This window comes from Amycolatopsis sp. CA-128772 (assembly GCF_002904295.1).
Lineage (GTDB): Bacteria > Actinomycetota > Actinomycetes > Mycobacteriales > Pseudonocardiaceae > Amycolatopsis.
The window spans coordinates 174,622-217,658 of sequence record NZ_PPHG01000066.1 but is presented as its reverse complement, the minus strand read 5'-3'; the positions used below and the strand labels follow the sequence as shown (position 1 = coordinate 217,658).

At 70.6% G+C, this 43,037-nt stretch carries 34 protein-coding genes and 1 pseudogene; 14 read left to right on the top strand and 21 right to left on the bottom strand.

Annotated elements, in window-relative coordinates; all coding sequences use genetic code 11:
• On the top strand, positions 1 to 513 hold a 513-nt coding region (shbA, locus tag C2L59_RS23055), incomplete at its 5' end, for an RNA polymerase sigma factor ShbA (RefSeq protein WP_103350210.1).
• A gap of 433 nt (positions 514 to 946) precedes the next feature.
• On the opposite strand, the gene C2L59_RS23050 is transcribed toward shbA, so the two are convergent.
• Complete coding sequence (locus C2L59_RS23050; protein WP_103351585.1) at positions 947 to 2,005, bottom strand: DUF4192 domain-containing protein; 1,059 nt, start codon at positions 2,003 to 2,005, stop codon at positions 947 to 949.
• Positions 2,006 to 2,291: 286 nt separating this feature from the next.
• The gene (locus tag C2L59_RS23045) at positions 2,292 to 3,146 is read right to left on the bottom strand and encodes a M23 family metallopeptidase (RefSeq protein ID WP_103351584.1); all 855 of its coding nucleotides are present in this window, start codon (positions 3,144 to 3,146) and stop codon (positions 2,292 to 2,294) included.
• A gap of 94 nt (positions 3,147 to 3,240) precedes the next feature.
• Here C2L59_RS23045 and C2L59_RS23040 point away from each other — a divergent pair, with 94 nt between their 5' ends.
• Both C2L59_RS23040 and C2L59_RS23035 read left to right on the top strand, forming a co-directional pair.
• Positions 3,241 to 4,344, top strand: a complete 1,104-nt coding sequence (locus C2L59_RS23040; RefSeq protein ID WP_103351583.1) for a sensor histidine kinase — start codon at positions 3,241 to 3,243, stop codon at positions 4,342 to 4,344.
• A complete protein-coding gene (locus C2L59_RS23035; protein WP_103351582.1) occupies positions 4,341 to 4,982 on the top strand; it encodes a response regulator transcription factor in 642 nt (213 codons plus the stop codon). Before C2L59_RS23040 ends, C2L59_RS23035 begins: the two co-directional genes overlap by 4 nt.
• Positions 4,983 to 4,987: 5 nt before the next feature.
• Here the strand turns inward: C2L59_RS23035 and C2L59_RS23030 are convergent, their stop codons facing one another.
• From C2L59_RS23030 to C2L59_RS23020, 3 genes and pseudogenes are all read right to left on the bottom strand, one after another.
• On the bottom strand, positions 4,988 to 6,385 hold the full coding sequence (locus tag C2L59_RS23030) for an FAD-binding oxidoreductase (RefSeq protein ID WP_103351581.1): 1,398 nt from the start codon (positions 6,383 to 6,385) through the stop codon (positions 4,988 to 4,990).
• Between the two features lie 57 nt (positions 6,386 to 6,442).
• Positions 6,443 to 7,102: a YdcF family protein gene (locus tag C2L59_RS23025; protein WP_103351580.1), complete on the bottom strand. Its 660-nt coding sequence runs from the start codon at positions 7,100 to 7,102 to the stop codon at positions 6,443 to 6,445.
• Positions 7,102 to 8,897, bottom strand: a pseudogene (locus C2L59_RS23020) (Xaa-Pro dipeptidyl-peptidase). Before C2L59_RS23020 ends, C2L59_RS23025 begins: the two are co-directional and overlap by 1 nt.
• A gap of 84 nt (positions 8,898 to 8,981) precedes the next feature.
• Here C2L59_RS23020 and C2L59_RS23015 point away from each other — a divergent pair.
• Entirely contained in the window at positions 8,982 to 10,535 is a 1,554-nt protein-coding gene (locus tag C2L59_RS23015; RefSeq protein WP_103351579.1) for a DUF4139 domain-containing protein, read from the top strand.
• 64 nt (positions 10,536 to 10,599) lie between these two features.
• Here C2L59_RS23015 and C2L59_RS23010 read toward each other — a convergent pair whose 3' ends face one another.
• The 4 genes from C2L59_RS23010 to C2L59_RS22995 all read right to left on the bottom strand — a co-directional run bounded on the left by C2L59_RS23010 (position 10,600) and on the right by C2L59_RS22995 (position 15,938).
• Positions 10,600 to 13,101, bottom strand: a complete 2,502-nt coding sequence (locus C2L59_RS23010) for an SIR2 family protein (protein ID WP_103351578.1) — start codon at positions 13,099 to 13,101, stop codon at positions 10,600 to 10,602.
• A gap of 447 nt (positions 13,102 to 13,548) precedes the next feature.
• The gene (locus tag C2L59_RS23005) at positions 13,549 to 13,980 is read right to left on the bottom strand and encodes a CBS domain-containing protein (RefSeq protein ID WP_103351577.1); all 432 of its coding nucleotides are present in this window, start codon (positions 13,978 to 13,980) and stop codon (positions 13,549 to 13,551) included.
• A 102-nt stretch (positions 13,981 to 14,082) separates the two neighbouring features.
• The gene (locus C2L59_RS23000; RefSeq protein ID WP_103351576.1) at positions 14,083 to 14,529 is read right to left on the bottom strand and encodes a hypothetical protein; all 447 of its coding nucleotides are present in this window, start codon (positions 14,527 to 14,529) and stop codon (positions 14,083 to 14,085) included.
• Positions 14,526 to 15,938 (bottom strand): PLP-dependent aminotransferase family protein, encoded by a 1,413-nt coding sequence (locus C2L59_RS22995; RefSeq protein WP_103351575.1) that lies wholly within the window; start codon positions 15,936 to 15,938, stop codon positions 14,526 to 14,528. The genes C2L59_RS23000 and C2L59_RS22995 overlap by 4 nt, the downstream gene beginning before the upstream one ends.
• Before the next feature lie 84 nt (positions 15,939 to 16,022).
• Between C2L59_RS22995 and C2L59_RS22990 the strand changes: the two genes are divergently transcribed.
• Positions 16,023 to 16,592, top strand: a complete 570-nt coding sequence (locus C2L59_RS22990; RefSeq protein WP_199199206.1) for a TIGR03086 family metal-binding protein — start codon at positions 16,023 to 16,025, stop codon at positions 16,590 to 16,592.
• Here the strand turns inward: C2L59_RS22990 and C2L59_RS22985 are convergent.
• The gene (locus tag C2L59_RS22985) at positions 16,585 to 17,559 is read right to left on the bottom strand and encodes a neutral zinc metallopeptidase (protein WP_103351573.1); all 975 of its coding nucleotides are present in this window, start codon (positions 17,557 to 17,559) and stop codon (positions 16,585 to 16,587) included. The genes C2L59_RS22990 and C2L59_RS22985 overlap by 8 nt on opposite strands.
• 104 nt (positions 17,560 to 17,663) lie before the next feature.
• Here C2L59_RS22985 and C2L59_RS22980 point away from each other — a divergent pair, with 104 nt between their 5' ends.
• Entirely contained in the window at positions 17,664 to 19,685 is a 2,022-nt protein-coding gene (locus C2L59_RS22980; RefSeq protein ID WP_370444766.1) for a prolyl oligopeptidase family protein, read from the top strand.
• On the opposite strand, the gene C2L59_RS22975 is transcribed toward C2L59_RS22980, so the two are convergent.
• Both C2L59_RS22975 and C2L59_RS22970 read right to left on the bottom strand, forming a co-directional pair.
• Entirely contained in the window at positions 19,675 to 19,989 is a 315-nt protein-coding gene (locus C2L59_RS22975) for a multidrug efflux SMR transporter (protein WP_103351571.1), read from the bottom strand. The two genes, C2L59_RS22980 and C2L59_RS22975, sit on opposite strands and share 11 nt — an antisense overlap.
• A complete protein-coding gene (locus C2L59_RS22970; RefSeq protein WP_199199205.1) occupies positions 19,989 to 20,600 on the bottom strand; it encodes an FMN-dependent NADH-azoreductase in 612 nt (203 codons plus the stop codon). Before C2L59_RS22970 ends, C2L59_RS22975 begins: the two co-directional genes overlap by 1 nt.
• 77 nt (positions 20,601 to 20,677) lie before the next feature.
• Between C2L59_RS22970 and C2L59_RS22965 the strand changes: the two genes are divergently transcribed.
• Positions 20,678 to 21,226, top strand: a complete 549-nt coding sequence (locus C2L59_RS22965; RefSeq protein ID WP_103351570.1) for a TetR/AcrR family transcriptional regulator — start codon at positions 20,678 to 20,680, stop codon at positions 21,224 to 21,226.
• A gap of 15 nt (positions 21,227 to 21,241) precedes the next feature.
• Here the strand turns inward: C2L59_RS22965 and C2L59_RS22960 are convergent, their stop codons facing one another.
• The 4 genes from C2L59_RS22960 to C2L59_RS22945 all read right to left on the bottom strand — a co-directional run bounded on the left by C2L59_RS22960 (position 21,242) and on the right by C2L59_RS22945 (position 28,334).
• Positions 21,242 to 22,948: a hypothetical protein gene (locus C2L59_RS22960; protein WP_233223640.1), complete on the bottom strand. Its 1,707-nt coding sequence runs from the start codon at positions 22,946 to 22,948 to the stop codon at positions 21,242 to 21,244.
• A gap of 231 nt (positions 22,949 to 23,179) precedes the next feature.
• Complete coding sequence (locus C2L59_RS22955; RefSeq protein WP_103351569.1) at positions 23,180 to 27,067, bottom strand: vitamin B12-dependent ribonucleotide reductase; 3,888 nt, start codon at positions 27,065 to 27,067, stop codon at positions 23,180 to 23,182.
• A gap of 32 nt (positions 27,068 to 27,099) precedes the next feature.
• Positions 27,100 to 27,594, bottom strand: coding sequence for a transcriptional regulator NrdR (gene nrdR / locus C2L59_RS22950; protein WP_103351568.1), 495 nt, complete (start codon positions 27,592 to 27,594; stop codon positions 27,100 to 27,102).
• Between the two features lie 266 nt (positions 27,595 to 27,860).
• The gene (locus C2L59_RS22945; RefSeq protein WP_103351567.1) at positions 27,861 to 28,334 is read right to left on the bottom strand and encodes a LysM peptidoglycan-binding domain-containing protein; all 474 of its coding nucleotides are present in this window, start codon (positions 28,332 to 28,334) and stop codon (positions 27,861 to 27,863) included.
• Positions 28,335 to 28,695: 361 nt separating this feature from the next.
• Here C2L59_RS22945 and lexA point away from each other — a divergent pair, with 361 nt between their 5' ends.
• Positions 28,696 to 29,355: a transcriptional repressor LexA gene (lexA, locus tag C2L59_RS22940; protein ID WP_051736098.1), complete on the top strand. Its 660-nt coding sequence runs from the start codon at positions 28,696 to 28,698 to the stop codon at positions 29,353 to 29,355.
• 79 nt (positions 29,356 to 29,434) lie between these two features.
• Here lexA and C2L59_RS22935 read toward each other — a convergent pair whose 3' ends face one another.
• From C2L59_RS22935 to C2L59_RS22925, 3 genes are read right to left on the bottom strand one after another with little or no spacing between them, the layout of a single operon-like run.
• Positions 29,435 to 30,451 (bottom strand): esterase-like activity of phytase family protein, encoded by a 1,017-nt coding sequence (locus C2L59_RS22935; RefSeq protein ID WP_103351593.1) that lies wholly within the window; start codon positions 30,449 to 30,451, stop codon positions 29,435 to 29,437.
• 53 nt (positions 30,452 to 30,504) lie between these two features.
• Complete coding sequence (gene hflX / locus C2L59_RS22930; RefSeq protein WP_103351566.1) at positions 30,505 to 31,953, bottom strand: GTPase HflX; 1,449 nt, start codon at positions 31,951 to 31,953, stop codon at positions 30,505 to 30,507.
• Positions 31,954 to 31,995: 42 nt separating this feature from the next.
• Complete coding sequence (locus tag C2L59_RS22925) at positions 31,996 to 32,499, bottom strand: transcriptional regulator (protein ID WP_103351565.1); 504 nt, start codon at positions 32,497 to 32,499, stop codon at positions 31,996 to 31,998.
• A 64-nt stretch (positions 32,500 to 32,563) separates the two neighbouring features.
• Between C2L59_RS22925 and C2L59_RS22920 the strand changes: the two genes are divergently transcribed.
• The 5 genes from C2L59_RS22920 (at position 32,564) to C2L59_RS22900 (ending at position 39,549) form a co-directional block, all read left to right on the top strand.
• Complete coding sequence (locus C2L59_RS22920; protein WP_103351564.1) at positions 32,564 to 33,817, top strand: MFS transporter; 1,254 nt, start codon at positions 32,564 to 32,566, stop codon at positions 33,815 to 33,817.
• A 9-nt stretch (positions 33,818 to 33,826) separates the two neighbouring features.
• On the top strand, positions 33,827 to 36,352 hold the full coding sequence (gene valS / locus C2L59_RS22915; protein ID WP_103351563.1) for a valine--tRNA ligase: 2,526 nt from the start codon (positions 33,827 to 33,829) through the stop codon (positions 36,350 to 36,352).
• Between the two features lie 132 nt (positions 36,353 to 36,484).
• Positions 36,485 to 37,852: a hypothetical protein gene (locus C2L59_RS22910; protein WP_146060422.1), complete on the top strand. Its 1,368-nt coding sequence runs from the start codon at positions 36,485 to 36,487 to the stop codon at positions 37,850 to 37,852.
• A gap of 18 nt (positions 37,853 to 37,870) precedes the next feature.
• The gene (locus C2L59_RS22905; RefSeq protein ID WP_103351561.1) at positions 37,871 to 38,626 is read left to right on the top strand and encodes a hypothetical protein; all 756 of its coding nucleotides are present in this window, start codon (positions 37,871 to 37,873) and stop codon (positions 38,624 to 38,626) included.
• Complete coding sequence (locus C2L59_RS22900) at positions 38,623 to 39,549, top strand: RimK family alpha-L-glutamate ligase (RefSeq protein WP_103351560.1); 927 nt, start codon at positions 38,623 to 38,625, stop codon at positions 39,547 to 39,549. Before C2L59_RS22905 ends, C2L59_RS22900 begins: the two co-directional genes overlap by 4 nt.
• Here C2L59_RS22900 and dapF read toward each other — a convergent pair.
• Positions 39,544 to 40,371 carry a diaminopimelate epimerase gene (dapF, locus tag C2L59_RS22895; RefSeq protein ID WP_103351559.1) on the bottom strand — a complete coding sequence of 276 codons (828 nt, stop codon included), beginning with the start codon at positions 40,369 to 40,371 and terminating at the stop codon, positions 39,544 to 39,546. The genes C2L59_RS22900 and dapF overlap by 6 nt on opposite strands.
• Before the next feature lie 10 nt (positions 40,372 to 40,381).
• Positions 40,382 to 41,284, bottom strand: a complete 903-nt coding sequence (gene miaA / locus C2L59_RS22890; protein WP_103351558.1) for a tRNA (adenosine(37)-N6)-dimethylallyltransferase MiaA — start codon at positions 41,282 to 41,284, stop codon at positions 40,382 to 40,384.
• A 217-nt stretch (positions 41,285 to 41,501) separates the two neighbouring features.
• Between miaA and C2L59_RS22885 the strand changes: the two genes are divergently transcribed.
• Positions 41,502 to 42,815 carry a DUF349 domain-containing protein gene (locus C2L59_RS22885; protein WP_103351557.1) on the top strand — a complete coding sequence of 438 codons (1,314 nt, stop codon included), beginning with the start codon at positions 41,502 to 41,504 and terminating at the stop codon, positions 42,813 to 42,815.
• The last annotated feature ends 222 nt before the right edge of the window (positions 42,816 to 43,037 follow it).

Genomic DNA, 43,037 nt, shown 5'->3' with positions numbered 1-43,037 from the left:
GCCGCCATCCACTCGCTGCTCCAGATGATCGAGCCCGTGGTGGTCCGCTACTGCCGCGCGCGGATGGGCGGGCGCGACCTCTCCTACCTCTCGGCCGACGACGTCGCCCAGGAAGTCTGCCTGGCCGTGCTCAAGGCCCTGCCCGACTACCAGGACCGCGGCGGCTCCTTCCTCTACCTCGTCCACGCGATCGCCGCGAACAAGGTCGCCGACGCCTACCGCGCCGTCGCCCGCGACCGCTCTGAGCCCGTCCCCGAGCTCCCCGAGCGCCCGCTGCTCGCCGGCAACGAACCGGAAAGCCACGCGCTGCACCTCGACCTCGGCGCCCGGCTCGGCCGGCTGCTCGCCTCGCTGCCGCGCGTGCAGCAGGAAATCCTGACCCTGCGCATCGCCGTCGGCTTCTCGGCGACCGAAACCGCCGAAGCGCTCGGGATCTCCCCGGGCAACGTCCGCGTGACGCAGCACCGGGCCCTCACCCGGCTGCGCGGCATGATCCGCGACGACGAGTTCTGACCGACCACCCGCGCGGCGCAACCGCACGACACAGGAGTATTCAATGAGCCTTCCCCGTCGCTTACCGATCACACCTCGTCGACAGTGCGGTTCAGCCGCCCTTTTTTCGATGGCGGTTCTCGTGGTCGTCTTGGTTTTCACGACCGTGCTCATCATCGCCGGTCAACCGCTTGCCCTCGCCACAGCCGCCGCAACCACGCTGTTGGGCGCCACAGCACGGTTTTCCCGGCTCAGCCACCGAACACCTTCGACACGGCCATCCTGAACGAACGAGGTGTTCGGGAGCGCCGCCGTTGCACCACCTCCTTGACGACAACCACCTCAAGCAGGTGGTGCAACGAACCGATGAATCAGCTTCAGGATCACACGAATGCCGGCGCGTTCGTGTAGCCCCGTGCCCGACGTCAGCAGGAGGATCAAGCTCAACCAGCCCTCACACCGCTCGCTCCGCGTCGAAATCCGCCGGCTCCAGGCCGAAGGCGGCCACCGGGTCGGCCGCGGCCTCGGCCAGGCCGCGGATCACCTCCGGTGCCGTTCCCCGGTCCAGGACCGTCTTCAGCAGTCTTGCCAGCACGTGGTCCGGGGCCGCCTCCAGGGCGTTCTCCAGGGCCATGCCCGCGAACGCGCCGTCGCCGCGCATGTAGGCCGTGAAGCCCAGCAGGACCGCTGCTTCCGCGCGCTCCGGGGGTGGGATCTCCCGGACCAGCGTCAGCCACATGCGCTCGGCTTCCCGCGCCTCGGACGTCTCCGAAGGAATCGCCATCGCCAGGCACACGTCGCGGATCTCGGGGAGCGTCAACGCGCTCGCCACGCTCACCGCTTCTTCGTCCGTCGGCGGTCCTTCGCCGCGCCGCTGGCGGAAGAACGCCGCACGGATCGCCGATGCCGCTTCGTTCAGGTCCGGGCTCGGTGGGCACGGCAGCTGCGACAAGGCGGCCGAACGGCGGGTCAGCGCTTCCGGTGATCGTGGGGTCAGCAGGGCCTCGAGCTCGTCGCGGCTGTCGAACGCCACCGTGCCGCGCTCGGTGGCCTCGGCCGCCGTCACCGTTGCGCGGGGGTCCGGGAGCTCGCCGCCGCAGTCCGCGTTCAGGTAACAGCCCCAGGGGGCGCCCTCCGTGATGGTGGCCGCCCACAGGGCGTGCAGGACCGGGAGGCCGATATCGGCCAGCTCGTCTCTCAAGGCGTCGACGAAGCCCGCGTGCGGTGGCGGGCTGCCGGGTCTTCGCCGGCCGCCCACGACGGCCAGCGACACGCCGACGTGCGAGCCCGTGGCGAACCGGGACGCCAGCGCGCGGGCCTGGTGGGCCCGGTGTTCGCGGCGCGGGAGGTCGCCGCGCAGGATCAGGCCCGGGTCGTTCGCGGGCGGCAGGTGGCCGAGCAGGACGACCGACTTCGCGGGCCGGAAGCCGATCAGGTACGGGAGGGCGGCCAGCAGCTGCGCGGGCTCTCGGAGGTCGGCCGGCGGGCGGCCGGCCGGGGTGGCAGTGGTCATGCCTCCACGGTGGGGCAGGACGGGGCCGGATGGGGCGGTGGCGGCAAATCTGTGGATCGGCGGGGCCGATGTGGACAGAACCCGCCCGGCGAGGGCCGGGCGGGGCGTTCCTGTCGGTGGGGCGGGCTATGCTGCCCGGCCCCACCGGCCGGAGACTGATCTTGCGGGGCTCCGGATGACACCGGTCGCCTTGCGAGGCTCCGGGTAGCGGCGCCCGGCCCGGAGCGGAGGCCCGAGTGCCACCGACCCCTTTGCGGAGTCCAGGCCAAGCCCCGGGCGTCGCACCTCAGCCGCAGTGCTCGAAGCCGCTCTCGTACGTGTTCGCGCCCACCGAACCGCCCCACTTCACGCACGTGGAGCCGGCCGTCTTCTTCACCGGTCCCGCGTAGTACGTGAAACTGCCGGAGTCGGTCACCCGCGCCGAACCCTGGACCTCCAAGAACGCCGCGACCGGGCTGGCCGTGCCCAGCGACGTCGCCTTCAGGGTCGTCACGCAGTTCGCCTTGGTCGAGGCGTTGTACAGCAGGTACGCCGTGCCCGAGGAGTTCGCCAGGGCCTGCTGGTCCACCACGGAGAAGCCCGACCCGCAGACCTCCTCGGCGGAGTACGGGTTGCCGCCGCAGTGGTTCTTGCTGGTGAAGTTCGTGTGGCCGTAGTACGGCACCGCCACGCCGTTCAGCGCGGCCTTCTGCACCACGCCGTCCAGGCGCTCTTCGAAGTGCAGGTGCGGGCCGGTGACGCCGCCGGTCGCGCCGGCCTTGCCGATCTCCTTGCCGAGACCCACCGACTGCCCGACCGAGACCTCCTGCGCCGACAGGTGCGCGTAGCGGGTGCGCCAGCCGCCGCCGTGGTCCAGCTCGATCCACTTGCCGTAGCTCGTGCTGCCTTCGTCGGCCACCCGGGTCACCGTGCCGGACGCCGCCGCGAGCACCGGCATGCCGGAGATGCCGTCCTTCTGGAAGTCGACCGAGTACGCCGGGCTGTGGCCGCTGAACGTCGCCGCGGTCACCGTGACCCCGCACTTGAACGGCACCTGGAAGTTCGGCGCGGCCGAGGCGGTCGCCTGGCCGGCGAGGGTGAGGCCGAGCGCGGGCAGCGCCGCGGCGGCGGCGAGCAGGGCGAGCCGTCGCAACCTGGACATGGGAGAACCTCCTGACGAACGGGACAGCTTGACGCCACCCAGAGAAGTCCGCGCCGGTACATTTTCCGTACAAGCACCCCGCGGAGGACCCGACATGACGATCCGACGGCCGCAGGCGCAGGACTGGCTGCGCTGGGCGCTCGTCGCCGGGCCGATGTTCGCCGCGATGCCGCGCGCGAACGCCCTCGCCTGGGTCCTGATCGGACTCACCCTGGCCCTGTCGGTGCCGATCCTGTGGCTGCACGACGCCACCGCGCACCGGTGGGCGCCGGCCGTCGCCCTTGCCGTGATCGCCGCCGCGGCCGCGCTGCTGGCGGTGGTGCCGAACAGCTGGGCGTCGGTGACGCTGTTCGGCACCACCTTCTTCGTCGTCCTCAAGCAGCGGACCGGCCCGATCGTGCTGGCCGTGGCGATCGACGTCGCCGCGATCACCTGCTGGGCCGTCCTGCACGGCACCTGGCAGGGCGCCCTGCCCACGTACGCGGCCGTCGTCGTGATCGTGCTGCTCGGGCTGAACCGGCGCGCCCGGCTGGCCCGCATCGAACAGACCGAGCTCGCGCTGGCCCGCGCGCAGACCGCCAACGAGGAGCACGCCCGCGCGGCCGCCCTCGCCGAACGCGCCCGCATCGCCCGCGAGCTGCACGACGTCCTGGCGCACTCGCTCGCCGGGCTTTCGCTGAACCTGCAGGGCGCCCGGCTGATGCTGGTGCGCGACGGCGCGAGCCCGGACGCCGTCGCCCAGATCGAACGCGCGCAGACGCTGGCGGCGGAGGGCCTCGCCGAAGCACGCAAGGCCGTGGCCGCGCTGCGCGAGGACGCCGTCGGCGTCGAACGCGCGATCGCGGACCTCCTCGCCGCGTACCGGCTCGACAGCGGCGCCCGCGCGGACCTGGCGGTCGAAGGCGAGCCGCGCGAACTCGACCCGGCCGTCGGCACCGCCCTCGTCCGCGCGGTGCAGGAGGCGCTGGCCAACACCCGCAAGCACGCGGCGCAGGCCGACGTCGACGTCACCCTGGGCTACACCGACGCGGCGGTGCACCTGACCGTGGCCGACCGGCAGGGCAGGCGCCCGCCGGACGCACCGGCGGCAGGCTACGGTTTGCGCGGGATGGGCGAACGGGTCGCGCTGCTCGACGGGCGGCTGGAGAGCGGACCGGGGGAGGACGGATGGCGGATTCACCTGACGGTGCCGGCGTGACGCTGCGCGTCGTGCTGGCCGACGACCAGGCGGTCGTCCGGGAGGGCCTGGTGACGCTGCTCGGGCTGCTGCCGGGCATCGAGGTGGTCGGCGCCGCGGCCGACGGGCTCGCCGCGCTCGACCTGGTCGCCGCGCACCGGCCCGACGTCGTGCTGGTGGACCTGCGGATGCCGCGCTGCGACGGCGTCGAGACCACCGAACGGATCCGCGCCGAGCACCCCGGCACCGAGGTCGTCGTCCTGACCACCTACGCCGACGACGAAGCGCTGCTGGCCGCGTTGCGCGCCGGCGCCCGCGGGTTCCTCACCAAGGACGCCGACGCCGAAGCCATCGCGCGGGCGCTGCGCTCGGCCGCCGCCGGACAGTCCACTGTGGACGGCGAGCTGCAGCGGCGGCTCGTCGAAGCCGCCGCCCGCAGCACCCCGCGGCCCGTCAAGGAGGTCGAAGGCCTGACCGCGCGCGAGATCGAGGTACTGCGGCTGATCGCGGCCGGCCTGTCGAACACCGAGATCGCCCGAACGCTGGTGGTGAGCGAGGCGACCGTGAAGACCCACGTGAACCACCTGTTCGCCAAGGCCGGGCTGCGCGACCGCGCGCAGGCGGTCGCGTTCGCCTACCGGGCGGGCATCGCCGGCTGAGCTCCCTAGGGTGCCGGCGGGATGTTCGCGTTGTGGTGGAACACGTTCCGCGGGTCGTACGCCGCCTTGATGCGGGCCAGCCGTTCGTACTTGCCCGGGCCGTAAGACGTCCGGACGCGGTCGGCTTCGTACTCGGCCATGAAGTTGACGTACCCGCCCGCGTTGGCCGACAGCGGCGCCAGCGCCGTCCAGAACTCCCGCACCCAGGCCCGGTCGGCCGCGAACGGTTCCGGTTCGGCGGCGAGCGCGGCGATGTTCACGGCCAGGCACGTCCGCCGCGCGCCGCCGAAGGCCGTGCCGTCGTCGGCGGCCTCGGCGAACGCGCCGCGCAGCGCGAAGATCGGCATGATCGACATCGGCGAGCTCTTGCGCGGCAGGAAGTCCGCGATCACCTGGATCACCTCGTCGGTGAACTCCTCGGCGAAGGCGGCTTTCTCGTAGCCGAGGATCCCCCACGGCGCGGCGCCGTCGATCAACCGCTGCAGCTCGACGTACGGGATCGGCGAGACGAACTCGAACAGCGGCGCCGGCCCGGAGCGCGCCGCCTCGATCGCCCCGGCGTGCTGTTCTTCCCCGTCGAAGCCGGCGATCAGCACGGCGTAGCCCGGCCGGAAGTGGAACGCTTCGGGGACGAACGGCGCGGGCGGGGCGTTGAGCCCGGCGACGAGCACGCCCAGTTCGCCCGGCAACGTCCGGAGCAGCTCGCGGGCGTGCCGCAGCACGGCCACGCCGTCGTCGAGGCCGTAGAAGAGCAGCCCGAGGTGGACGACCGGGCCGACCGGGTGCAGCCGGAACTCGAACTCGGTGACGACGCCGAAGTTGCCGCCGCCGCCGCGCAGCGCCCAGAACAGGTCGGGGTGCTCCTCGGCGGACACGCGCAGGATTTCGCCGTCGGCGGTGACGAGCTCGGCCGACAGCAGGTTGTCGCAGGACAGGCCGTGCTTGCCGGTGAGCCAGCCGAAGCCGCCGCCGAGGGTGAGGCCGCCGACGCCGGTGTGGCTGACCGTGCCGCCCGGCACCGCGAGTGCGTACGCCTGCGTGGCGGCATCGAGCTGCGCCCAGGTCGTCCCGCCGCCGCAGCGCGCGGTCCGGCCGTCGGGGTCGACCGTGATCGCGGCCAGGGAGCTCAGGTCCAGGCAGAGACCACCCTCCACGACGGCCGCGCCGCCGAAGTTGTGGCCGCCGCCGCGCACCGAGACGTCGAGGCCGGCTTCGCGCGCGTAGGCGAGCGCGGTCGCCACGTCCGCGGGCCCGGCGGGCCGCACCACCACCGCGGGACGGCGGTCGATCTCGCCGTTCCAGACCGACCGGGCGACGTCGTAACCGGGTTCGCCGTCGGTCAGCACGGCTCCGGACAGCTGGGTGCGCAGGCTCTTCAAGGCGGGGTCGGCGGTCGAGGTCATGGCGGGTCCTCTCGCAGCGGGTAGAACGCCGGTAAGTCGCCTGACCTGCGAAAATCGTTACACTGAGTGATCGTCGGCGCGGATCAGCCGCTGGGTGAACCCCGCGTCGGCCAGCCGGCCGGAGGCCCGCCGGACCTCGGCGGGGACGTGCTGCGGGATGGCGAACCCCTGCTCGGCGTACTCGGTGATCCGCTGCGTCTCGCCGACGAGCATGCCGATCACCCGCTCGGCGTCTTCTTCGCCGCCGACGTGCTCCTCGAACGAGACCGCCTTCGACGCGCACACGACGTCGACCTCCGGCCAGAGCCGCTTGGCCGTCGCGTAGGCTCGGCGTTGCGCGTACGGCCGCGTCACCAGCGTCACGGACCGGATCTCGCGCCCGGGCAGCAGGCGCCGGGTGAACGCGATGTTCTCGCCGGTGTTGCGGGCCTGCGGCTCGACCAGGATGACGTCGCCGGGCACGCCCAGTTCCAGCGCGATCTCGCGGTAGTGGACCGCCTCGCCGCGCGGGAAGCGGTCCACCGTCGTGGGCGCGTTGGCCCCGGTGAAGACGACCAGCGGGAACCGCCCGGCGTGGAACAGCTCCGCCGTGTGGGCGGCCACGCCGGGGTCCCGGCTGCCGAGGCCGATCCCGACGTCCGAGCGCCGCGGCTCGTGCCGCAGGTCGTGGTACTCCCACAGCGTCCGGACGTCGGCGTGCAGGTGCTCCGGCAGCATCAGCCGAACGCGGCTCGCAGCGCGGGCTTGCCGCCGGTGACCGGGAGCGTCACCGCCGTCTTCGTCAGGTCGAGCGCCAGCCCCGCGCCCGGCTTCGGGCGCAGCGTGTAGTCGTGGTCGCTGGAGGCCAGCAGGAACTCCAGCCGGTGGCCGGCCGCCAGGATGTAGTCCTTCGGCATCAGCTCGACGCCGATCCGGTAGGTCTGCCCGGGCGTGATCGGCTCGGTGCGGGCCGGGGACGTGCGGTTCTGCGGGTCGGTCCAGCCGCGGCTGATCACGTGGGACGTGCCGTCGGGAGCCCGGTCGAGCAGGATCGCCGAGACGTTGGCCGCGGGCCGGTCGAACGCCAGCGCCAGGTCGGCGCGGGCGGTGCCGGACAGCCGGACGGCCTGCTTCGCCGCCGGAGTCGCGTACAGCAGGCGGTTGCCGGAGGAGGCGAGGCCGGCCAGCTGCTCGATCGTCTTCGCCGAGTCGTCGGCGAGGGTTTCCACGGCCGCCGTGCCCGGCACCGGGTTGCGGGTGTCGATCGTGCCCTTCGAGCGGCCGCCCGGCCACGGGTACACGCGGACGTCCGTGGTGCCCGGCGCGGGCCAGTCGGCCTCGTCGGTCCAGGACAGGTCCTCGCGCTGGATCGTCGCCTTCGGCTCGCGCTGGATGCCGTTGTCGATGCCGTAAAGGTAGTGCGACATCCACTTGTTCAGCGTCGCGAGCCAGACGTCGCGCCGCAGCGAGTACGGGTCGGCGTGGCCGGACTGGTGCAGCCAGATCTTGTGCTCGACCCCGCGGGCCTTCAGCGCCTCGTACCACTCGGCGACCTGGTCGGTCTTGACGTTCCAGTCGTTGAGGCCGTGCACCGCCAGCACCGACGCGTGCACCTTGGCGACGTCGTTGCGATAGTTCCGGACGTCCCAGAACGGCGTGTAGTCACCGGTGACGCGGTCCTGGTCGCGGGTCAGGCCGTCGATCACCGGGCGGCAGACCTGCCGGTCGGCGCGGGTGTAGACGTACTCGGCGAGCACGTCGGCGTCCTCGCCCTGGAACCCGCCGGCGGCGACGACCGCGCCGTCGTTGCGGTAGTACTGGTACCAGCTGGAGATGGCGGCGATCGGCACGATCGTCTCGAGCCCGGCGACCCCGGTGCTGGCCACGGCGTTGGGCAGCGTCCCGTTGTAGGACACGCCCATCATGCCGGTCTTGCCGGTGCTCCAGTCCGCCTTCGCCGCGGCGCCGTTCGCGTCCCGCGCCGGCGTGCGGCCGTTGAGCCAGTCGACGACCGAGCGCGCGCCGATCGTCTCGTTGACGTCACCGGTGGTCGGGCAGCCGGTCGAGAGGCCGCTGCCGAGCGATTCGCCGTAGACGACGGCGAACCCGCGCGCGGTGAAGTAGTCCTGGTAGCGCCAGTGATCGGGGTGGCCGGGCCGACGCCGTGCGCGGCGACGCGCGGGCCTTCCTTGCCGCGGGCGTACCCCGGCGCGTACAGCTCGACGTCGACGTCGTGGTTGGCGACGTCGTTGCCGCCGGCGTAGTACGGGCTGGCCTGGTAGACGACCGGTACCTTCAGCCCCTGCTGGGTCGCGCGCGGGCGCACGACCTGGGCGTGCACGAGGTCGTCGGTGCCGTCGTGGTCGCTGTCGACCGGCGCGGTGACCCAGACGTCTTCGCGGACGACGTCGGCCGGGTCGAACACCGGTTGCGCCTGGCCGCCGGTGAACACCGGGGCCGGTGGCGCGGCTTCGGCGACGCCCGCGGTCAGCGGCAGCGCGAGGACGGCGGCGAGCAGGACTGCGGCTTTCACTCAAACCCCCAAGCCGGGCGAAGCGGACGTCTGAAGACACTTCCGGTCCGCCCGCGGGGGTGTCAAGAGACTAACGTCGGAGGCATGCCGACCGTGGAAGCGCCGATTGCCGCCGTGACCGTCTACCCGCAGCAGGCGCGGATCACCCGCCGGGGCAAGGCCCCGCTCGACGGCGGGCCACGCCTGACGTTCGCCGGGCTGCCGCCGGCGTTGGACCCGGCTTCGGTGCGCGTCACCGGCACCGGGCCCGCGCTGATCACCGGCGTCGACGTGCGCACCGAGTGGCACGCCGCCCCGGCCGACGCGGCGCTGGAGGCGCTCGTCGAGCAACGGCGGACCGACCAGGCCACGCTCGACGGCGTCCTGGACGACGAAGCGGCCGAGACGATGAAGGTGGATCTGCTGACTTCGCTCGCGAAGCGCAGCGGCGGCAGCTTCGCGAAGGCCCTCGCCGCCGGCACCGCCGAACCCTCGCGCGTCGCCGAAGTCACCGACGCGCTGAGCGGGCGGCTCGCTTCGGCGTTGAAGGCCCGGCGGGCGCTGAGCGAGCGGATCGCGCGGCTGCGCGAGGACCTCGCCGCGCTCGACCGGCGGATCGAGGCGCAGGGCGCGCAGGCCGGGCGGGACAGCACTTCGGTGGTCGTGGAGCTGGAAATCTCCGAGCCGTCGGGGGAAGCCGAGCTGGAACTGTCCTATGTGGTCCCCGGCGCGAGCTGGGAGCCGGGTTACGACGTCCGGGTGCGCGGCACCGACGTCACCGTGGTGTCGTACGGGCTGGTCAGCCAGTACACGGGCGAAGACTGGCCGGAGTGCGACCTGGCGCTGTCGACGGCCCGGCCGGCGGTGTCGGTGGTGGTCCCGGAACTCTCGCCCTGGTACCTGGACCGGGTCCACCCGATCCCCGCGACTCCTGCGGCGGCCTACGGCGGGGCGGGTGGCGGAATCCCGGAAGGCGCGCGGATGGCCCGGCTGTCCGCGGCGCCGGCGATGGCGCCGAAGCTGGCGTCGGTCGAGCAGGGCACGACGGCGGTGACGTACCGGCCTTCGCGGCCGGTGGCGGTGCCGTCGGGAGCGTCCGGCCACCGGACCACGTTGGCGCAGCTGGATCTCACCGCATCGCTGGGGTACGTCACGGCGCCGGTTGTGGCGGAGGAGGCGTACTTGCGGGCGACCGTCGTCAACACTTCGGAGCAGGCCTTGCGGCCGGGCCGCGCTTCGGTGTTCCACGACACGGAGTTCGTCGGGACGACGGTGCTCGAGCCGTGGGCCCCCGGGGAAGAACTCGAGCTGGCGCTGGGGGTCGACGACCGGATCCGCGTGGAGCGCGAACTGGTCCGCCGCACGGCTTCGAAGGCGACGCTGTCGGGCCAGAAACGGCGTGAGGCGGAGTACGAGATTTCGGTCGGCAACCACGGGCCGCGACCGGCGGAGGTGACGGTGCTGGACCAGGCGCCGGTCTCGCGGGACGACACGATCACGGTGCGGGACGTGAAGACGTCGCCGGACCCGGTGGAGACGTCGGCGCTGGGCGAGTTCACCTGGCGGCTGACGCTGGCGCCCGGGGAAACCCGGAAGGTGACGCTGTCCTACCGGGTGGATGTCGCGAAGGGCGTGGAACTGTCGGGCTGGCGGGAGTAGCGGTGACACGTCAGCCAAGGCTCACAACAACGCCTCAACAACACCAACCAACGCTGCAAATCTCTCACATGAGAGACTTATATCGTCTTTGCAAACCCAGAAGTTCACGCTTCACGGAATCATTATTCCCAGCCACAACAGCAATCGAAGCATGAATACGGTGCCAGTCGTCGCGGAGACGCTCGACCACGTCAGCATCGAAGACTGCCTCATGATTTACTACTCTCTCGAGCACACGAAGCGAATACCTCAAAAATGCTAGCCACGTGACCAGATTCGCCGGGTCTTCCTCGCTGGCTGCATCGAAAGCGTCGAAAGCACGATCATAATACGGGACGATTTCTTCTTCTGAGCCGAGTTCAGCCTTTGTCAAAAGTACGGTCCCAAGGGTAGTCAAACTATATGCGTCACGTACAATATTCACACCACGCAGCGCAAACGACTCAGCTCGGGCGAGGATTTCAGGTCTTTGGCGACCCAGCGTTCTGCACATGATCGCTCGCTGTTCCCAGTATCGAGAACTCCACGACCCAAACGTTGAAGCCAGGGACTCGTACCACGGCTCCAGGTCAAGCCCCGGGAATACTTCGGCCAAGTTATGGTATACCATAACCGAACCGACCAGCATTGATGTTGCATTGCGCTCACGCTGACTTGCACGACTGAGCCTCGGGCCCATTCGACTAAGCGCAGCAGCCAAAAAATCCAATGCATTTTTAGCGCCAATTTTCTCGATCGATGGGTCCAGCGCCATCCACCGGTTCTTCGCCACCAGCCATCGACCATCAATTCTCACGGTGGCTGCAAGATTACCGTTCCCCTGAACAATACCTTCGATTCGATCACTATCGACATCAAGAGCGCGCGCCACATCGATGATGAGCAGGCGTCGCGATAGCCGAGCAGCGAACGACGCCAGCAGCAAAATCCTCAAGTCCTGCTCTGATCTCAACGACTTCACAAGACTGGTTATCCGCCGCCCAAATCCTGGCGCATTCTCCAACTGCGCCATCCCGTCGAATATCTCCCGATTTCGGAAATGCGCAATTCTGACACTGTCCTTTTTTCCCTCAAGGACTCCTAGTCTCGTCATATCGTTCAGCTTGTCAACCAAGCGAGTGGCGTCGATCCTGCTCAGCTTTGAGCTGATCGTTGCAACACGATGATGAACTAGATATACATCACTCAATCGGCTCAGAATATTGGCAACCTTCTCGATGCCATCGACAGCCACGCAACATACGCTCAGATTCATGCCGCGAGCTCTGACCAAAATTTCCGCTACATCATCGGCAACGTCGGCGATGGTGTCAAAAAGAAGAGCGACCGCCCTCCCGCTCGCAGCAAAGCTAAGAATCGCTTCGACATCGATTCTTTCGTCGTCGTCAAATAGGAATACCCGCCAAGACAATCTCCTTAACTCTTTTCCCGCTGCAAGGAGGCCAACGCTTCGACCAGTAAGTCGATCACCGACGTATATGATTGCGCTAGAAGCTGCAACACCATGCTTCCCAAGAGCGCGACAGTCGTTACGAATACTTTGAATCCACTGAAGGTCGGCATGCCTGTCATTTACAACGTCACCCCACCTAGGCGCATCGCCTCCGATGAAGTCATGCGAAGCAGGTGCTCCAGCTTGATTTTCGTTAAGTTCGCGGAACTGCCTACCGACGCGAAGGGCCAGCTCATCTTGTCGGCTTGGCGGCCTGCTGAGATCGATCTTGATAAGCTCGGACCAAGCTTCAGCGAATTGCTCCGCCGTCATCCTGATCGGAATCAGGCCCCAACTGACCATATCACGCTCAGCAGCCGAAGATATCCAAGGGTTCACATATAAACTTGGAGCATCTTGCCTTGGCGTACGATTCGCCACCACCGCCTCAATGTCCGGCTCATCTCGCAATCGGGCACCTATTATGACAAATGGCGAGACGCCGTACATATCACGAAAATTGAGCGGCCAAGCCGCTCTCGAAGTGCCAGCTTGCGTATATTCACTGAGGGAAAAGATCAATTTTCTCGGCGTGTTCCGGTCTACGCAGCCATGTAGATGAACAACCTGCAAGTCATGACTTTGCTTGAAGTCGTCATCCCAGTTGATCACCCTGATAATGCGAGATAGATCGGTTGCCACGCGGCTGTACGCTTGCTCGAACGAGTCGTCGATGTTCAACGTCCACACCGTTGACCACGGAGCACGAGCGAGCAAATCCATCCAATTCGGAGGTTTTACGCCCCAGAATTTTTGCCTGAGCCACTTGTAGACATCGCTGCGTCCAACACTCTCAATTGCGCGCGAGTATACGCGCCACAGGAGGTCACCCTCTTCCATCGGTACGTCAAATTCATCAGCGATCAACTTAGCCAGTTGCATACCCGTCGGAAGTGGAACCCCAGCAGTGTCGATAGATTCGAGACTTGCGCCGGCGCCTAGCAAGAGGTTGTAGTCGCCCGCAAGGACAGCACGCCTGATAGCGGACTCCTGCGCCCCAGTCAAACCTAGATCCACGACCAGGCCACCCCTCTCGAACCCATCCACCCGCGGACGACCGAAGCCCACGATCATTCCGACCACTCGGGAATGTCAGATAGTCGAAAAACCCATCCCATGCGTTACAAACAAAATTGATTACAAAATACACGGCCAGTTGGTGAAATTCCAACTTCGGAGCGTTCGTCGGCTGGATGCCAGGTGAACACCACAGCTACCTTCCGACATTGCCAAAGCCTATGATCAACCCCGGCAGAATTGGCGCCCCATATTGATATTCAAAGCTGCGAAAACTACAGCAATAACGAAACTGAACGATATATTTGCGCAGCCACCAATCAACGGGGGCAATAATCGCGCGCAAGAGTACGACCTCTCGCGAATACACTCGAAGAGGCTATGCCGTACCTTCGAGGTGCGACCGTCAGGCGTCGCAGCGGGTGGCCAAGTTCATTTGCTGAAACGCTGGAGCGGGGTCGGCCAGGAGCAAATGGGCCGACCCACGGCTCTGCCAGCGGTCACCTAACCCTGCGAAATGTAGGCCTGCAGCTGTTCCTGGCTCTGCTCCAGCTGTTCCATCCGGTTCTTCACCACGTCCCCGATGGACACGATCCCCGCGAGCCTGCCGTTCTCCAGCACCGGTACGTGCCGGATGCGGCGTTCGGTCATCAGGACCGACAGCTGGTCCACCGAGTCGTCCGGGGTGCAGCTCGCCACCAGTTTCGTCATGATCTCCGACACCGGGCCGTCGAGCAGGGCCGGGCCGTGCTCGTTCAGGCGCCGGACCACGTCGCGCTCCGAGACGATGCCCGCGATCGATCCGTCCGGGGCGACCACCACCATTGCGCCGACGTTGTGTTCGGCCAGGCCGGTCAGCAGCGTCGTCACCGTCGTCTCCGGGGTGACCGTCGCGACCGCCGACCCCTTCTTGCGCAGCAGATCCGCAATCCGCATGGCGATCCTTCCCGTCGGTGAGCTGGATCACCACAGGTTAGGGCCCGGGAGCGCCCCGCGAAAGTCCGGCAAACGGGGCGTCTTCGTGGTGAAGCGGGAGGTTCAGCTGAGCCGTTCGGCCAGGCCGTCCAGCGCCAGGCGGATCCCGGCCGCGTAGTCGTCGTCGGCGAGGGCGTCCAGGCGGGCGCGGGCCAGCGCCAGCTGCTCGCGGGCCGCCGCCAGATCACCGAGCTTGCGGTAGTCCTCGCCGAGGTTGAGGTGCAGGGACGGGTAGAACCCGCGCACGGCCAGGGACGCGTGGTACTCCTGGGCTCGCGAGTCGGTCAGCGAGTCGGCCGCCGCCAGGGCCAGCAGGTCCCACTCGAGTTCCTCGGCCGGGTCGTCGCAGACGTCGGCCATGTGGTGGGCGAGCGCGACGCGGTGCAGCGGGTCGCCGTCTTCGCCGATCGACGCCCACAGGGCCGCGAAGGTCGCATACGCGCCCGCGCGGTCGCCGCCGATGTGCTGCCGCAGACCGGCGTCGATCGCCACCATCACGTCGTCGGTCATGCCGTCCCCTCGTCCGCCAGTGCGCGCAGCCGCGCCAGTCCCGGCTCGATGCGCTCGGCCGCGACCGCACCGTAACCGAAGACGAGCCCGTGCCGCCGCTCCCCCACCCCGAAGTCGCCCAGCGAGTACAGCCGGACGCCACGACGGCGCGCCGCGCGGACCAGCGGGCCGCAGTCCGTCGCGGAAACCGCGCTCAGGTGCAGGCCCGCGGACGACGGCAGCGGCGTAAGGAAGTCCGCGAACGAAGCCAGCGAGCGGGACAGCAGTTCGTGCCGGGCGCGGTAGACCTTCCGCATCCGCCGGACGTGCCGGGCGAAGCCGCCTTCGGCCAGGAACGCCGCCAGCGCCGCCTGCTCGACGTTCGGTGCGTGCCAGTCGGTGAGGTAGCGGGCCTTGACCAGCGCGGGCACCAGCGACGGCGGCGCGACGAGGAACCCCAGCCGCAACGCCGGCGAGAGCACCTTCGAGAACGAGCCGACGTACACGACGCGGCCCCGGGAATCCAGGCTGTGCAACGGTTCCAGGGGCCGGCCGGTGTAGCGGAACTCGCTGTCGTAGTCGTCCTCGACGAGCACGGCGTCGTTGCGTTCGGCCCAGTCCAGCAGCTCGAGCCGGCGGTCCAGCGACATCGACAGGCCGAGCGGGTACTGGTGCGACGGCGTCACGTACACCAGCCGCGTGCCCGCCGGAATGGCCTCGACGACGATCCCGGACGCGTCCACCGGCACCGGCGCGACGCGGATGCCGCGGGCGCCGAGCACCAGCCGCGGCGGCGGGTAGCCGGGGTCTTCGACGGCGGCGAGGTCGCCGTGCCGCAGCAGGACCCGCGCGACGAGGTCGGTCGTCTGCTGGGCGCCGGCGGTCACGACGACCTGCGCCGCGCTCGCCCGGACGTCCCGCGACACGCCGACGTGCCGGGCGATCTCGGCGCGCAACCCGGCGTGACCCTGCGGGTCGCCGTAGGTCATCAGGTCGGCTTGGCCCGCGCGCAGCCGCTGCGTGATCAGCCGCCGCCAGGTGTCGAACGGGAACAGCGAAAGGTCCGGGACGCCCGGCCGGAAGTCGAACTCCGGCGCCGGGGCGAAGGGCGCGGGCGGGCGCGGCACGGCGTCCCATTCCGGCAGGGGCCGCACCCCCGGAGCGTCCAGGACCGGCGAAGGGCGCTCCGCGGGCGAAGCGGTGACGAACGTGCCCGCGCCGACGCGGCCGGTGAGGAACCCCTCGGCGGTGAGCCGGTCGTAGGCCGCGCTGACCGTCGTGCGGGAGACCACCAGCCGCTGCGCGAGCTCGCGGGTCGGCGGCAGCGCCTCGCCGGGCCGGATCCGGCCGGCCAGGATGGCCGCGCGCAGCTGCCGGTAGATCGCGTCGCGGTGACCGCGCGTCCCGGTCAGGTCGATGTGGACCTCCATCGGCCCGAGTCTAGATTGGCCCACGAAGGTTGCGGTGGATTTGGCACTGTTCGTGGTCCGCTCCCCCCGCTTAGCGTGCCCAGCATGGATCTCCGCGAACTCGACCGCCGCACCCTGCTCGTCCTCGACAAGATCGTCGCCGCCGTGACCCCGGCCGACCTCACCCGCCCCACGCCGTGCGCCGGCTGGACCCTGGCCGACCTGCTCCGCCACCAGGTCAGCGAGAACCACGCGTTCGCGACGGCCGCCCGCGAAGGCTCGGCCCCGGACTGGGACGCCGGCGTCCTCGGCGACGACCCCCACGCCGCGTACCGGGCGTCCGTCGACGACTTCCTCGCCGCCTTCGCCGGCGACGCCGTGCTGGAGAAGCAGCTCACCATCAACCACTTCGGCACGTTCCCCGGCTCGATCGCCGCGCACATGCACCTGGTCGACACCGTCGCGCACGGCCGGGACCTGGCCCGCACGCTCGGTCTGCCCTACGAGCCGGACGCCGAAGCCGTGTACATCGCCACCAAGCTGGCCGAGCGGATCCCGGACGAGGGCCGTGAGAAGAACGGCTCGTTCGCCCACAGCGTCGCGCTGCCCGCGGGCGCGAGCGACCTCGACCGGTTCCTGGCCTTGCTCGGCCGCGACCCGGCCTGGGTCAGCTGACCTCGGCGACCGGCGCGCTCCAGGTGTCGCACGCCTTCGTGAGCTTGCCGTCGTAGCCGGCCTTCGCCCAGGACAGCTGGTGCTCGCGCGAACCGTGCGTGTCGCTGTTGTCGGCCCGCCCGTAGTCGGCGACGGCCGCGTTCGCCAGCGACCGGCTGATCGAACCCGAGCCGGCGACGGCGGCCAGGAACAGCGCGCCGAAGCAGTTGGCCTGCAGCTCGATCCGGCGGACGACCTCCTTGTCGGCCGAGCTGTTCTCGTCCGGCGAGGTCATCTTGTCCGCCGCCGCCGACAGGATGCCGCTCTCGCGCTGCACGTGGTGGCCGTACTCGTGGGCGATCGTCGCGATGTGCCGGGCCTTGTTGAGGCCGGCGTCCGAGAGCATCCAGTCGGTCGGGGCGTAGATCGTCGTGTCGCCGCCGCAGTAGTAGGCGACGGCTTCGTTCTCCGTCGGCGCTTCGCCGCACGCGCTGTGCTCCGGCAGCGTCACCGAGACGGAGGCGAGCAGCCTGGGCTCGTTCGCCTTCTCCAGGGCCGGGCGCCAGGACTGCTGCAAGCAGTCGACGAGTGCGCCGTAGTACGCCTTGAGCTGGTCGGGCGCCCGGCCGAGTTCGGGCAGGGTGCAGGTGGCCGGCCCCGGGCTGATGCCGTCGCCGAGCAGCGGGTTGCGGGCCAGCTCCGGCACGGGTTTCACCTCCGAGCCGCCGCTGTACGCCCGGCCGTTGCCGGCGCCCTGCGCGGCGAACGCGCGCCCGTCGACCCGGCGCGGGATGGTCGCGGCGATCAGCGTGAAGGCCAGCACGACGACCAGCACCCCGCCGACGGCGCCCCAGAGCCGGTTGCGCGGCGGGGCGATCGGGACGGGCGGTGCGGCGGCCCAGTTCGGCGCCCACGGGTTCGGCTCCGGGACCCAGGCGGGTTCCGGCGGCCGGGCCGTCCCCGGCCACGGCGGTTCGGCGTCGTTCACGGTCTCCCCCTGCTGTGTGGCATCAGCATACGGACCTCCCGGATGGCCGGGATCACGAAACGAAAACGCCACCGGGTGGCCCCCGGGCCCCGCGCCACGCGAGACTGAACGGCATGAGTGTCGAGGATCCCTACCTGTGGCTGGAAGACGTGACGGGCGACGACGCGCTGGACTGGGTGCGCGCCCGCAACGACGAGACGCTGGACGAGCTGACGACGGGCGCCCGCTTCGCCGAGCTGCGTGACGAGCTGCGCGAGGTGCTCGACGCCGACGACCGCATCCCGTACGTGCGCCGCCGCGGCGGGTTCTTCTACAACTTCTGGCAGGACGCGAGCCACCCCCGCGGCCTGTGGCGGCGGACGACCCTGGAGTCCTACCGGCAGGCCGAGCCCGAGTGGGAGCTGTTGCTCGACGTCGACGCGCTGGCCGAGGCCGAGGGCGAGAACTGGGTCTGGCAGGGCGCCACCGTGCTGCGCCCGGGCTACCGGCGCGGCCTGGTCGAGCTGTCCCGCGGTGGCGCAGACGCCACCGTGGTCCGCGAGTTCGACCTCGACGCGCACGAGTTCGTCGAGGACGGCTTCACCGTGCCGGAGGCGAAGACGCGGATCGGCTGGATCGACGAAGACCGCGTCTACATCGGAACGGACTTCGGGCCGGGTTCGCTGACCAGCTCCGGCTACCCGCGGCTGGCCAAGGAGTGGCGCCGCGGCACGCCGCTCGCCGAAGCCGTCACGGTCTTCGAGGGCAAGCCGGACGACGTCTCGATCGGCGCGTCCCACGACCCGACCGAAGGCTTCGAGCGCGACTTCGTCAGCCGCGCGATCGACTTCTACCGCTCGGAACTGCACCTGAAGACGCCCGGCGGGCTGGTCAAGATCGACGTCCCGGACGACGCGAGCGCGTCCGTGCACCGCGAATGGCTGCTGGTGCGGCCGCGGACGGCGTGGACCACCGGCGGCACCGAACACCCGGCCGGCTCGCTGATCGCCATCCTCTTCGACGCCTTCATGGCCGGCGACCGCGACTTCACGACGCTGTTCACCCCCGACGAGCACACCTCGCTCGGCTACTGGGCCTGGACGCGCCACCACCTGCTGCTCGGCACCCTGCGTGACGTCCGCACCGAGCTGCGCACGCTGACGCCCGGCCCCGGCGGGTGGACCGACGAGCCGCTCGCCGGCGGCCCCGAATTCGGCAGCGCGGACATCTTCGACACCGATCCCGACGTCAGCGACGAGTACCTGATCGACTCCAGCGGCTTCCTGCAGCCGTCGACGTTGAGCTACGGGCACGTCGGCGAAGAGGTCGAAGTGCTGAAGCAGGCTCCGGCGTTCTTCGACGCTTCGGGCATGAGCGTCGCCCAGTACTTCGCGACGTCGGAGGACGGCACGAAGATCCCGTACTTCGTCGTCCGGCCGTCCGGCGCCGAGGGCGGCCCGACGCTGCTGACCGGCTACGGCGGCTTCGAGATCTCGCTGACGCCGTCCTACAGCGGCATGATCGGCCGCGGGTGGCTGGCCCGCGGCGGCACGTACGTCGTCGCGAACATCCGCGGCGGCGGCGAGTACGGGCCCGGCTGGCACACCCAAGCCATCAAGGCCGAGCGCCACCGCGTGTACGAGGACTTCGCCGCGGTGGCCGCGGACCTGGTTTCCCGGGGCATCACCACGCCGGACCGGCTCGGCATCCAGGGCGGCAGCAACGGCGGCCTGCTGATGGGCGTCATGCTGACGCGCTACCCGGAGCGGTTCGGCGCGATCGTCAGCCAGGTGCCGCTGCTGGACATGCGCCGCTACCACCTCCTGCTGGCCGGGGCGTCCTGGATGGCCGAGTACGGCGACCCCGACGACGCCGCGGAGTGGGACTTCATTTCACGGTACTCGCCGTACCAGAACGTCCACAGTGGACGTGAGTACCCGCCGTCGCTGTTCGTGACCTCGACGCGCGACGACCGCGTGCACCCCGCCCACGCCCGCAAGATGGTGGCGCGGATGAGTGAGCAGGGGCACGACGTCCGGTACCACGAAAACATCGAAGGCGGCCACGGTGCCGCCGCGGACAACGAGCAGCTGGCGTTCAAGTGGGCGCTGGTCTTCGAGTTCCTGTGGGAGCAGCTCACGAAGTGACCCGCGCGAGCACGACGCCGCCGACGATCAGGGCCAGCGCGGCCACCCGGCCGACGCTCAGCGGGTCCTTGGCCACGACGACGCCGAGCACGATCGCGCCGACGGCACCGATCCCGGTGAACACCGCGTAGGCGGTACCCACCGGGACGGTGTCCATCGCGCGCGACAGCAGGTAGACCGCGGCGGCGCCGAGCACGAAGCACAGCAGCGTCGGCCACGGCCGGGTGAAGTTCTCCGTCGGCTTGATGCTCTGCGACCAGGCGATCTCGACGAGCCCGGCGAAGACGAGCGTCACCCAGCCCATCAGATGGCCTTCAGAGCTGCTTCGCGCGACGCTTTTCGTTCGCCGTCGCGCGCAGCGAGGTGCGGGTCCACCAGGGCGTTGGTCAGCTCGGCGTGCACGAACCGCACGTCGTCGACGTCGTAGTGCCCGGCGATGAAGTCCCGCAGGTAGCGCTCGTGGTGGTCGAACGGCGCCCGCGGCGTCCCTTCGGCGTACGTCCCCCCGCGGGCCCCCGCGACGACGAACTTCTTGCCGCGCAGGGACATCTTCGGGAACGTCACCTGGTCGATCCACGCCTTGAGGGCGGCCGGGATCGAGAAGTTGTACATCGGCGCGCCGATCAGCACGACGTCGGCTTCGAGCAGCTCGTCCAGGAGCGGCTCGACGATCGCCCACGCCTTCTTCTGCGCCGGCGTCTCGACGACGCCGGCGTAGTGCGCGGGGTCGGTGATCCCCCTTTCGAGCAGGGCGTCACAGATTTCCGTCCAGGCTTCGCCGATCACCGGGACCGGGTCGGCGGCGAGGTCGCGGTAGGTGCGGGTGCCCGCCCAGCCGGCGGCATACCGGGTGGAGAGCTCGCGGGAGAACGACGAGCGGCGGGCGCTGGAGTCGAGGTGCAGCAGGTGGGGCACGATTCCTCCTCAAGTGGACGCGGTGTCCACTTGACCTCAACTGGACGTCGTGTCCGGTTATTCCCTAGGCTCGTGACATGCCCGAACGCGCCGACGCGGCCCGCAACCGCGCGAAGATCCTCGCGGCGGCCGAAGAGCTGTTCACCGCCCGCGGCGCGGCGGAGGTGACGATGGAGGACATCGCGCGGGCGGCCGGCGTCGGCCGCGGCACGCTGTACCGCCGCTACCCGGACCGCGCAGCGATCGCCGTCGCCCTGCTGGACGAGCACGAGCGCCGGCTGCAGGAGGTGCTCCTGCGCGGCGACCCGCCGCTCGGCCCCGGCGCACCGCCGGCCGAGCGCCTGGCCGCGTTCTACGCGGCGATGGTGGAACTGCTGGAGCGGCACGCGCCCCTGGTGCTGGGCGCGGAGGTCGGCCATTCGCGCTTCACGACCGGCGCGTACGGGTTCTGGCGGACGCACGTCCGGGTGCTGGCGGAGGCGGCCGGTGCGCCCGACCCCGACGTCCTGGCCGACGTGCTGCTGGCCCCGCTGGCGCCGGAGCTGTTCCTGCACCAGACGTCCCGCGGGGTGCCGCCGTCGCGGATCGCGGCGGCGTTGCGGGAACTGGCGTCGCGGCTGCTGTAGCTCGGCTGTGGTGACTCAGCCGCCGTAGACGGCGACGATCGGATCCGGGTCGAAGCGCAGCCGGCTGCGGCCGAAGGCGTGCAGGAGGTTGTCCCGGAACCGGCCGAAGGTCAGCGGGGCCCGGACCGAGTCGAGCATCTCGCGGATCTCGGGCCGGGTGAGTGCCCGCTGTGCGGCCGCGATCGACTCCGACCAGACGAGTTCGTGCCCGGCGGCCGAGAGCTGCGTCGCCGTGCCGGCCCCGGCGTCGGCGATGACCCAGGCGACCGAGAGCTCCTTCTGGTGGCCCGCCGGGCGACCGGGAATCACGTCGCTGTGCGCGGCGAGCGGGCTCGCCAGCCCGAGGTCGTCGATCACGGTCTCGGTGCGCGGCAGCAGGAGCCCGGGGAAGCCGAGCGCGCCGGGCGTGTCGATCACCGTGCGGGTTCCCGGGTAGACGACCCACACGAAGTTGACCTTCACGGCGACGACCGGGCCGGTGTGCCCGGCCCTGGCCGCAGCCAGGTCCGGGAGGTACCCGATCAGGCCCGCGGCGTCGTCGGCGGTGATCGGGTGCTCGTTGTGCGTGGAGTCGACCCAGAACACGCGGGCGTCGCTGATGCCGTACGCGCCGATCTCGTGCTGCTCGGCGGAGACCGGCCGCAGGCCGACGGCACTGGTGACCGTCCAGGCGACGACGGCCAGCACGAGCGGCGCGGTCCACCGGGTCAGCGGGACGACCATGACGGGCAGGAGCAGGCAGGTGAGGACCGGCAGCAGCATCCGGGCGTGCATGTAGTCCCCGCCGACCCGGGTGACGTACAGCCCGAGCACCAGCCCGGCGACGACCGGGGCCAGCACGACCACGAGCTTCGTCCGGTCCCGCAGCACCAGCACGCCGGCGGCGAGCAGGAGCACCACCGGGACCAGCAGCCAGTACGCGCCGAAGAACTCGACGAGGTAGAACCACCCGCGGTCCCAGCGGGCCTGGGTCGCCTCCTTGGCGAGGGCGGTGTTGGGCGTGATCAGCCCGTAGTAGCCCATCCGGAACACCTGGTAGGCCACGGGCAGCAGGCCGGCGAGCGCGAGCCACCCGGCGCCGCGGCGCCACCCGGGCGCCGCGACGACCACCAGGGCCAGGAACGTGACGGCGGAGACGAGCGCGAATTCGGGCCGCACCAGCGGGCCGCAGCCGATCAGGAGGAGGGTCGGCCAGACCCGGACCGCGCCCACGGTGGCGTGCCGGACCAGCTGCCACCACAAGAGCGACAGCCAGAGCGTGACGAGGCCGGTCTCCAGGCCCGAGGTGGCGTAGTCCCAGAAGGGCGGCAGCCCGAGCACGACGAGCCCGCCGGCCGGCACGGCCACCCGGCCCGGGAACAGCCGCCGCGCGCCGTCGAGCCCGAAGAAGAGTCCCGCGACGGCGAACAGGAGCCCGAGCACGACGGTCACCCACTCCAGCCGCAGCCACGGCTGCAGCCCGCCGAGCGCGACGACGTAGGTCCAGAGCGTGCTGGTGTTGGCTTCGACGCGTTCACCGGCGTTGAACACCGGCCCGTTCCCGTCGAGCAGGTTCTGCACGGTGCGGAGCACGATGAGGCCGTCGTCGCAGACCCAGCGGCGTTGCCACGCGAGAACGGCGAAAATCGCGACGACGACGCCGATCAGCCACCGGTTTCCCCGGCTCTGACGGGCGGGCCTGGCCGTTTCCGGAACGGTTTCGTCGACGACGAGCGAGGTCATCGTGAGTTTCTCCCCGGTTCCACACGAGAGTGCGCAGCACGGGGAATCGCCGTTCAACCCCCCGGCGAGCACGATAGCCCGGAGGGGGGAAGCGGAGATGGGCGGGGCCAAGCTTCACGATGATTCGTGGTCTGCTTGGGTTTTTGAAACGGAAAGCGCGGTCTTGCACGGTTCCGATGCGGTTTTCGCAACGCAACCGGCCGGGGTGCGCGCACCCCGGCCGGTGCTGCCTCAGCTACAACCCGATGTCGCGCCGCAGCCTTCGCAGGCGTAGCACGAGCCGGCCGGGCGCATCTTCGTTCCGCAGGTCATGCACAGGGGGGCGTCCGCCGCCTTGCCGAGGCGGAGCTCCATCAGCTCCGTCGTCGTCTGGGCTTCGCGGTGGGGGTGGGGCGGCTCCTCCGCGTGCGGCTCCGGGGAGGCATCCACTGTGGACTGCAAAGCCTCCAGGTCGACGCCCGGGTTGCCGTACGTCGCCTCGACTTCGGCCGAACGCTCGTCCGCCGACAGGATGCCCAGCTGGGAGCGCTTCTCGTACGGCAGGTAGTCCAGGGCCAGGCGGCGGAACAGGTAGTCCATCACGCTCGTCGCGATGCGGATGTCCGGGTCGTCGGTCATGCCCGCCGGCTCGAAGCGCAGGTTGCTGAACTTCGAGACGTAGAACTCGAGCGGGATGCCGTGCTGGAGGCCGACCGAGATCGACATCGAGAACGCGTCCATCACGCCCGCCAGGGTCGAGCCCTGCTTGCCGAGCTTGACGAAGATTTCGCCGAGGCCGTCGTCCGGGTACGAGCCCGCCGTCAGGTAGCCCTCCGCGCCGCCGACGGTGAACGACACCGTCTGGCTCGGGCGCTTCTTCGGCAGGCGCTTGCGGACCGGGCGGTACTCGACGACCTTCTCCGGCTCGGCGGCGGCGGCCTCCGAGGGCTTCTTCGCCGTCGACAGCGGCTGGCCGACCTTGCAGTTGTCGCGGTAGATGGCCAGCGCCTTGAGGCCCAGCTTCCAGCCCTGGAAGTAGATCTCCTCGACCTCTTCGACCGTCGCCGACTCCGGCATGTTGACCGTCTTCGAGATGGCGCCGGACAGGAACGGCTGCACCGCGGCCATCATCCGGACGTGCCCCATCGGCGCGATCGAGCGCTCGCCGACCGCGCAGTCGAACACTTCGTAGTGCTCCGGGCGCAGCCCCGGCGCGTCGACGACGTGGCCGTGCTGCGCCACGTACTCGACGATCGCCTCGACCTGCTCGTCCAGGTAGCCCAGCGCGGTCAACGCGCGCGGCACCGTCTGGTTGACGATCTGCATCGAGCCGCCGCCGACCAGCTTCTTGAACTTGACCAGCGAGAAGTCCGGCTCGATGCCGGTCGTGTCGCAGTCCATCATGAAGCCGATGGTGCCGGTGGGCGCGAGCACCGAGGCCTGCGCGTTGCGCCAGCCGTGCTTCGTGCCGATGTCGATGCCCTTCTTCCACTCCTCGGTCGCCAGCGCGCGGACGGCGGCGTCGTTCGAGTGGTAGGTGCGGACGAGCTCGTTCGCCGCCGCGTGCTTGCGCATGACGCGCTGGTGCGACTCGGCGTTGCGGGCGTAGCCCTCGTACGCGCCGACGGCCCGGGCCAGCTCGGCTGACCGCCGGTAGGACACGCCGGTCATCAGCGACGTGATCGCCGCGGCGAGCGCGCGGCCGCCGTCGGAGTCGTACGCGTGGCCCAGCGCCATCAGCAGCGCGCCGAGGTTCGCGTACCCGATGCCGAGCTGGCGGAACCGGCGCGTGGTGTCGGCGATCGGCTCGGTCGGGAAGTCCGCGAAGCAGATCGAAACGTCCATCGCCGTGATGACGAACTCGACGGCGCGGGCGAACAGCGGCGCGTCGAACGTGCCCTCGGGCGTGACGAACTTCAGCAGGTTCAGCGACGCCAGGTTGCAGCTGGAGTTGTCGAGGTGCATGTACTCGCTGCACGGGTTCGACGCGGTGATCCGGCCCGACTCGGGGCAGGTGTGCCAGTCGTTGATCGTGCCGTCGTACTGGATGCCGGGGTCGGCGCACTCCCACGCGGCCTGCGCGACGCTGCGGAACAGCTTCTTCGCGTCGGTCCGGTCGATGACCTCGCCGGTGAGCCGGGCGCGCAGGCCGAAGTCGCCGCCGCTTTCGACCGCCTGCATGAACTCGTCGGACACGCGGACCGAGTTGTTCGCGTTCTGGTACTGCACCGACGAGATGTCCGCGCCGGAGAGGTCCATGTCGAACCCGGCGTCGCGGAGAACCTTGATCTTCTCCTCTTCGCGCGCCTTCGTCTGGACGAACTCCTCGATGTCCGGGTGGTCGATGTCGAGCACGACCATCTTCGCCGCCCGCCGGGTCGCGCCGCCGGACTTGATGGTGCCCGCCGATGCGTCCGCGCCGCGCATGAACGAGACCGGGCCGGAGGCGGTGCCGCCGGAGGTGAGCAGTTCCTTGGAGGAGCGGATGCGGGAGAGGTTCAGGCCGGCGCCGGAGCCGCCCTTGAAGATGAGGCCCTCCTCGCGGTACCAGTTGAGGATCGACTCCATCGTGTCGTCCACGGCGAGGATGAAGCAGTTGTGAACCCGGAGATTCCCGGACAGGTATTCCCCGGATTCGGTCTGGATGTCGTAGACCGGCATCTCGCCACGACTTTCGATGGAGGCGATCTCCAGCCGCTTCCTCTCGTGGGCGGGAAGGCCCGGCTTTTCGAAGGACGCCTCCAGCTTCGCGGTTTTCACCGGATCGATGAACCCGATCTCGTCCGCGAAGATCCGGCGATCTCCGGCGTTCCGGATCCGGATGCCCCAGAGGTCGTGCCGATCAGGCCGGCTCTCCTTCTCCCGGACCACCCGGGCGAAGATGCCGAACCGGGCCAGGAGCTGCTGGACCCCGCGGATCAGGTCCTCGCTGATCATGTCCACGGCGACCGAGGTGGACCGTTCGCGCGCGGAGACGTAGCCCTCCGCCTGGAAGATGCTCCGCAGATAAGCGGCCACAACCGGCAACGGCGCCGTGTACAGGTACTCCGGCACCACCATGTCGGTGCCGCGAGCACGCAGACCCCAGGTCTCGGCGAAGTCTTCGAGAACGTTGCCGTAGAGCCGGGTTCGGCGGCAGTCGAGCGTCTCGTCCTGGGTTTCGACGGCGCGTTCGTGTCGGTGGACATCCGGGAAGACGCGATCAAGCGCGTCCCGCACCCAGGACAGTTCGGCGTCGTTCACCGTCATGGCTTCGACGGTGAGGGAACGGTTCGTCCCCTGGTACTGGCCGACGAAGCCGTCCGATTGCAACCAACCCGCGAGCGCGGCCTCGGCGATGTGGGTTCCGCTGATCTCGTCCTCGCCGAACGCGCTACGGCGGTGCCATTCGAGCTGGTCACCCACGCGCAGCTCGCCGGCGGGCACGAACTTCCCGCCGGTCGAGCTCGCCCGCCACACCAGATGGTCGGCCGTGACGTCGAGGACGTGACCCGACTTCGTGCTGATGCGCAGGACTTCCTTGATGCCGTTCGCCTTGGTGGCGACGACCTTGGTCAGCCCGTGCGCGTCGTACACCTTGGCGCCCACGGCGCCCAGCTCGACGAAACGGCCGATCGGCACGGCGCCCCCGGGGGTGCTCACCAGGGCGTCGTACGGCTGGCAGGCGCTGACCTGCTGCTTCGACGGCGTGCCGACGTTGAACCAGACCGGGGAGTTGAAGCTGAAGACCTGGTGCAGCAGCATCCAGGTGAGTTCGTGCTCGAAGATTTCGAGGTCCTGCGACGAGGCGAAGTAGCCGTGGTCGCGCGCGCCCTTGACGTAGGTCTTCACGACGCGGTCGATGAGCTGCTTGAGGCTGCGCTCGCGCTGCGGGCTGCCGACGGCGCCGCGGAAGTACTTGCTGGTGACGATGTTGGTGGCGTTGACCGACCAGAAATCGGGGAATTCCACGCCGCGCTGCTCGAAGTTGACCGAGCCGTCACGCCAGTTCGTCATGACGACGTCCCGCTGCTCCCAGGTGACCTGGTCGTACGGGTGCTGCCCCTCGGTCGTGAAGACGCGCTTCACGGTGAGCCCGCCCGCGGCCTTGCTCTTCTTGCCGGCGGCCGCGCCGGCTCCCGTGTCCACGGTTTCGGTCATCGGTTGAACCCTCACTCCCGCAGCGGGACGGCTCAGTCGCCGTCTTCGCGCTGATCGCTCTCCTCCTGGGCAGCAGCACCCGCCATGGCCTCACGCAGGTCGGCGATCTCCTTCTCGAAGTCTTCGACCGACGAGAACGAGCGGTAGACGCTGGCGAACCGGAGGTAGGCGACCCCGTCGAGCTCACGCAGCGGGCCCAGGATGGCCAGGCCGACCTCGTGGCTCGGGATCTCCGCCAGGCCGGCGGAGCGGATCGACTCCTCCACGCGCTGCGCGAGCTGCTGCAGCGCGTCGTCGTCGACCGGCCTGCCCTGGCAGGCGCGGCGGACGCCGCTCACCACCTTGTCCCGGCTGAACTGTTCGGTGACCCCGGACCGCTTGACGACGGCGAGCACCATCGTCTCCGAAGTCGTGAACCGCCGTCCGCACGACGCGCACGAGCGCCGCCTGCGGATCGCCTGGCCTTCATCCACCTCTCGGGAATCGACGACCCGAGAGTCCGCATGCCGGCAGAACGGGCACCGCATCCGCCGATCACCTTCCCCTCCAAGTCGGCCGCCCCGGTCGACGCCCCGCGGCCACCATGCACCCCTGCACCTGGTGATCGTTCTGTGGACATCCGGTGGGTAAACGCCGACCAGCTGTGGACAACTGCTGCCGAGTCTACCCCAACCTGTGGACCAACTACAGCGGTGTAACTACTACATATAGCGGGCGAGCGTAGAACCCGGCGACAGCGTGCGCAAGCCGACGCGCATCCCCCGCGAAGGTTGCCCGGCGGGTCCGCGGCCGATCAGGGAGCGGGAACGAGAGCGGGATCGGCGACCGGCACCGTGAGCGGGAGCCCGGGCACCAGGACGGCCTGGTCCAGGCGATTGAGCTCCCTGATCCGGGCGACAACCGCGCCGGGTTCACTGCCTGGCGCGAATCGGGCGGCCAGCGAAGAAAGCGTGTCGCCCTGCTCGACGGAGACCGTGGCGGTCGTCTGCGGCACCGGAGCGCCCGACCCACCGCCGGAAAACAGGCCCAATCCGGTGATCATCAGGCAGCTCCCGACGGCGAGCGCGGCGAGCCACGGCCACCGGACCCCCACCCGCCGGGGCGCCGCGCAGGGCGAGCCCGCCGGATGACGGCCGGCGACGACCCGGGCGCGCGTCGGCGGGCGCCGCACTTCGCCGCGGAGCCCGCGCAGCACGCGCACGGGACGAAGCGGCGCCGGGACCGGGGTCGCCGGGCGAGCGTGCCCGCGTTCGGCCAGAATGGACATCCGAACCTCCTCGAAACCCTGGTGTCCGCCCGATTCGCGAACCGCGAGCGGCCCGTGGATCAAGGTCGAACAGGCGTTCTATCGAACGCCCGTGCGAAGGTCTACCACCTGCCACCGACAAAATCGAGCGGACACGGCGTGTCGATCGAACAGATGTTTGAAATCGCCGTGCCCGGGGGCTAACGTCGGTGACCAGGGCATCTGCCGGGCAGATGCCGCCGGCGAGGCTGCCCGCACCCCCGCGGGCGGCGGCCGGCGCGCAGATACGTGCAGCGAACGTCTGGGAGGCGACGCAGTGGCGAAGGAGAACAAGGCGGGCAGGACCAGTGGGTCCCCCGGTGGCTCGGGCAAGGTGCACGCCATGCCCGAGGTGTACGACGTGGACGAGACCCTCACCGTCCGCCAGCAGCAGGTGCTCGACGTGATCCGCTCGTGGGTGAGCCGGTTCGGCTACCCGCCGAGCGTCCGGGAGATCGGCGAGGCGGTCGGGCTGACGTCGACGTCGTCGGTTTCGCACCAGCTGCGCGCGCTGCAGCGCAAGGGCTACCTGCGGCGGGACGCGAACCGCCCGCGCGCGGTCGGCGTCCTCTCGGCGACCGACGACAACCCCATGGGCATCGAGATGGACCAGCAGCCGGTCATGCCGAAGGCGGCGTACGTGCCGCTGGTCGGCCGGATTGCCGCCGGTGGCCCGGTGCTGGCCGAGCAGGCCATCGAGGACGTCTTCCCGCTGCCGCGGGAGATCGTCGGCGAGGGCGAGCTGTTCCTGCTGAAGGTCACCGGTGACTCGATGGTCGACGCGGCCATCACCGACGGCGACTGGGTGGTGGTCCGCCAGCAGCCGGACGCGGACAACGGCGAGATCGTCGCGGCGATGATCGACGGCGAGGCCACGGTCAAGACGTTCAAGCGCAAGGGCGGCCACATCTGGCTGATGCCGCACAACGAGGCGTACGAGCCGATCCCCGGCGACGACGCCACGGTGCTCGGCAAGGTGGTCGCTGTCCTGCGCCGCCTTTAGGAAGTTGCTTCCGGGCTATCGCACGGCCCGGGAAGGATTTCACCGGATCGGATGATCTTCGGCCGTGGGGAGCCGGAGGTCAGCGGCGGGCTCGGCGACGCAGCTTGCTGAAGCCGAACCAGCCGAGACCGACCACCGCGAGCGTGATCCCGGCGGCGGGCAGGAGGGGGAGCCCGGCCCCGTCCCCTGCCGAGCCGGATGACGTGCTCGTGCCGGTCGTCCCCTCCGCCGGTGCGCCGGACTGCGCGGCCAGTGCCGCCGCGCCCCGCACCGTGCGGAGGGGCTGGCCGACGCCTTCGCTGCCCGAGATCAGCGTCCCGTCGGGGTCGAACGCGATCGCCTCGCCCTGCTTCTCCCCCGGCAACGGGATCCGGACCGGCTGGTGCTGCAACGCCTTCAGGACATCGCCGTCCGGAGCCGCGTACACGTACGCGTCCGTGTAGGTCCGCAACGCCACCACCGTGCCGTCCGCCGAGGACGCGCCGCCAGTCACCAGGACCGAGCCGATCGAACCGACCGGGCCGCCCTGGGTGTCCGTCGTGGCGATCTTGACCGTGCCGACCTTCTCCAGGTTGGTCGGGCCCGGGCTCGCCAAGGGTCCCGCCGGCCGGTACACGCGGGCCTCGCCGAGGACGTCCTTGGTGATCAGGTACGGCGTGCCCGCCTTGTCCATGATCAGCGCTTCGGTGTCGTGCTGGCCGTCCGGGTACGTCAGGCGGTGCAGCGTGACCTTGCCCTGCGGGCTCAGCTCCAGCAGCGCGACCGTCAGGCGGCCCTTCTTGTTGTCACCCGTGTCGGACAGCCACAGGGTTCCGTCCGGCGTGCGGGCCAGGTCCTCGACGTCGAACGGGTCGGTCTTGTCCGTGAGGACCTTCTGCACCTTGCAGTCGCGCCCCAGCACGAACACCTGGACCTTGCTGCCGCCGTCGTTGATCGCCCACAACTGCTTGCCGTCGGAGACCAGGCCGGACAGCTCGCCGATCCGGGAGTCCTTCATCGTGCACATCGGTTCCGGAGCCGCCGGAGCCGCGGAAGCCGGGACAGGCCCGCTCAGCAGACCCAGCGAAACTGCCGCAAGAGCGACGACCCAGCGCACCCAGCCCACCTCCGTAGTGTGCGACCACTTCAGCCGCACACTACGGAGACGTGTCAGGCCCCGGTCGAGTTGGTCTCGTACTCGCGCAAAGCCGCCGCGAGGTCCGGGCGGACCCGCACCAGCAGGCGCGTGCCCTCTTCGGCGTGCTCCTCTTCGAGAACCTCGCCGTCCGCGTGCGCCCGCGCGACCAGCTCGCCGCGCGCGTACGGCACCAGCACGTCGACCGTGACCTCCGGGCGCGGCAGGCGCTCGGCGATCACCTCGACGAGCTCCGCGATGCCCGCCCCGGTCCGGGCCGAAACCTGGACCGAACCGGCCAGCGCGTGCCGCAACCGGGCCAGGCTGACCTCGTCGGACGCGTCGGTCTTGTTGATCACCAGCAGCTCCGGCGGGAGCGGCTCCTTGCGCTTGCGGGTGATCTCGCCGAGCACCTCGCGCACGGCGCTGACCTGCTCTTCGGGCGCCGGGTCGGACCCGTCCACCACGTGCACGAGCAGGTCCGCGTCGGCGGCTTCCTCCAGCGTCGAGCGGAACGCGTCCACCAGCTGGTGCGGCAGGTGCCGCACGAACCCGACGGTGTCGGTCAGCGTGTAGCCGCGGCCGTCCGGTGTCTGCGCGCGCCGTGTGGTCGGGTCGAGCGTGGCGAACAGCGCGTCCTCCACCAGTACCCCGGCCCCGGTCAGCGCGTTGAGCAGGCTCGACTTGCCGGCGTTGGTGTAGCCGACGATCGCCACGCTGGGCACCTCGTTGGCCAGCCGCCGCCCGCGCTTGGTTTCGCGGATGGTGTCCATGGCCGCGATCTCCCGGCGCAGCTTCGCCACGCGCTTGTTGATCCGCCGCCGGTCCGTCTCGAGCTTGGTCTCACCGGGACCGCGCAGGCCCACGCCGCCGTTCGCGCCGCCGGCGCGGCCACCGGCCTGCCGGGACAGCGACGCACCCCACCCGCGCAGCCGCGGGATCAGGTACTGCAGCTGGGCCAGCTCGACCTGCGCCTTGCCCTCCTTGGACCGGGCGTGCTGGGCGAAGATGTCGAGGATCAGCGCGGTCCGGTCGATCACCTTGACCTTGACCTTCTCCTCGAGCTGCCGCAGCTGGCCCGGCGAGAGCTCGCCGTCGCAGATCACGGTGTCGGCGCCGGTGGAGCCGACGATGTCCCGCAGCTCCCGAACCTTGCCCGAACCGATGTAGGTGGCCGGGTCCGGCTTGGTCCGCCGCTGGATGAGGCCTTCGAGGACCTCCGAGCCCGCCGTCTCGGCCAGGCGCGCCAGCTCGGCCAGCGACGCTTCGGACTGCAGGGCCGTGCCCTCGGTCCACACGCCGACCAGCACGACGCGCTCGAGCCGCAGTTGCCGGTACTCGACCTCGGTGACGTCGTCCAGCTCCGTGGACAGTCCCCTGACCCGGCGCAGCGACGCCCGATCCTCGAGCTCCATTTCGCCTGTCGACGGGTCGCCGTCGTACAGGTCGTCGTCGTGGTCTTCGGTGTGTGTCAGTTCTGTCATCGTGCCTCCATGTTCCCACGATTCGCCGCGGGAACCGAACTTTTACGTGCTGGGATAGGTGGCGAGGTAGACCGCGGTGCGCTCGGCGCCGGGACGGCGGGGGCGCGCGCGGAACTCCTCGAGCAGGGCGTTGAGCCGCGTTTCCAGCTCCGCCCGCTCCTCGGGGGCCACCTGGACGACCAGGCGCGACTGGTGCACGCCCTCGAATCCGGTCTCGGCGATCTCGGCCAGATAGGCCTCGAGTACCGCCTGTTCCACGCCCTTGTCACCGCATGAGTCGAGTGTCCACGAAAGCCCCGTCGAAAGATACGGAATTTCGCGGGCGCCCCGGGTACCGCGGCGCGGGGGCTGCGCGGCGAGGAAGCCGGTGTCGACGAGCTTGCGCACGTGATGCAGCGTGGTCGCGGGGTCCCGGCCCAGCCTTTCGGCCAGCTCCTTGTTCGTCAGCGCCTCCGAGAAGGTCAACCGGATGATGCGCAGCCGTATTCCGGAGGCCAGCGCGGCCGCCTCGGCTTCGGTCGCGGCACGTCGTTTCGCAGGGAGCACGCGGGACAGCTTAGAGCGAACAGTGATTGACAGTTTCCAATCACTCGCGCCACACTCGGGAGCCATGCACAGGGGGTCACTCTTCCGCCACGCCGACTTCAGAAGGCTTTGGGCCGGCGACACGGCGAGCCAGTTCGGCACGACCGTCGGGTACACCGCCATCCCGCTGCTCGCCGCGGTGACCCTCGCCGCGACGCCGTTCGAGATGGGGCTGCTGACGGCGGCCCAGACGCTCGCGTTCCTGCTGATCGGCCTGCCCGCCGGGGTGTGGGTGGACCGGTTGCGGCGCCGCCGGGTCATGCTCACCGCCGACTTCGTCCGCTTCGCGCTCCTGCTGAGCGTGCCACTCGCCTGGTGGGCAGGGGTGCTGACGCTCGCCCAGCTGCTGGTGGTCGTGCTGCTCGTGGGCGTGGCGACGGTGTTCTTCGACGTCGCCTACCAGTCGTACCTCCCCTCGCTCGTCGGCCGGGAGCGCCTGCTGGAGGGCAACGCCAAGCTGCAGGCCGTCCAGTCGGTCGCGGGGGTCGCCGGGCCGAGCGGCGCGGGCGTCCTGGTCCAGCTGGTGAGCGCGGCGAACACCGTGCTGGTCACCGCGCTGGGCTACCTGGCGTCGGCGCTGTGCCTGCTGCGGATCCGCGCCGTCGAACCCGAGCCGGAACGGACCGGGCACACGCGGCTGCTGCCGCAGATCGCCGAAGGTCTGCGGTTCGTCTTCTCCGACAAGCCGTTGCGCGCGAGCGTGGCCTGCACGGCGACCGGCAACCTCTTCAACGGCGCCTTCACCGCGGTCGAGGTGCTGTTCCTGACCCGCACCGTCGGGCTACCGCCCTCGGCGGTCGGCGTGCTGCTGGCCACCGGCAGCGCCGGCGGGATCCTCGGCGCGATCTGCTCCGGGGCGATCACGCGGCGGATCGGCCACGCTCGGTCGATCTGGCTGGTTCCGCTGCTGACCTGGCCGGCGCACCTGCTGGTCCCGCTCGCCGAGCCGGGCTGGCGGCTCGGACTGGCTGGGTTCGGGCTGGTGGTCGCCGGGTTCGGCATCATCGTCTACAACGTCGCCTCCGTGTCCTACCGGCAGGCGATCTGCCCGGACCGGCTGCTCGGCCGGATGAACGCGAGCGCGCGGTTCGTGGTGTGGGGCACGATCCCGATCGGCGGGCTGCTGGGCGGCGCGCTCGGCGAAGGGCTCGGGCTGCGCGGCGCGATGTGGGTGGCGGTGGCCGGGGAAGCCGCCGCCGTGCTGTGGGTGGTCTGCTCGCCGCTGCGGCACATGCGCGACCTGCCGACCGAAGCGAAAAGCGATTCCGCCGCCGCCTAGAGTTGATTCATGAATACTCCATACGAGCGCCCGCGAGTCCCGGACAAGGTCGGTGTCGACGGTCTGGAGGCCAAGTGGGTACCCGTATGGGAATCCACCGGCGCCTACCGCTTCGACCGCAGCAAGACCCGGGCCGAGGTCTATTCGATCGACACCCCGCCGCCGACGGTCAGCGGGTCGCTGCACATCGGGCACGTCTTCTCCTACACCCACACCGACGTCCTCGCGCGGTTCAAGCGGATGCGCGGGCTTGAGGTCTTCTACCCGATGGGCTGGGACGACAACGGCCTGCCGACCGAACGCCGGGTGCAGAACCACTTCGGCGTCCGCTGCGAGCCGTCGCTGCCGTACGACCCGGAGTTCCGGCCGCCGGAGAAGCCGGGCAAGGACGTCGTCGCGATCTCGCGGCGCAACTTCGTCGAGCTGTGCGAAACGCTGACCGAGACCGACGAGCAGGTCTTCGAGCAGCTGTGGCGGCAGCTCGGCCTCTCGGTCGACTGGACGATGACCTACCAGACGATCGGGCACGACTCGCGGCTGATCTCGCAGCGCGCGTTCCTGCGCAACCTCGAGCGCGGCGAGGCGTACCAGGCCGAGGCGCCGACGCTGTGGGACGTGTCGTTCCGGACCGCCGTCGCCCAGGCCGAGCTGGAGGACCGCGAACGCTCCGGCGCGTTCCACGACCTGGCGTTCACCGGGCCGGACGGCGCCGACGTCGTGATCGCGACGACCCGGCCGGAACTGCTGCCCGCCTGCGTCGCCCTGGTGGCGCACCCCGATGACGAACGCTTCAAGCCGCTGTTCGGGAAGTCCGTGCGGTCGCCGGTGTTCGGCGTCGAGGTGCCCGTGGTGGCGCACCGCCTGGCGGATCCCGGAAAGGGCCGCGGCATCGCGATGGTGTGCACTTTCGGCGACACCACCGACGTCACGTGGTGGCGCGAGCTGCGGCTCGCGACCCGGGTGGTGCTGGGCCGCGACGGCCGGTTCCTGCCCGAGGCGCCGTCCGGGGTGTCTTTCGACGCCTACGCGCCGCTGGTCGGCAAAACCGTCCACACGGGACGCGAGATCATGGTGCGGCTGTTGCGCGAAGCCGGGGCCCTGCGCGGCGAGCCGCGGCCGATCACGCACGCGGTGAAGTTCTACGAAAAGGGCGACAAGCCGCTGGAAATCGTCGCCAGCCGGCAGTGGTACCTCCGCAACGGCGGCACCGACCCGGCGTTCCGCGAGAAGATGCTCGCCCGCGGCGAAGAGCTGAACTGGGTGCCGAAGCACATGAAGGTGCGCTACTCGTCGTGGGTGGAGAACCTCGCCGGCGACTGGCTGGTGAGCCGCCAGCGGTTCTTCGGCGTGCCGATCCCGCTGTGGTACCGGCTCGACGCCCAAGGCGAGCCGGACTACGACGCCCGCTTGCTGCCGGAGACCCTGCCGGTGGACCCGAGCAGCGACGTCCCGCCCGGGCACACCGAGGAGCAGCGTGGCGTGCCGGGCGGCTTCGCGGCCGACCCCGACGTGATGGACACCTGGGCGACGTCGTCCCTGACGCCGCAGATCGTCGGCCGGTGGAGCGTCGACGACGACCTGTTCGCGCGCGTGTTCCCGATGGACCTGCGGCCGCAGGCGCACGAGATCATCCGCACCTGGCTGTTCTCGACGGCGGTGCGCGCGGAGCTGGAGCACGGCGTGCTGCCGTGGCGGGAGACGTCGATCGCGGGCTGGGTGCTCGACCCGGACCGCAAGAAGATGTCGAAGTCCAAGGGCAACGTGACGACCCCGGTGGACATGCTGGAGCGGCACGGTCCGGACGCGGTCCGCTACTGGGCGGCCAGCGCCCGGCCGGGCGTCGACACGGCGGTCGACGAGGGCCAGATGAAGGTCGGCCGCCGGCTGGCGACGAAGCTGCTCAACGCGAGCCGGTTCGTCCTCGGCCTCGGCGTGCCGTCGCCTTCGGCGGTCGCCACCGAGCCGCTGGACCGCGCGTTGCTGGCGGCGCTGGCCGTCGTCGTCGAGCAGGCGACGGCGGCCCTGGAGGACCTGGACTACGCGCGGGCCCTGCAGGTGACCGAGACGTTCTTCTGGACGTTCTGCGACGACTACGTGGAGCTGGTCAAGGGTCGGGCGTACGGCGACCGGGGTGCCGGCGCGGCCGAGTCCGCGCGGGCGGCCTTGGTGACGGCGTTGTCGGCGTTGCTGCGGCTGTTCGCGCCCTTCCTGCCGTTCGCGGCCGAAGAGGTCTGGTCGTGGTGGCAGCCGGGCTCGGTGCACCGGGCGGCGTGGCCCGCACCGGAAACCGGCGACGGCGAGCGCGCGCTGCTGCCGCTGGCGAGCCAGGTGATCGCGGCGGTGCGCCGGGCGAAGACGGACGCGAAGGTGTCGATGCGCACGGCGGTGGAGGCGCTGACGGTGACCGGCCCACCGGAGGTGCTGGCGCGGTTCGCGCGGATCGAGCCGGACATCCGCACGGCGGGGACCATTGTGGACGTCACCACCGGCGAAGGCGAATTCTCCGTCGAAGCGACGATCGGTGCACCGTCCTGACGCATCCGGATTCCCAACCGGAAAGAAATTCATTCACGGTCAAAAAAGAATCTTGGCCGTGAATGTATCAGGGCGGTCCCGGCGGGCGTCTTCACCTTCGATCGTCGCGCGACGATCGATCGGAGGTGCCTCATGCCCACAGTGGACGAACTCGTCGCCATCAAGGAGCGAGTCGAACAGGAACTGCTCGGCCGGCCCGGTGTGACCGGGGTCGACGTCGGCTACAAGGAGGTCGGCGGGGAACGCACGGACCAGGTCGCCATCCGGGTGCACGTCGCCCGGAAAACCGACGACGTCCCGCACGAAGAACGCATTCCGGAACAGATCGACGGCGCCGTCACCGACGTCGTCGAACGCCGGTACGAACTGCACGTTGCCACCCTGGAACTCGACGTTTCCGCGCAGGCGGACACCACGCACTACGCCACGCTCCAGGGCGGCATCAGCATGGGCCCGAGCCGCGTGATCGACAACCACATCTTCGCCGGCACGCTCGGCGCGATCGTCGTCGACAACGCGACCCACGCCCGCGCCGCGCTGACCAACTTCCACGTGGCGGCCGTCGATTCCGGCTGGCACACCGGTGACCGGATGGTGCAGCCGAGCCGGATCGACACCGGTGTCGTGCCCGGCGACGAGTTCGGCGCCATCCTGCGGGCCACCCTGTCCGGCAACGTCGACGGCGCCGTCATCTCCATCGACGCCGGAAAGGCCACCTCGTGCACGGTGGCCGGAATCGGCGACGTCAGGGGCAGCAAGGCCGCCGCGCTGGGCATGGCGGTCCGCAAGCGCGGCCGCACCACCGGCCTGTCCTACGGCACCGTCGACGGGATCGCGGCCACCGTCAACGTCGACTACGGCGACGGGCTCGGCGTGCACACCCTGGCCAACCAGGTCAGCATCGCCGCCGACACCGCGCACAACGCGATCTTCTCCGACCACGGCGACTCCGGCTCGGTGATCGTCGACTCCGGCGGGTACGTCGTCGGCCTGCTCTTCGCGGGCGCCGGGGCGAGCACGGTCGCCAACCCGATCAGCGCGGTGCTGTCCGAGCTGAACGTCTCCCTGTGCGTCGGCAAGTCGATCATCAAGGACATCAAGGACGGCCGCAAGGACTTCCTCAAGGACAAGGACTTCCGCAAGGAGATCCAGAAGGAGCTGCGCAAGGAGCTCCAGAAGGAACTCGCGCTCGACAAGCGGGTCAAGGACATCCGGGACGTCTTCAAGGACCGCGAGCACGGCCCCGGCCCGGACCCCGACCCGGGTCCGCTCGGCCCGGGCGGCGGGCCGGGCCTCGAACAGCGGCTGCGGGCGGTCGAGGACCAGCTGAGCCGGCTCGGCGGGTTCGTCGGCCCGGAACTGCGTCCCGACCTGGTCGCGCCGCTCACCGGGCAGGAGCCGCTGACCGACGCCGAGACCGGGCAGCTGCGGGCGGAGCTGGAGCAGCAGGTCGCCGACGCCGTCGCCGCCAAGGCGGAATTCGACGCGCCGCCGGCGTGAGGACCAGGAGGCGCCACCGTGCTGCTCGTCCTCTGTTCGCTCGACGACACCGACGGCCAGTGGTTCGCCCGCCGGGCCACCCGGGCCGGCCGGGCGTGCGTCGCGGTGACGACCGAACGCCTGTCGTTCGCCCGCCGGCACGACCACCGGGTCGGCCCGGCGGGCGACGTCCGCACCACCATCGAGCTCGCGGACGGCGCCGTGCTCGACGGCGAAGCCCTGACCGGCGTGCTGAACCGGATCCGGGTGCCGCCCGCGCTCGCCTGGCACCGGGCCGAGCCCGCCGAGCGCGACTACGCCTCGGCCGAGCTGTTCGCCTACACGCTGTCCTGGCTCGCCGGCCTGCGCTGCCCGGTCCGCAACACGCCGACCCCGCAGTGCCTCGCCGGTCCGGCGCCGGACCCGGTGCAGGCCTGGGCGGCCGCGCACGCCGCCGGGCTGCGCTGCGCCCCGATCCGGCTCGGCACCGGCACGCCGTGGCCGCCCGGGGACGCCGCGCTCGCCGGGGCACGGGCCGCCGTGGCGGGGCCGGTCCGGCCGCGGCAGGTGCGCTGCCTCGACCAGGAGGTGCTCGACCGGGACGTGCCGGCCGCCACGGCGGCCGGCGTGCGCCGGCTGACGAAGCTGCTCGGCGCCGAAACGGCGTTGCTCGGCATCGACTTCCTGGTCGGCGACGCGGACTGGTGGTTCGCCGGCCTCACCGCGGTGCCCGCCCTCCGCCCCGGCGGCGACCTGCTGGTCGGCCGGCTCCTCGACGCCTTGGAGACACCATGACGGTGCTGCTGTGGGGGCTGCCCGACGAGCCCCCGGTCGACCTGGTCGCCACCGAGCTGCGGGCCCGGGACGCCGACGTCGTCCTGGTCGACTCCCGGGCCGCCGCCCGCGACACGATCGACCTCCGGCTCGACACGGGGGCCGGCGTCGGCGGCGTGCTCCGCACCCACGACCGGACGGTCGAGCTCGCCCGGGTCACCGGGGTCTACGTGCGGCCGGTCGAGCCCGAGCTCTTTCCCGGGCTCGAGCCGGCCGACCTCGCCCGCGCCCGGCGCTTCTGCGACGCGCTGACCAGCTTCACCGAGCTGACCGGGAGCTCGGGGCAGTGCCGGGTGGCGAACCGCCTCCTCGCGATGGGCTCCAACGTCTCCAAGCCGTACCAGGCCCAGCTCATCACCCGGCACGGCTTCGGCACGCCGTCGACGCTGGTCTCCAGCGACCCGGCGGAGGTGCTCGCGTTCGCCGGGCGGCACGGCCCGCTCGTGTACAAGTCGATCAGCGGCGTCCGGTCGATCGTCACCGCGTTCGACCCGGCCGCCGACGCCGGGCGGCTGGCGCGGGTGCGCTGGTGCCCGGTCCAGTTCCAGGAGCAGCTCGACGGCCCGGACGTCCGCGTGCACGTCGTCGGCGACCGGGTCTTCGCGACCGAGATCACCACGACGGCCGTCGATTACCGGTACGCGCGGCAAAGCGGGACCACGGCCACGCTGCGCGTCCACGACCTCGACCCGGACGTCGCGGCCCGGTGCGTCGCGCTGGCTGCGGCGCTCCGGCTGCCGTTCGCGGGGATCGACCTGAAGCTGGTCCCGGACGGCCGGGTCGTGTGCTTCGAGGTGAACCCGTCCCCCGGGTTCACCTACTTCGAGCACGGGACGGGGCAGCCGATCGCCGCCGCGCTGGCGGCGTGGCTCACCGGGTCATGACCTGGCGGCGGCCCACCACGTGCCGTCGATTTCGCCGCGCGCCACGATCTCGGCCGGGCCCGACAGCGTCGACGCGCCGCGGGACACCGTCACCTCGACGCGGCCGCCCGGGATGTCCACGGTGGACGCTCCGGTGTCGGTGCCCGCCAGGTGGAAGGCGGCCGCCACCGCGGCGACCGTGCCGGTGCCGCACGCCCGCGTCTCCCCCACCCCGCGTTCGTGCACGCGCATCCGCAGCGCGCCCTCGCCGAGGCGGTTGACGAACTCGAGGTTCACCCCGTGCGGGAAGACGTCGTGGTCGAAGTCGGGCTGGTCGCGCAGGTCCAGGTCCGCGACGTCGTCGTCGAGCAGGGACACCAGGTGCGGGTTGCCGACGTCGACGGCCACGCCGGAGAACGGGCGGCCGGCCACCACCGTGACCGAGGTGCCGGTGATCGTCGCCGGTCCCATGTGGACGGTCACCGAGCGGTCCGGGTGCACCACCACCGGGCGATCCCCCGCCCGGGTGCCGATGACGAACTCGCCCTCGGCGGCCAGACCGGCGTCGACCAGGTACCGGGCGAAGACGCGCACACCGTTGCCGCACATCTCCGCGATCGACCCGTCGGCGTTGCGGTAGTCCATGAACCACTCGCCCGCGGAAGGCAGGTCGAGCGCGGCGGCGCGGCCGACGCGCAGCACGCCGTCGGCCCCGAGGCCGCGCCGGCGGTCGCACAACGCGGCGACCCTGGCCGCGGTCAGCTCGAGGCGGCCCGCCGGATCGGGGAGCAGCACGAAGTCGTTCTGCGTGCCGTGCCCCTTGAGGAACTCGATTCCGCCCATGGGGGCAAGATTACCCGCCGAGGGTATCCAGGACGCGCGCGGCCAGCTCCGGATCGGCGCCGTCGAACCAGTGGATCCGCTGGTCGCGCCGGAACCAGGAGCGTTGCCGCCGGACGAAGCGCCGCGTCGCCTGCGCCGTCGCCGCGGCGGCCGCTTCGAAGTCCCCTTCGCCGGCCAGTTCGGCGAGCACCTGCTGGTAGCCGAGCGCCCGCGCCGCGGTCTTCCCCTCGCGCAGGCCCCGCTTCTCCAGCTCGCGCACCTCGTCGACCAGCCCGGCGGCGAACATCCGCCGGACGCGCTCGTCGACGCGCTCGTCGAGCTCCGCCGGGTCCCGGTCGACGCCGATCAGCACGGTGCCGTGGCGGGCGGGCCCGGGCCGGGGCAGGTTCGCCGAGAACGGCTCGCCGGTAATCTCGATGACCTCGAGGGCGCGCACGATCCGCCGGGTGTTGGTCGGCAGGATCGCGGCCGCCGCCACCGGATCGCGGTCACCCAGCCGGGTGTACAACGCGGCCGTGCCGAGCTCCGCCGCCTCCGCGTCCAGCCGGGCGCGGATCGCCGGGTCGGTGCCCGGGAACCGCAGGTCGTCGAGCACCGCCTGGACGTACAGGCCGGACCCGCCGGCCAGCACCGGCACCCGGCCCGCGGCGCGGAGCCGGTCGATTTCGGCCCGTGCTTCGCGCTGGTAGACGGCGACGGACGCGGTTTCGGTCACGTCCAGCACGTCGAGCAGGTGGTGCGGGACGCCGCGGCGTTCGGCCTCGGTGGCCTTGGCGGTGCCGATGTCCATGCCCCGGTAGAGCTGCATCGCGTCGGCGTTGACGACCTCGCCGCCGAGCTCGCGGGCCAGGTCCACGGCCAGCGCGGTCTTGCCGGTGGCGGTCGGGCCGACCACCGCGACGGGGCTGTTCACGGCGGTCGACGATACCGGCGGGCCGACACGGAGCGTCCACCGGAAGTAGGATCACGAGCTTCGGGTGGCTCATCCAGTACCACGGTGCGCGCTGAGCTGCTTGAATGCCGCGTGGGGCCGTAGCATCCGAGCACGGCCCGTGACGACCGCATTACCCGGCCCCGCTCCACGGCGGGGCGCCCGCGCGAGCGGGCGTACAGGCGATAAGGAGCCTGCGATGGCCCAGGAGAACACTTCCACCGGTACCCCGGCCCCGCACCCGGTGCCGCACGCGCTGCACGCCGGGCACGCCGCCCCGCCCGTGCCGCCCGCCGAGCCCACCCCCGCGACCTGGGGCCGGATCGACGACGAGGGCACCGTCTACGTCATCACCGCCGAAGGTGAGCGCGCGGTCGGCGTCTGGCAGGCCGGCAGCCCCGACGAGGGCCTGGTGCACTACGCCCGCCGCTTCGACGACGTGCGCACCGAGGTCGAGCTGCTGGAGACCCGGCTGATCTCCGGCGCCGGCGACCCGAAGCACGCGTTGTCGAGCGCCACCCAGATCCGCGACGGCCTGCCCGAGTCGGCGCTGGTCGGCGACCTGGCCGCCCTCGCCGCGCGGCTGGAGTACGTCATCGGGCACGCGGAGAAGGCCCTGGCCAGCGCGAAGGCCGAGCGCGAGGAGGCCCGCGCCGCGGCGATCGCCCGCAAGCAGGAGCTGGCGGAGGAGGCGGAGAAGATCGCGGCCGAGTCCACCCAGTGGAAGGCAGCGGGCGACCGGCTGCGCACGATCCTCGACGAGTGGAAGACGGTCAAGGGCGTCGACCGCAAGACCGACGACGAGCTGTGGAAGCGGTTCTCGAAGGCCCGCGAAGCGTTCAACCGCCGCCGCGGATCGCACTTCGCCGAGCTCGACAAGCAGCGCGCCTCGGCCAAGCAGCGCAAGGAGGAGCTGATCGCCGAGGCCGAGGCGATCAGCGAGTCCGAGGACTGGGGCGAGACGGCGGGCCGCTATAAGGACCTGATGACGGAGTGGAAGGCGGCGGGCCGCGCGCCGAAGGACAGCGACGAGGCGCTGTGGCAGCGCTTCCGCGCGGCGCAGGACAAGTTCTTCGCCCGCCGCTCGGCGGTGTTCTCCGAGCGCGACGCGGAGTTCGGCGCGAACGCGGCCCGCAAGGAAGAGCTCCTGATCGAGGCCGAGAAGATCGACGCGGCGGCGAACCTGGAGGCGGCGAAGAGCGCCCTGCGCCGGATCCAGGAGCAGTGGGACGAGATCGGCAAGGTCCCCCGCGAGCGCATCCGCGAGCTGGACGGCCGACTGAAGGCGGTCCAGGACGCGGTCAAGACGGCGGAGGATTCCCGGTGGCGCCGGACGGACCCGGAGGCCCAGGCCCGGGCGGCCCAGTTCCGCGAGCGGGTGGCGCAGTTCGAGTCCCAGGCGGAGAAGGCGCGCGCGGCCGGGGACGAACGGCGGGCGAAGAAGGCCGATGAGCAGGCTGCTCAGTGGCGTGAGTGGCTGCAGGCTGCTGAGGCTGCTGTGGCGGATCGCTGAGTTTTCCCGAAGGCCCCTCTTGCCGGCTGTTTTGGCTGGTGAGGGGGGCTTTTTGGGTTGTCCACAGGGGGTTCGGGTTGTGGACAGGGAGGGTGGTCGGGGGCGGTTTCGGGGGCTTTTGTCAGAGGCCGCCGATAGGCTGGAAGCGGGGGAGCCCCCAGGGAGGGTGGGCTCTGCTGCGGCGGCTCTGCTGCGGCGGCTCTGCTGCGGCGGCTCTGCTGC

Excerpts from the sequence above, each read along its gene's own strand:
- C2L59_RS22955 (WP_103351569.1), bottom strand. The coding sequence starts at position 27,067 with ATGACCGAAACCGTGGACACGGGAGCCGGCGCGGCCGCCGGCAAGAAG.
- C2L59_RS22965 (WP_103351570.1), top strand. The coding sequence starts at position 20,678 with ATGCCCGAACGCGCCGACGCGGCCCGCAACCGCGCGAAGATCCTCGCG.
- lexA (WP_051736098.1), top strand. The coding sequence starts at position 28,696 with ATGCCCGAGGTGTACGACGTGGACGAGACCCTCACCGTCCGCCAGCAG.
- C2L59_RS23050 (WP_103351585.1), bottom strand. The coding sequence starts at position 2,005 with ATGACCACTGCCACCCCGGCCGGCCGCCCGCCGGCCGACCTCCGAGAG.
- C2L59_RS22995 (WP_103351575.1), bottom strand. The coding sequence starts at position 15,938 with ATGGAGGTCCACATCGACCTGACCGGGACGCGCGGTCACCGCGACGCG.
- C2L59_RS22920 (WP_103351564.1), top strand. The coding sequence starts at position 32,564 with ATGCACAGGGGGTCACTCTTCCGCCACGCCGACTTCAGAAGGCTTTGG.
- C2L59_RS22900 (WP_103351560.1), top strand. The coding sequence starts at position 38,623 with ATGACGGTGCTGCTGTGGGGGCTGCCCGACGAGCCCCCGGTCGACCTG.
- C2L59_RS22975 (WP_103351571.1), bottom strand. The coding sequence starts at position 19,989 with ATGGGCTGGGTGACGCTCGTCTTCGCCGGGCTCGTCGAGATCGCCTGG.
- C2L59_RS22960 (WP_233223640.1), bottom strand. The coding sequence starts at position 22,948 with ATGACCTCGCTCGTCGTCGACGAAACCGTTCCGGAAACGGCCAGGCCC.
- C2L59_RS22885 (WP_103351557.1), top strand. The coding sequence starts at position 41,502 with ATGGCCCAGGAGAACACTTCCACCGGTACCCCGGCCCCGCACCCGGTG.
- C2L59_RS22990 (WP_199199206.1), top strand. The coding sequence starts at position 16,023 with ATGGATCTCCGCGAACTCGACCGCCGCACCCTGCTCGTCCTCGACAAG.
- dapF (WP_103351559.1), bottom strand. The coding sequence starts at position 40,371 with ATGGGCGGAATCGAGTTCCTCAAGGGGCACGGCACGCAGAACGACTTC.
- C2L59_RS23025 (WP_103351580.1), bottom strand. The coding sequence starts at position 7,102 with ATGCTGCCGGAGCACCTGCACGCCGACGTCCGGACGCTGTGGGAGTAC.
- C2L59_RS23005 (WP_103351577.1), bottom strand. The coding sequence starts at position 13,980 with ATGCGGATTGCGGATCTGCTGCGCAAGAAGGGGTCGGCGGTCGCGACG.
- C2L59_RS23045 (WP_103351584.1), bottom strand. The coding sequence starts at position 3,146 with ATGTCCAGGTTGCGACGGCTCGCCCTGCTCGCCGCCGCCGCGGCGCTG.
- hflX (WP_103351566.1), bottom strand. The coding sequence starts at position 31,953 with ATGACAGAACTGACACACACCGAAGACCACGACGACGACCTGTACGAC.
- C2L59_RS23000 (WP_103351576.1), bottom strand. The coding sequence starts at position 14,529 with ATGACCGACGACGTGATGGTGGCGATCGACGCCGGTCTGCGGCAGCAC.
- C2L59_RS23015 (WP_103351579.1), top strand. The coding sequence starts at position 8,982 with ATGCCGACCGTGGAAGCGCCGATTGCCGCCGTGACCGTCTACCCGCAG.
- C2L59_RS23010 (WP_103351578.1), bottom strand. The coding sequence starts at position 13,101 with ATGATCGTGGGCTTCGGTCGTCCGCGGGTGGATGGGTTCGAGAGGGGT.
- C2L59_RS22945 (WP_103351567.1), bottom strand. The coding sequence starts at position 28,334 with ATGTCCATTCTGGCCGAACGCGGGCACGCTCGCCCGGCGACCCCGGTC.
- valS (WP_103351563.1), top strand. The coding sequence starts at position 33,827 with ATGAATACTCCATACGAGCGCCCGCGAGTCCCGGACAAGGTCGGTGTC.
- C2L59_RS23030 (WP_103351581.1), bottom strand. The coding sequence starts at position 6,385 with ATGACCTCGACCGCCGACCCCGCCTTGAAGAGCCTGCGCACCCAGCTG.
- C2L59_RS22910 (WP_146060422.1), top strand. The coding sequence starts at position 36,485 with ATGCCCACAGTGGACGAACTCGTCGCCATCAAGGAGCGAGTCGAACAG.
- nrdR (WP_103351568.1), bottom strand. The coding sequence starts at position 27,594 with ATGCGGTGCCCGTTCTGCCGGCATGCGGACTCTCGGGTCGTCGATTCC.
- C2L59_RS23040 (WP_103351583.1), top strand. The coding sequence starts at position 3,241 with ATGACGATCCGACGGCCGCAGGCGCAGGACTGGCTGCGCTGGGCGCTC.